We start from the raw sequence: 41,752 nt of genomic DNA on the forward strand, positions 1-41,752 counted from the left end.
CAAAGCCCAATACCGAGCGTGCTGAACCTGCTACATGCCCGTTAGAACGCGTAAGCACCACCGTAGGGCGATAATATTTTTCAGTCAGTCGCGATGCTACGATACCGATGACACCCTTGTGCCAGGTTTCATTGAAGACCACGGTCGATTTACGGTTAATCAGCACCTCATCCTGCTTAATGATACTCAGCGCTTCATCGGTTATCGACAGATCGTGCCCCTTACGTTCGGTGTTCTGAATGTTGATGAGGGCACCTTTCTCGCGTGCAGCTTCCATCGATGTAGCAATTAAAAGCTCTACCGCATGCTTGGCATCATCAATCCTGCCCGCTGCATTGATGCGCGGACCGAGTAGAAATACCACATCAGAAATATTCACGCGCTCTTTTTTACCCGCCACTTCCATTAATACCTTAACGCCGGTACAAGGGTTGGTATTTAACTGCTGCAAACCGTAATGTGCCAGCGTGCGGTTCTCGCCGGTAATATGTACAATATCGCAGGCTATGCTAATGGCTACCAGATCGAGATAGCAGCTTATTTCTTCGAAAGGGATGCCGTTTTTTTCGGCATAGGCCTGTATCAGTTTAAAACCGATCCCACAGCCCGAAAGTTCTTTATAGGGGTAATCGCAATCGCTTCTTTTCGGATCGAGTACTGCCACAGCTTCGGGTAACTGATCGCCGGGTAAGTGGTGATCGCAGATAATAAAATCAACACCTAGACTATTTGCGTGTGCTATTTTATCAACCGATTTAATACCGCAGTCCAAAGCAACAATAAGGTCAAACCCATTGGCCGCTGCATAGTCAATCCCTTGGGTTGATATGCCGTACCCTTCGGTGTAGCGGTTGGGGATATAGTATTCGATGTTATCGGTAAACTTTTTAAAGAAACTGTACACAATTGAGACTGCAGTAGTACCATCTACGTCGTAATCACCGTAGATCATTATTTTTTCACCCTTGTCAATGGCTTTTTCTATCCGGTTGATAGCTTTTTCCATGTCGGCCATCAGGAAAGGATCGTGCAGGTGGCGGATATCCGGGCGGAAAAAGAACCTCGCTTCTTCAAAATCGGCAATACCACGTTGCAGTAGCAGCGCACTCAGTACCGGATCGATGTTTAGTTCGGAAGCCAGCTTTTCTACATTTCCCTGATCTGGCATCTCGCGCACCGACCACCGTTTTTGCATATCTTTGTGTGTTTAAACCGTAAATATAATTATCCGGTTAATTTAACAAACAAAGGTAAGGTCAAAAAAGCACATATAATATAACATGGAAGTTTTTGCGTTAGGAGAAGGTTCGTATTCGGTTGATGCCACTAAAAAGTTTATCCCTTTTGACCCCACAAAGGATGATGCAAAATCGAGACCAGGATCTATTTTTATCCATGTAAACCCCTTTTTAATTAAAACTGATAAGGATTTGATGGTGCTCGACACGGGCCTGGGCATGAAAGCTGACGATGGCGAATTAGTTATCCACAAAAACATCCGCAAGCATGGGTTCGACCCGGAAGATGTAACCAAGGTAATGATGTCGCACCTGCACTACGACCATGCCAGTGGCTTAGTGTTTGAAGAGAACGGCCGCCTGCATCCCAGCTTTCCGCAGGCCCAACATGTGATACAACGCAGCGAGTGGGAAACGGCGTTCTCCGGTAAATCATACTCTTATCGCGCTGAAGTGTTTGAATCACTGCAGCGTTCGGCCGATATAACTTTCCTGGAAGGCTCAGGCGAATTTATGCCGGGCATTAAATATGAGCTTTCTGGTGGCCATTGTCCCTTTCACCAGGTTTTTTGGTTTGATATCGAGGGCAAAAAGATCTTTTTCGGCGGCGACGAATTACCTGAGCCAGAACAACTACTACGCAAGTTTATAGCCAAGTACGATTTTGATGGCCGCAAGGCTATGGAGCTACGCGACATTTACGGACACAAAGCCGCAGCCGAAGGCTGGACCTGCCTGTTTTATCACGCCAAAACAATGCCTATTGGCAATGTGAGGTTGTTGGAGCACGATGCGTTTAGTGTAACACCTGCTGTTTAGTCTTAGCTAAAGAGAAGTTATTCTTCCCTCCCTCGGGAGGGTTGGGAGGGGTTTCTGTTATTGCTTAGCATACGCAAAACCCCTCCCTGCCACCACACTGGCAGCCGCCTCCTCCAATGAGGAACGTTAAAAGGCTGGTCTATAGTTATTTCTACTCAAAGATAATACAAGAAAATATCCACACTATCTAAAATTCCCATCCACAAAATCGCGGGTATAGATCTTGATCATGTCCCTAACTCTACGAAATTGTTCCATTACCTGTTCTTCACTTCCAAAGGATTTGGCTGGGTCGGGGAAGTTGTAGTGTAATTTCGTTGCGTTTGATGGAAAATAGGGGCAATTTTCTTTAGCGTTATCACACACGGTAATTACAAAATCGAAGTTGACATCTGCATACTCATCGATGTTATTAGAGGTATGGCCCGATATATCAATACCGTCCCTCTTCATAATTTCGATAGCTTTGGGGTTTACACCGTGTGTTTCTATTCCAGCGCTGTAAATCTCCGCTCTATCGCCCGCAAATTCTCTCAGATAACCTTCAGCAATCTGGCTTCTGCAGCTGTTGCCGGTACATAGTACCAATACTTTTTTCATTCCTTCTATTTAAACTAATAACCAAATAAGGTTGATGATGCAAAACTTGGCATCCCAGCCAAAAATCAGCTGCAATACCAACACGGATGCCGTAATTACAATGGCCTTTTTATATCTTTTGAGTTTAAGTAACATTAGCAACAGCCTGATCCCGGTGTACAAGACGCCCCACTTTGAGCCAGATTTTTAAGCTGAATCTTGGGTTTACCCGCTGCAGCTGGCGTACAGCATTCTTCACCATTATCATCAGTGCCACAACTGCCACCTCTGGCAATAGCTTTACATTGAGTAAAGTCCGGGTTGAGATCAACGATTAGGTTCTCGCCCTCAACCAATATTGCACCCGGATACATTTGGCGGGTATCAAATTGCGAATTACCAAATTCGATCTTAACCGTTGCCAGTGGGTTTAATGGCAGGGCCTTTTCAACCAATTCGACAATGGAAAGCGCCTTGCTAACCTGCATGGCGCGGTTGCCTTCGCTTTCTTTAGGTTCCCATAATTGCACAATAATTTCGGTCCAGCTATTCATTTTACCGCCACAGTCTACCGACGTAATGGGCGCTTGTTTAATCTCTGTAATGTGATAAGATGCATCAACCCAGGTATTGGCCGTATATTGAAATTGCAGTATAAGGTTGGGATGTTGTAATAACGTATCCTTAAATGATTGCCAGTTCATCAGTTCTGTGTATTTCATAACATTTATATCTATTGTAATATTACGATTGATTTGATCAAATTTTTTTAACAGCAGCCCGTGCTACCTTTATAAGCAGCAAAGAAATTGCCTAGTTGTGCTTGAAGCAAGCTCCATGTTTTCGGCTCTATGCAATAGCACACCTTAACTCCCTCTATAGTACCCTGAATAATACCTGCGTTCTTCAATTCTTTTAAGTGTTGAGATATGGTTGCCTGTGCCAGGCCCAGTTCATCTACCAGGTCGCCGCAGATGCAGGCGTTGGCTGCAATAATGTGTTGCAAAATTGCAATACGGGCTGGGTGTGCAATTGCTTTAAGCAATAAGGCCAGCCTGTTTTGCTCTTCAGAGAATATTTCTGTTTTGGTGATGCCCATATCCATCGCAATATTACGATTAAAAAAATCACAATCAAAAAAAGACCCGATAATTTTATCAGGCCCTTTATATTTTAAACAAAATTGTTGTTGCTTTTATTGCTTAAGCGTGGTTCTCTACGCCAAATAATTCGCGAATCTTATCAATGTTAAGTGGTTTCGATATAAAATCTTTTACCAGTGAGTAAGATTTAGCTTTGTTAATATCGTTACTGAAAACAGACGATGAGATGATGAAGATTTTAGATTTTCCGGTAGGGTCTATGTTCAACCTTTTGTACTCGTCCAAAAACTCCCAACCGTTCATCAGGGGCATATTTATGTCCAAAAGGATATAATCGGGCAGATTTTCCGGGCCGTTAGCCTGCATCTTCAGCAGTTCGTCAATCGCAAACCTGCCATTAAGACAAGCTTTGATCTCACTGCTGACCAGGGCTTTTTTGATGAGCTTAATCGAGATGAAGTTGTTAATTTCATCATCATCAACAAGCAAAATACTAACGGAGCGGGAATTATTAGTCATATAAATGCTTATACGCAGTCACAAATAAAAGGTTTTATTCTCAAATGTGATAAATAAAAAACCCGGAACAAACTTTTATTCCGGGTTTTTTATCAATTGGCTACTTATTAGCGAATTATTTTTGCGCTACAAGCGTAATGTCTAGTATAAAGTTGTCTTCGATCGCTTTATCACCAATGCTTTCGAAGAAGCTTTTCGAACCGTATTTAACATTGTATTTTGCACGGTCAACAGCTACACCTTTAGCAACTGCAGTTAAAGTGTTACCGTTTACAGAATAGTTAACCGGGAAAGTAATTGCGTTGGTTGTGCCTTTAATAGTAAGGTTACCAGTTACGTTTGCAACACCGTTACCAGCAGGGGTAATTTTAGTAGCTACGAATTGTGCAGTTGGATATTTATCTACACCGAAGAAATCATCTGATTTTAAGTGACCAACTAATTTTGCATTATAATCAGCATCAGTTAAGTCGGTATTAGCGATTGATTTCATATCGATAGTAAAAGTACCGCTAACTGGAGCTTTACCATTGGTTACTACGTTACCACCAGATACTTTGATAGTACCTTTGTGCTCGCCACCGATTTTTTTACCAGTCCACTCAATGTTGCTTTTTTGAGCGTCTACTTTATAAGTAGTTTCATTTTTGTTGGTTGTAAAAGCAAACAGACTAACTACTGCTAAGGCTGCTGCGATTGATTTAAGTGCTTTCATTTTATTTCGTTTCAAATTTGTAGAACAAAGGTAACGTAAAAAATACATGTTGCAACACGTATTTAATATTTTTGCTTTATGCTGACAAATCGTTGTATCTTGTTTAATGAGAAGATAATACCAATGATGAAGAAAGTACTGGTACTACTGGCGCTAAACTGCAGCCTGGGTTTGGCCTACGCGCAAATAAAAACACCGGCGCAATTATACGGTAATTTGTTTGAGGAAGTGCAGATGCAGAAAATATATCCCGACGGCAAAACCTTCCCCGACGCTACGCCTCGCCGTGATCCCGAACAGATAGTAAAGGAATACGAAGCATTAAAGAATAAGCCCGATTTTAACCTGGCCGATTTTGTGCATCAAAACTTTAATGCACCCGTTGGCAGCAGCATTATTTTTAAAACGGATATTAAAGAAGGTATACGCAAGCATATTGACACCCTTTGGAATGTTTTGCTGCGTGTGGCCGACACCACCAAGGGTACATCGCTTATACCACTGCCCCACCCTTATATTGTACCTGGTGGCCGTTTCAGGGAAGTTTATTACTGGGACTCGTACTTTACCATGCTTGGGTTGGAGGAAAGCCATAGGTACACGGTTATAGAAAACATCATTAAAAACTTCGCTTACCTCATAGATACTTATGGCCATATTCCTAACGGTAACCGTACCTATTATCTCAGCCGTTCGCAGCCGCCATTTTTCTCACTGATGGTAGAATTACTCGCTAAAACAAAAGGACCGCAAACGCTGGTTACCTATCAGTCCGAGTTGGTTAAAGAATATAGGTACTGGATGAATGGTAGTGATACCCTAAAACCTGGCAATGCTTTTGAGCATGTGGTGCGCCTGGGCGATGGAACCTTGCTTAACCGTTATTACGATGCCAGCGACAAACCACGCGAAGAATCTTACCGGGAGGATGTGCTCGAGGCTAAAAAGAGCCAGCAAAAGCCTGAGGAGTTTTACCGCAACATCAGGGCCGCGGCCGAGTCGGGCTGGGATTTTAGCAGCCGCTGGTTGGCAGATGGCGAACACTTGTACACCATACAAACCACTAATATTGCCCCGATAGATCTGAACTCGCTGCTGTATCACCTCGAAACTGTGATCGCAAAATCGTACCAGATCAAGGGAGATAAAAAGACAGCCTCATTATACTTGGCTAAAGCTTTTAAACGCAAGGCCGCCATTAACAAATACTGCTGGAACGCTACCGAAGGTTGTTTTGCCGACTATAATTGGAAACTGAAAACCCAGTCGCCGCAGATTAGTATTGCCACGGCATATCCACTATTTTTTATGCTTGCCGATATGCCGCAGGCAAAAAAGGTAGCTGCTATAGTGAAAGGCAATTTTTTGCAGCCCGGAGGTGTAGCTACTACCCAATTAAAAACCGGCCAGCAATGGGACAGACCAAATGGCTGGGCACCGCTGCAATATATTGCTATTACAGGGCTCCACAATTACCACCTCGACAGCCTGGCCAAATTAATTGCCTTGCGCTGGGTTAAAATAAACAACGATGCCTTTGAGCAAACCGGCAAGCTAATGGAAAAATATAATACCGAAAACAATGCAGCAAAAGCCGGAGGCGGCGAATATCCTTTACAGGATGGTTTCGGCTGGACTAACGGGGTATTGCTAAAGCTGATGAATACGTATAAGATCAAATCTAACGAGAAGGTGTTGGAATCGACGCTGTAAAAAAAAAGATCAATTCGTCATGCTGAACTTGTTTCAGCACCCCACTTGCTAAGCATATGCGATAAATTGGCTACCTGTACTATGGGTTCCCGAAACAAGTTCGGGATGACGGGTTAAGATAATAAGTGCCCTGTCGCAACTTTAGCGTAAGCGTAACTTGCGACTGATGTTATGTAAGCCTTAAATTAAATTTGAATGAAGTTAAAAACTATTGATGCATCATCGTTAACACCAGCCGAAATGCAGGCCTATTTGCACTATGCCGTAGCACCCCGGCCAATATGCTTTGCATCCACTATTGACAAAAACGGCCTGGTTAATTTAAGTCCCTTTAGCTTCTTTAATGTATTTAGTATCAATCCGCCGATATGCGTTTTTTCGCCTACCAGCAGGGCGCGCGATAACACCACTAAACACACGCTCGAAAACGTTTTGGAAGTACCTGAGTGCGTAATTAATATTGTGAACTACGACATGGTGCAACAGACTTATTTAAGTAGTATGGATTACCCGAAAGGCGTAAATGAATTTTCGAAAGCAGGGTTTACGGAATTGGCTTCGGAAACGGTAAAGCCACCGAGGGTAGCAGAATCAACCATTCAATTGGAATGTGTGGTGGTTGACGTGATATCGTTAGGAAAAACCGGGGGAGCGGGCAATTTAGTTATTGCCGAGGTGAAACGGCTTCATATCAATGAAGCTATTTTGGATAATAACGGCAAAATAGACCCACATAAAATAGACCTGGTGGCGCGTTTAGGCGGCGATTGGTATTGTAGGGTAACCGGCGATAATTTATTTAAAATAGCCAAACCAGCAGGTAGTGCCGGAATAGCTATTGGCTTTGATGCTTTTCCTGAGGAGGTTAAAAACTCCAAAATATTAACCGGGAACAACCTGGGATTATTGGGCCTTATTGATACGCTACCATCTGACGAGGACGTAAAAACTTTTAGTGAAACCGATGAAATGAAAGACCTGGTTAATAATTCTATAGGCGACACCCGCACCCTACAGCTGCATTTAAAAGCCAAACAATTGCTAGAGGACGGTCGGGTAACGGATGCCTGGAAAGTGTTATTGATGTAATCTATTTAAGCCTTAGGCAGATGTTGAAATTAAACTTATTCCTTACGCTTAAGTGGAAACGTAAGCGAGGATGCTTACCCAGGAAGATAATTCAAGCGTGGACGCTTGAATTTACGTTTTTCCATCCCCTTCACCCGCAAGTTTAAGCGTCCACGCTTAAACTCAATTTAGTACGAGCGTCCAAGCTCGAGTAGTACCCTGAGTGCGGGTTCTGAAATCTGTGTGGTGCAGCCAAGAAATAAAAAAAGACTTTAAAGTAAGTAAAAGTGGTGCATCTTAGCCAAGATCGATTTTTAAGTAATAACATAACACACTACATACCAATACAATACACTTTAAATATCAACAAAATGACTTTTAAGTAGGAACACAGTGGTGCATGTGGAACTTTGCACCATGCACCACTCCAATAATGTGAATTTGTCTTGAACCAGAATTTTCAGAATTCGGGAATTGACAGGATTATTTGTCTTACGCTGTGTCATTCCTATAATTCTTAAATCTTATAAATTCCGGTTTAAGACCATAAAAAAAGCCGGAATGCTAAACGCATTCCGGCAATTCTTAAATTCTGGTTCGAGAAATTCTATTCTCAGGTACCGAACTCAGGTGTAGTTACTTCACTTTCTTCAAACTCATAGTCCGTTAACGGAGGGCATGAGCAGATTAAGGTTCTGTCACCATAAGTATCGTTCACACGACCAACTGACGGCCAGAATTTGTATTGCGCCACATAAGGCAGCGGAAAGGCTGCTTTTTGGCGGGTGTATGGATGATCCCACTCGTTTGCTGTAATTACGGCTGCGGTGTGAGGTGCATTTTTTAATGGGTTATCAGTTTTGTCGGCGATACCTTTTTCTACGCTGTCAATTTCGTAACGGATGGCAATCATGGCATCACAGAAACGGTCAAGCTCGTGCTTAGGCTCCGATTCGGTTGGCTCAACCATTACCGTACCCGCAACCGGGAATGATACAGTTGGCGCGTGGAAACCGTAGTCCATTAAACGTTTAGCGATATCTGTAACCTCAATGCCAAAGTTTTTAAATGAACGGCAATCTAAAATCATTTCGTGTGCACAACGGCCGTTTGTACCAACGTACAACACAGGATAGTGTGCCTCCAGGCGCGATTTGATATAGTTAGCGTTCAGGATAGCGTATTTGGTTGCATTAGTTAAACCATCGCCGCCCATCATAGCTATATAAGCATGAGAGATGATCAGGATAGAAGCAGAACCCCAAGGCGCTGCAGAAACAGCAGGGATTGATTTGCCTTTATCGATATCTACCACCGCGTGACCTGGTAAGTAAGGCACTAAGTGAGCCGCTACACCAATTGGGCCCATGCCAGGGCCACCACCACCGTGAGGGATACAGAAGGTTTTGTGCAAGTTAAGGTGACAAACGTCGGCACCTATATTGGCAGGACTAGTTAAACCAACCTGTGCATTCATATTGGCACCATCCATATAAACCTGTCCACCGTTAGCGTGGATAATTTCGCAGATCTCGATGATAGATTCTTCGAACACACCGTGAGTTGATGGGTACGTTACCATCAGGCACGATAGTTCGTTTTTATATTGCTCCGCGCGGGCTTTCAAGTCGGCCACGTCGATGTTACCTAACTCGTCGCACTTTACAACCACTATCTTCATACCAGCCATAGCTGCCGAAGCCGGGTTAGTACCATGTGCCGATGACGGGATCAGCGCGATGTTACGGTGGCTGTCGCCTCTATCATTATGATAAGCCCGGATCACCATTAAACCAGCGTACTCGCCTTGTGCGCCTGCATTTGGCTGTAAGCTCATGGCTGCAAAGCCAGTGATTTCGCTTAACCAATCATTTAGTTCGCTAAAGATCTGCATGTAACCACCCACCTGATCGGTTGGTGCAAACGGGTGCATTTTGCTAAACTCTGCCCAGGTAACCGGCACCATTTCGGTAGTTGCGTTTAGTTTCATGGTACATGAACCTAAGGCAATCATCGAGTGGCAAAGTGAAAGATCTTTTGCCTCAAGAGATTTAATATAACGCAGCATTTCATGTTCTGAATGATGCGAGTTGAAGATGGCGTGAGTTAAGATCTCGCCTGTACGTTGTAATTCTGCCGGGATAACGGTTTCGATGCTGCCTTTAAGCTCGTCGAAAGTTACATCGTTAATGGTTTTGCCTTTAACCTTGGCAAAGAAACGAACGATGGTTTCGATATCCTGTACGTTGGTGGTTTCATCTAACGAGATATTAACTACCGAACCATTATAGTGCAGATTCATTTCGTTGTTTAGCGCTTCGCCATGCAGCGGGCCAACTAAATCGCCAACATCAAATTTAAGGGTATCGAAGTAAGCTTCGTTTAATTGCTCGTAACCTAGTTGTTTAAGCGACTCAGCCAATAAAACACTTAGTCCGTGAATACGCTCTGCAATTAATTTAATGCCTTGTGGGCCATGATATACGGCATACATACCAGCCATAATAGCCAATAAAGCCTGTGCGGTACAAATATTTGAGGTTGCTTTATCGCGGCGGATGTGCTGCTCGCGGGTTTGCAAAGCCATACGCAATGCATAGTCGCCCGCGCTATCTATGGTTACACCGATAATACGGCCGGGGATAGAGCGTTTGTATTCTTCTTTAGTAGCAAAAAACGCAGCGTGTGGGCCACCAAAGCCCATCGGTACGCCAAAGCGTTGCGAAGTACCAACCACAATGTCGGCACCCCACTGGCCCGGAGGGGTTAGCAGCACCAGACTCATTAAGTCGGCTACTACAGTTAGTTTTATGTTTTTCTGGTGAAGCGCGTTAGCGAAATCAGTGTAGTTGTAAACGCTACCATCGCCTGCAGGATATTGCACAATAGCGCCGAACATCTGGTCGGTTAACTCAACCGTACGGTGATCGCCAATTTGTAATTGGATACCATAAGGCTCAGAACGTGTTTTTAAAATATCGATAGTTTGCGGAAACACATCTTCAGAAACGAAGAAGATATTGGCTGCTGAATTTTTACGCAAAGTATATTGCATAAACATGGCTTCGGCTGCTGCAGTACCTTCATCCAGTAAAGATGCATTGGCAATTTCCATCCCGGTTAAATCAATAACCATGGTTTGGAAGTTTAACAAAGCCTGTAAACGGCCTTGTGCAATCTCTGCCTGGTAAGGTGTATATTGAGTATACCATCCCGGATTTTCGAGAATGTTGCGTTGAATAACACCCGGCACAATTACATCATAATAACCCTGACCGATGTAAGATTTGAACACCTTGTTTTTTGAAGCTGTTTGCTTTAAAGTATTCAGGTAATCAAACTCACTTTTGGCTGCTGGCAGGTTAAGTGGTTTCTTTAACCTGATCTTTGCTGGCACAGTTTGCTCAATCAGTTGGTCTAATGAATCGGCCTTTACAGTTTTCAGCATTTTAGCTGTATCTGCTTCGTTAGGCGCAATGTGTCTGGCTTGAAATTTTTCCTGATAATTGATATTGATACTCATGTACGGAACCCCTCACGTTTTAATGGCGCAAAGGTAAGGTTTTAACACCTGAGTAACAATTCGTAAAGCAATACTTACAATAGAATTAACATTGCAAATGCCGGCACAAAAACGACTTATTTTGTAGACTATGGGCGTTTTTATATCGTACCTATCGTACCCACCTCTTGCCCTCCGGCCGGAATATGCGACAAACGCTGCAGATACATCTGTATGGTATTCTCCAAACCGTAATATAGGGCATCACTTATTAATGCATGTCCAATACTAACTTCTAGCAAACCCGGCACATTATCCGCAAAATATCTAAGGTTATTTAAGTCGAGGTCATGCCCTGCGTTTAGGCCCAAACCCACTTCCTGTGCTTTTTTTGCAGCAAGAATATATGGAGCCACTGCTAATTCAAACCCCTGGTTATAATGAATGGCATACCCTTCAGTATAAAGTTCAACCCTGTCGGTTCCCGTTTCGGCGGCTGCGGCTACCATTTCTTCTACCGGGTCAACAAACAACGATACCCGGATACCGGCATCTTTAAAACGCTTTACCATATCGGTTAAATACGCCTTGTTATTAACCGTATCCCAACCATGGTTAGAAGTAAGTTGCCCTAAAGCATCGGGCACCAAAGTAACCTGATGCGGCTTGGTGGCTAAAACCAATTCAACAAATTTCTCTTCGTCACAATTACCTTCAATATTGAATTCGGTAGTTAATATCTCCTTTAAAGCATATACGTCTGCATAACGGATATGACGCTCGTCGGGCCGTGGGTGAACCGTTATACCTTGCGCGCCAAAAGCCTCGCAATCTTTAGCTACCTGTATCAGATCGGGATTATTTCCGCCGCGTGAGTTACGAAGGGTGGCTATTTTGTTGATATTAACTGATAATCGTGTCATGGTTGATGTGTATTGATTGCCGTGGTAAATATCCCACTACACTTTAACAACACAAACATTTTTATGATTATTTTATTTTGAAATTGTACCTAACTTCCCATTATGAGACTTAAGCTGCTAACCGTTTTTTTGCTGATATATACCGCACACTCCTTCGGGCAGGCCAAATACGATCATATTACTAATTACAAGGTTTACTTGGGCTGGGCCCACCACACCCCGCAAGACTGGGTAATTATCCGAAAGTTTGACGACCGGAATAAAAACTACTACCTGTTGGTGAACCCGCAAACGCTGGAAACCAAAATTGACGATAGTAGCTTTTATCAGTCAAAACCGATGACCGGCGATGAGGTAAAAACCTTTTTCAAAAACACACCTTACCAAAAAGCACTTCGCAAAGCAGAAAAAGCATCAATAACAATTCAGGATGCAGGCATAGAACGCGGCTTGCCACAGGAAACCGGTATAAGTTTAACGGCCGATCTTTGCCCCTCTCACCGGCCTTTAGACAGGCGCATTTTCATGGATATTTTTAACGAATTTAATAAAGTTGAAAAGCCCGTTCCAATTGCGCTGTCTGTAACTGGCATTTGGATGAATAAGCATCAGCAAGATCTCGCCTGGCTCAAAGAAATGCAGGCCAAGCACGAGATCTACATTACCTGGATCAATCACTCCTACAATCATCGCGTAAGCAAAAGTGCGCCACTAAAAGATAATTTCTTATTGGAGCCGGGCACTGATATCAGCTACGAAGTTTTAGAGACGGAAAAAGACATGCTTCAAAACGGATTATTACCGTCGGTATTTTTTCGCTTTCCGGGTTTGGTTTCCGATCAGCAGTTAGTTTACAGTATCACAGGTTTCGGGTTGATACCTATTGGTACCGACGCATGGCTGGCCAAAGGGCAGCAGCCACAAGCTGGCAGTATTGTGTTAATACACGGCAATGGAAACGAACCAGTGGGTGTAAATGATTTCATCAAACTGTTGCAGTCGAAAACGCAATCAATAGCTAAAAAGCAATGGCTATTGTATGATTTAAGGGAGAGTGTAGACGAGGAATTTGTGGAGGATAAGTAGCCCCCTTAACCCGCCCCGATGGAGAGGGAAAAGAAACACGCTTCTTCATTCTCGGCCTCTTACTCAGTAACAATTCAAAATATTTTTAATCAAATACTCAAAAAACAAACTAACCATGGATCATTCGTTAATAACAACCAGTACCAGTTTAGAGGGATACAAAATCACCAAACATTTGGGCGTAGTGCGTGGCATTACGGTACGCAGTCGTAGCGCTTTAGGTAACATCGCGGGTGGTTTACAGTCGTTGTTTGGCGGGCGACTTTCTATCTATGTAGATCTTTGCGAAAACACCCGCGAAGAAGCCTATCAATTACTGATTCAACATGCCCAAGCTATTGGCGCCAATGCCATTATTAATATGCGTTACGATGCCAACGAAATTATGCAGGGCATTACCGAAGTGTTAGCTTACGGCACTGCTGTGGTAGTGGAAAAAACAGAACAATAAAAATTTTTGGTCGGTAACAGTAAATTTACCGACCAAAAAAACTTTCTTTCAGTCGGGTCCGTTTACTATATTAGATTTATAAACCTACCTGACTATGAAAACCTTAAAGCACACTTTATTAGGCTGCCTGTTAATGTTAACACTTGCCGCAACCGCTCAAAAAACTGCTAAGCCTCAACTTGTTTTTAAATCTTTGCATGATATGCCTTACCGTTTGGTTTGGCCTGCTACTGTAACCGATGGCAAGTATATTTATGCGTTGAATGGTTACGTACCAACCGGCGGTGGTTTTAGCACCAATGCCTTGAAGTACGACCCACAAACCGATAAATGGACCACTTTTAGCAAAAAGCTTGGTTATAAAATACAAACCGCAGCAGCTTATGCCAGTGACGGTTACACCTATCAATTTGGTGGAAGAAATTACAACGGCAGGCAGATTACCCAAGGTGTGCAACAAGTTAACATGCAAACCGGCGAGCCTACTCACCTAAGTGTGTATAACCCCATGGCCGGAACCTATGGTAGCGCCAGTACCTGGGGCAACAAAATATATGTATATGGCGGCACGCAGGAAAATCATCATACACTATCATCTTTATATGAGTTTGACGTGCAAAGCCAAAAGTTTACCCAGTTGGCTAATATGCCCGAGAGCCTGCAAGCTGCCGGCACTATTGTAAATGGCGTGCTTTATACCTTCGGTGGATATGACGAATTTTTAACACGCGCTTCGCAGAGTATTAATGCTTATGACATTAAAACTAACAAATGGAGTAAAGTTGGTAAACTGCCGCAGGCCGTATCTGCCAATTGTGTGGTAGCCAGTGGCAATCTGATCTTTGTAGTCGGCAATTATGACGAAGAAACTTTTATCGGATACTTTGACGTAAACACCCAAAAGTTCACCCAGCTAAAATCCAATATGGAAGGTCGCAGAGCAGCTGGCGCAGCTATTATAGATAATAAACTTTATGTATTTGGTGGCACTTCTAAATTCCACACTACAAATGGTGGCATAAATACAGTGCAGGTTGCGGATATCAATCAGTTGGTGACAACTTATTCAGCAAACCGATAATTAAAAAGGCTCCTGATTGTTAAACCAGGAGCCTTTTGTTTTCAATTTTAACCTTTCGGGTAAATATTAATATCTGTAATACTCAGCCTTGAACGGACCTTCTACCGGTACACCAATATAGTCGGCCTGATCTTGATCAAGTACTTCCAGTTCTACACCAATTTTAGCAAGGTGTAAACGGGCAACTTTTTCGTCAAGGTGTTTAGGCAAAGTATATACTTTGTTTTCGTATTTATCTGTATTAGTCCAAAGCTCTAATTGCGCCAATGTTTGGTTGGTGAAAGAGTTTGACATTACAAAGCTTGGGTGGCCGGTTGCGCAACCTAAGTTAACCAAACGTCCTTCAGCCAAAACGATAACGTCGCTACCATCGATAGTATATTTATCTACCTGCGGTTTAATTTCAATTTTAGTGCTGCCGTATGCATTGTTTAACCAAGCCATATCAATTTCGTTATCGAAGTGACCGATGTTACAAACGATAGCTTTATCTTTCAACGCGCGGAAATGCTCTTCGCGAACAATGTTGCAGTTACCGGTAGCGGTTACCACGATATCAGCTTCTTTAATAGCTGTACCTAGTTTTTTAACTTCGAAACCTTCCATAGCAGCTTGTAAAGCACAGATAGGGTCAATTTCTGTAACGATAACACGTACACCTGCGTTACGCAATGAATCTGCCGAACCTTTACCAACATCGCCATAACCACAAACAACGGCAACTTTACCAGCCATCATTACGTCGGTGGCACGACGGATCGCATCTACTAATGATTCGCGGCAGCCGTATTTATTATCAAATTTTGATTTGGTAACCGAATCGTTGATGTTGATTGCAGGAATTGGCAAAGTGCCATTTTTCATACGCTCGTATAAACGGTGTACACCAGTGGTGGTTTCTTCTGATAAACCTTTAATGCCGGCAACCAGCTCAGGGTATTTATCAAATACCATGTTGGTTAAATCGCCACCATCATCTAAGATCATGTTTAACGGCTTGCGCTCTTCTCCAAAGAACAAGGTTTGCTCAATGCACCAGTTAAACTCTTCTTCGTTCATACCTTTCCAGGCGTAAACAGAAGTACCGGCAGCAGCAATTGCAGCAGCAGCATGATCCTGGGTTGAGAAGATGTTACATGATGACCAAGTAACTTCGGCACCAAGCTCAATTAAGGTCTCGATCAAAACCGCAGTCTGGATAGTCATGTGCAAACAACCTGCAATACGCGCACCAGCCAACGGCTTAGATGGGCCATACTCTGCACGAAGCGACATTAAGCCCGGCATTTCTGCTTCGGCCAATTCTATTTCTTTACGTCCCCAAGATGCTAATGATGGGTCCTTTACTTTATTCTTTACGTACGAAGTCTCTACTGATGACATAGTATTTATTTTTTAGACTGCAAAAATAGTTATTAAGTATATCAAAATGAAATGGCTGAATAGAATCAGAAATCGAGAGACAAGAATCAAGACTGGAAACCCTCATTCCATATTCACCTCGATGCGTGCGGCACGGAGTAAATAAAATACGATGTCGAAATAGAATAATATTAAACTATCTGACATAAAAAAAGCCCTGCTATTGTTTATGGCAATACAAGGCTTTTTAAGGACCGGCTAAAAATTATATCATTTACTGGTTCAGCGTTAAATACTGCACCGGGTTAACAGGTTTGCCATTACGGCGTACCTCATAATGCAGGTGTGGTCCGGTTGAACGACCGGTTGAACCGACTTTGCCTATAACATCACCAACGGTAACGCTTTGGCCTTCGTGTACATTAATGCGCGAAAGGTGTCCGTACCAGGTTTCTACATTGTTAATATGGCGTATGCGCACGCAGTTACCATAGCCACCGGCTTTGCCGGTAAATATTACTTTACCACTGGCCGTACATTTAACCGGGTCGCCAACCTTACCTTTAAAATCAAGCCCCGGGTGAAACTCATTACGCCCGCCGCCAAAATCAAACGGATTGCCGCGGTAGCCAAAAAAAGATGTAAAACTGCTGATACGCGGATAGCCCATGGGCACCATGGCCACATTGGTAACTAACCTCTCCAGGTAGCTATTGTATTTTGCATACAGTTGCAGATTGCTTATTTTTTTATCGGTACCGGATCCGGCGCTAATACCTTTAAATGATACCGCTTTTAAACCACGTTTGCCGAGGTACTCATTTATTTTCTTCAGCTTGGTTTGGATACCATCAATATAATTCAGGGCTTTGTTATTGCTGCTGTCGCTGGATGCTGTAATGGCATCTAACTTGGTCGAGCTTTCGTCAACCTCGTTTCTGAGTGCCGAAAGTTGCGACATTAATCTCGCATTCTCCAACGACTTTTGCTCCGAACTGTCGTGCAGTTGCTTAACGGTATAAGTTAAAATCGCTGCCAGAAAAACAGCCGAAATTGCTGTAATTCTTAATCTGTTAAAATGTTTTGCCTTTACTTGTAATACTCTTGGTTGAAACTCACTCTCCACTAATACTTCGTCCACACCTAAATCGGTTTGTTTTAAGTTCATACAATAGTTTATTTTTTAATCAGGGTTCCTGCACTTATACGCAAGCAGGCACAAAAAGTAACGTCAACACAATGTTATTATTTTGTTATGCAAAATTATTTTACCGAGTATTCGTTATTTTTGTAATCCAAATATAGAATAAAATGATGTATCCAGAATATTTAGTAGCTCCAATGAGAGCTGATTTAACAAATGCGGGTTTCGAAGAACTGCTTGATGGAGCAGCTGTGAAACAAGCTGTTGAAAGCGAAGGCACCGTATTTGTAATGGTAAACTCTGTTTGCGGTTGTGCTGCGGCCAACGCACGCCCTGCGGCTAAAATGGCTGCCGGTAATGGCAAACGCCCTGATAAATTAGTTACCGTGTTTGCTGGCATGGAAAAAGAAGCTGTTGACGCGGCACGTAACTACATGTTGCCTTACCCTCCATCTTCGCCATCTATGGCTTTATTTAAAGATGGCAAATTGGTACACATCATCGAGCGCCACCAGATAGAAGGCCGCCCGGCACAAATGATTGCCGATAACCTGATGCATGCTTTCGACGAGTATTGCTAAAAAATATTGATCTTAAACAGAAAGGGCCTCAAATTGAGGCCCTTTCTGTTTATAACGAAGTTTGTCGTCCTTTTTTCCGAAAAATACAGGCCGCCATTATATACAATAGTAAGGTTACACCACATACCAGCAGTATGGTATTAATATGCCAGAAAAAAAATATATAGCCTTTGGTGGTATTGGCAACAAGCGCTATTATAAAAGCAATAGTTAACGACAACACTACTCTAAATGAATTCATTTAGCCTCCTTATTTATTCGTTTAACGATGCTATCATAAAGCAATTTTTATACCAACCAGCAGCAATATCCTTGTCGGCCTTTTGCTGATATCTCCGTAATGCATTTAAATGCGCTGCCTTACTCAGCTAGTTGTCAAAAGTTTATATATTGAAACTTATAAACTGACAACAAAAAAACTCATCCTCAAAGCATCATGAAAAAACTTTTACCTCTGTTCTTCTTAGCTGTTGCGCAGCTGGTTGTAGCGCAAAAAACTTACATCCATTGTGGGAAATTAATTGATGGCGTGGCCAATTCGCCCCAAAGCGAAATGACCATTGTAGTTGATGGTAACAAAATTGCATCGATAGAAAAAGGATATACTACAGGCACATCTACAGATCAGGTTATTGAGCTTAAAAATAAAACTGTAATGCCTGGTCTGATAGACTGCCACGTGCACCTCGAAAGTGAGTTTACGAAAACTGCAGCCTTAGATGGTTTCCGTTTTACCGACGCCGATGTTGCCTACCATGCTGCCGTGCACGCCAAAACTACGTTGATGGCTGGCTTTACAACCGTGCGCGACCTCGGCGGAACCGGTGTTAACATCAGTTTACGCAAAGCAGTGGCGCAGGGCCTGGTTGATGGCCCACGTATTATAACTGCCGGCCGTGCTATATCGGCAAGTGGCGGTCACATGGACCCATCAGATGGTTTCCGTGATGATGCCTTTGCCCACCGCCCTGGCCCCGATGAAGGTGTTGCGGATGGCAAAGATGAGTTGATTAAAGCCGTGCGCCTGCAATTTAAACGTGGTTCGGATGTTATCAAGATAGCTTCAACCGGCGGTGTGTTAGATTTAAGCGAAGACGGCTCTGGTGCGCAATTTAGTATTGAAGAGATTAAAGCGGTTGTAGAAACTGCCAAAGATTACGGCATGCGGGTGGCCTGCCACGCACACGGCGCAGAAGGTATCAAACGCGCCATTTTAGGCGGCGTAACTTCTATAGAGCACGGCACGTTTATGGATGCAGAAGGTATGGAGCTGGCCAAGAAAAACGGAACTTACCTGGTACCAACCATTATAGCAGGCCGCTCCGTAATGGATTCGGCGAAAGTAAAAGGGTATTTTCCACAGGTAATTGCGCGTAAGGCTTTAGAGGTTGGTCCGCAGATACAGAGCACATTCGGCAAAGCCTATAAAGCCGGCGTAAAAATTGCATTTGGCACCGATGCGGGCGTTTATCCACACGGCAAAAACTGGATGGAGTTTGGTTACATGGTTGAAGCGGGGATGCCGGCAATGGAAGCAATTAAGGCCGCCACAACTTCTGCCGCTGACTTATTAGGCATAACAGCAAAAACAGGTAGCCTTACTAAAGGTAAATTTGCTGATATTGTGGCCGTTGACGGAGATCCGCTGCGGGACATCAAAGCAATGGGCAATATGGCCTTTGTGATGAAAGAAGGAAAGATTTATAAGAACCAATAGTATAGTATGCAATTAACAAAACCTGCTTTGGCTATAGCAGCAATTTTAAATATAGCCCTCGCCACATCGGCAGTACATGCGCAAAGCAACAACCCGATGAGCATTTACCGCGAGACTACACCCAAGATAAATGACCTGATACATACCAAACTGGATGTTAGGTTCGATTACAAAAAGCGTTACATGTATGGCAAAGAATGGGTAACCATTAAACCTCATATGTACCCTACAGATTCGCTTCGGTTAGATGCCAAAGGGATGGATATTAAAAACATATCGGTTGTTAAAAACGGCAGAAATTTTCCACTAAAGTTTACTTATGATAGCCTTACGCTCAACATCCACCTCGATAAAAAGTATACCAATAAAGAAAGCTACACCGTTTATATTGATTACACATCAAAACCCAACGAGCTAAAGGTTGAAGGTAGCGCGGCTATTAGCGATGCCAAAGGTTTGTATTTTATTAATCCCGACAGCACTGAAAAAGGCAAGCCTATACAGATCTGGACTCAGGGCGAATCGGAAAGTTCATCGGCATGGTTCCCAACTATTGATAAGCCGAACCAGAAGACAACTGACGAGATCAGCATGACGGTGCCTGCCAAATACGTTACCCTTTCTAACGGCAGATTAGCTTCGCAGAAAAAGAATGCCGATGGCACCCGTACCGATACCTGGAAAATGGAATTACCTCACTCGCCATATTTGTTTATGATGGCTGTGGGCAACTTTAAGATCTACCACGATAAATGGCGAAACAAAGAAGTAAGTTATTACCTGGAACCCAAATATGCACCTTACGCTAAGGACATTTTCGGTTTTACGCCGGAGGTGATGGAGTTTTACTCTAAAACCCTTGGTGTTGATTACCCATGGAACAAATATGCCCAAATCGTAGTTCGCGATTACGTGAGCGGTGCGATGGAAAACACCTCGGCAACGCTACATGGCGAACAAGTGCAGCATACCCGCCGCGAACTAATTGACGGCGGCGATGAAAGCCGTATTGATATTGTTCACGAACTTTTCCACCAATGGTTTGGCGATTATGTTACAGCTGAGAGCTGGAGCAACCTAACCGTAAACGAATCATTTGCAGATTTTAGCGAAACCCTTTGGATGGAGCATAAAAATGGATTGGATGCTGGCAACGAGTACAACTATAAAGCGATGGTACAATATTTATCGGTACCGGGTAATTACACCAAGCCGCTGGTTCGTTTCCATTATAACGACAAAGAAGAAGTTTTTGACCTCGTTACTTACCAAAAAGGCGGCCGTATTTTAAATATGCTACGCCACTATTTAGGCGACGAAGCATTTTTCAAAGGCTTAAACATTTACCTTAAAACCAACGCCTTCAAAAACGGCGAAGCACAGCAGGTACGTTTAGCATTAGAAGAAGCCAGCGGAAAAGACCTTAACTGGTTCTTTAACCAATGGTATTATCGCGCAGTTCACCCGGTGCTAAATATCAGCTACCTGTGGGACGAGGACACCAAAACTGAAAAAGTAATTTTGCAACAAACACAGGATGGTGATGCCTTTATCCTTCCGCTTAAAGTCGACATTTATAACAACAGCAACGTCGATCATAAAATTGTTTGGATGCGCAATAAGGTTGATACCATCAGCTTTAAATTGGGTGCTAAACCCAATCTGGTTAACATAGATGCCGATAAAGTGTTGCTGGCTCAAAAAACAGATAGCCATACCCCGGCAGAGTTTGCATACCAGTATTTTCACGGACTGTTATATCTCGACAGACATGAAGCGATAGAAGCTCTTAAACCTCATCAGGATAATGAAGCCGCGCGTAAAGTTATACTAGCCGCACTGCAAGACAAATATGCTCCATTACAGATTGAAGCCATCCACGCGCTTGATCTTGATAACAATGATGTAAAAACTGCTGCCATACCAATTTTGGCTGATGTTGCTAAGTCCTCTAAAAATACATTGGTACAAGCAGCCGCACTTAATGTGTTAGCTAAACAAAAATCGCAGGGATATTATAATCTTTTCAAACAAAGCATTAGCAGCGAATCGTACGCCGTGCAAGGTGCTGCGCTTAACGGCCTTTATCAGTTAAAGCCTGAGGAAGGTTTGGAATACGCAAAGAAATTCAAGTCAGACAGCGAAGGTCCGTTGAAGATTCAGGTAGCTAACGTATTTGCCCAAAGCGTTACTGCAGATCAATGGACATTTGTATATGAGCTATTTAAGAAATCTCGTCTATTGGAAAAGGCCGAAATGATGGACAGCTTTGCTTACATGACAGCTCATGTTGCCAACCCAACATACGCCCAACAAGGCATAGCCGAATTACAAAAGGCCGGTAAACGCTATAAACCTTATGGCTTTGGTCCCAAAGCTATCACATTGCTTAGCGAGATAAAAGAAGGTCGTTTAAAACTAAACGATCAGGCATCTGCCGATGCCGCTGATACAGCTATAAAAGCACTACAATAGTGTACGAATGGCATTTAAACAATAAAGGCTGCTTTTGGGCAGCCTTTATTGTTTAATCGTTTTTAATTAATAAATAACTTGTAACTTGCTGATAAAAACCAACATTACCATTAATATGAAAAGTTTACTTTTAAAAAAATCATTCCTGCTTTCATTGTTCAGCATGATGATGTCATTAACCATTATGGCACAAGATCAACCAGCAAAACCAAGCCCTGCAGAAACTGCCACAGGCACTATCAATGGCGCTAACGTAACCATTGCTTACAGCAGCCCTGCGGTTAAAGGCCGTAAAATTTGGGGTGGCCTTGTACCTTACGATAAAGTATGGCGTGCAGGTGCAAATGAGGCAACCATTTTCACCACAGACAAAGAGTTGACCATACAAGGCAAAAAACTTCCTGCAGGGAAATACAGCCTTTATGCTACTCCGGGCGAAAAAGAATGGAAGATCATCTTCAATTCACAAACCGGCCAGTGGGGTATTAACCGCGATGGTTCAACAACAGACGATGCATCTAAAGATGTATTAGTAGCTACCGTAAAACCAACAAAATCAAGCACCATGAACGAACGTTTGGTGTACAAGATCTCTAACAAAGGTTTTGCCTTAGAATGGGAGAATGTTAGTGTGCCAGTGGCGGCTAAATAATTGTCCGAATAGAAGAAAAAGAAAAAGGGGACTGCCAATCGGCGTCCCCTTTCAACAAAAATATATTTAGCTACAGTTTAAAAGCCAACAAGTGTTCCAGAAATTTCTGAGCCGGCACCAGGTCCTGTACCATCAACCGCTTGCACCGAAAATGATAAAGATTGGCCTACATAACTTCCTGTAATAACATGGATTACATTGGTGCCCTGCCCATAATCAATTATTGCATTATTACCCACACTCCATACATATGAAGTGGCGCCCGGAACCTCATTTACGCTAACCGTATATTCCGTTAGCCTTTGCATTTCAAACCCATTACTGGCCGCATTTCCATCTATATAAATTGTTCCCGGTGAGGGTAAAGAAAACAACTTGCGACCGGTTGCCACGACCTTAGTTGTCGCATGAAGAGAATTTCGAGTATCGACAATTGGCTTAGGTGCAGCCATTGCCGCAGTGATGCCCAATACTAAAACAGGCAACATTTTAAGCGCTACTCGATTAAAAGAATTCTTTTTTGAATTGACTGCATTAATGCGATTTTCGTCCGAAACGGCTTCTTTTGACACTTCAACTCCTGGAGCTAAAGCATCCTTTAATTGGATAGACATTGTGATAAGATTAGTTTGCATTGGCAAGTTAGAATAATTTTTGGTTTTCCTAATAAGCTATGCAAAATCTAATTTTTCCCTTTTAAGCAATATCGGCGGTATATCCTTTAGCGAATTATAAGACAAACTCTTACCTACTCACCGCTTCAATCAGCAAACCAATAATTGGGCTTTTATCATCCATATACTTATTGCACATAAATAGCCCGCCCTTGCCGGTTGTCGTGTTAAAGAATAAGAATGCGCTCACACCAGGGTCATCACCGTCGTGACCTATGGTGCCGTTGGTATATAAATTCCAGAAAATACCTTTGTTCCGTTTAGTCGCGTTAAATCCTTTAGGAAGTTTGCCAGATTCAAATTGCGACTTAAACATGGCTTTAAAAGAAGCTTCAGATAACAACGTTGTATCTCCCCTATAGCCTTTTATTATCGCCTGTAGATATTTGCTTAAATCTGCCGACGTTGTTTTCAAACCGCCATCCGGATAAGTTATCAGGTCATATAAAGGCAAATATTCCTTCGAATTGATGTATAGTAAAGCATGACGCTCTAGGTTTACAGACGACAGGAACCATCCGCTATGTTCCATCTTTAATGGATTGAGAATATATTTGTTGGCAAATTCTGCGTAGGTTATTCCAGATTTTATTTCAATTAAGTAGGCAACAAGCGCCGAGGCTATATTGCTGTAAACAGACGAGCTTCCGGGTTCTGCATTCACAAAATTCTTTTCGCTGTAATATTTACCATCGGTAGAAAGGTAATCGTAGAAAAACTCCTTCATACTCGTGTTCGCAATCTTTTGCTCATAACCATATTGCTGTAGCATCCCCAAGGCTGAAGGGCTGGATGGCCTCAGGTTGGGATAAAAGTGATACGTATTAGGGTAAATAGCCGGATTATCAATTATACCCGATGTATGGTTAGCCAGTTCCCTTATCGTGATCTTACTTGTTTTAGTATGGGGGTTTATTATTTTAAACGGAAGTATATCATTGATATCAGTTTCGAGATTAAAGTAGTTAAGCTCTATCGCCTTCATTAAGGCTACGGCAATAAAGGTTTTGCTTACCGAGCCAACATGTTGTAGAGTTTCGGAAGTATAAGGGATCTTATTTGCAACATCTGAATAGCCAAAATTCTTTTGGTAGATCACATGCTCCGCATCAACCAACACCACCGACATTCCCGGCAGGCTATCGCGAGACATTATTTTCTGAAGGTTTACAGTTAACGAGTCGTATCTACTTTGCGCTTGTAGCACAGCAGGCAGCAGTAAAATTAAACAGCAGTAAAATCTCTTTAGAGAAAATGTGGTTGTTCTTTCAGCTTTCATACCGCAAGATAAAACATCTACGTATCCCGCAATTGTATAAAAACGAACTCAGCGCTTAAATGAGATTGGAAGTATATACTGATCGCTATTAAACCCTGTTGGTCGGCTACCCATTATTTTACTGTAGCTTTTTATAAAGTGCGACTGATCGTAATAGCCGTATTTATAGCACAATTCCGTAAGCGACAATTCATTCTTATCCAGATCGTTAATTACACCTCGCATACGTAAAATAGAATGAAAGCCTTTGGGCGACAAGCCGATATGGTTATCAAATTTCTTTTCGATATATCTTTTTGAATAACCTGCATAGCTGGCCACATCGCCCATGGTAAGTGAGGGGCTAACAACGTCAGCGGCAAACCGGTTACACAAAGCCTGCAGCAAATCGGTATTGTTGGAATACGCATTAAACCGAGGGCCAAAAACTTCATAAAATTTGGCCACAACAGCGTCTTGATCTAATTGCTCAACATCTATCAACTTTGTATAACACCTTTTATCTAATTCTTCGAGGCTCAAAAAATCGTCCGTTAACTCACTTAAGGGTAAAGCGGTAATTAACGATGCAGCCCAGGGGTTTAGCTGGGCCATAATGGCTTTGGTATGTGGCAGCAAACTTACTTTAAGCCGTTTGGTGGTTTGCCCTATCAGATATATGCCCGCGTCAATATGCTTTGTACCATATTCGTTCTCCCATATTAACCCACCGCCGCTTACAAAAGCAAGCGTAAAACAACCATTAGGCAGCGTGTATTTGCCGGCTGAGTATAACGGGCTAGCTACGTTATCGAGTACCCAAAACTTTCTTACGTAGTTGCTGAAATTCTTTTGGGTTTCGATCTCGGCATAAGTAAACATATTTTGCGATTAAGTAAATCCGTTTAGAAATCCTTATTCAATAGTTTTTCCAGTTCGGCAAAACTGATATTCATTTTAACACGGCCTTGTTTGGCGTAAGAAATTTCGCCCGTTTCTTCGGATACAATGATCGCCGTGGCCTCATTTGCTTCCGTTACACCAATGCCGGCACGATGGCGCAAACCGAATTGGGGAGGCAAATCAGTATTGTCCGTAAGCGGTAAAATACAACTGGCAGATTTGATCTTATTTTCCGATATAACCACGGCCCCATCATGCAGCGGGCTGGTTTTCTGGAAAATACTTTCCAATAGGCGCTTTGATATCTTCGCGTCGATAAGCTCGCAGCTATTCTGATAAAACTGCTCGTCGTAAAACTTAGCAAATACGATAAGTGCACCGGTGCGGGTCTGTTTCAGGCTTTTGCAAGCATCGATAATTGGCTTTATACGGATGTAGTTATTTTTCTCCGTTTCTGCTTTGCCAAAGAAATATTTCCACCAGGCTTTATTGCGTTGAAGCGATGCATTCTTTCCCACCAAAAGCAGAAACCGCCTTATCTCTTGTTGAAAAACTACGATTACAGCGATAATACCCACATTCATAAAGTTACCCAATATGCCGGTGAGCAGGCTCATGTGTAGTGCCCGTACCACAAAATACAGCATACAGATAATGGCCAAGCCAATAAAAATATTAGCCGCTATGGTGCCCCTGATAAGGTTATAAAGCTGGTATATGATCAATGCTACCAGAACAATATCCAGCACATCGAAGAAATTGAATTTCAGAAAACTGAAGTCGAAGTTATGCATGCACCGCAAGTTAAAAAGATTTATTTATATGCTCTGCCGGAAATTAACAGACCGATGCAATAGTTAGAAAATCTATGTAATTGCAAGCTATCTTGCTTCGCCTTCGGGGTGCTCGGGAGCTTTGGGAAATATTAATGAAGCGACTATGCTAATTGCTAATATCCCAAGAATAATGAACAGCGACGTTGAAGTAGTAATCCCGATCTTCTCTGCATATTCACCCGCAAGCATTTTGGCGCCGATAAAGGCCAATAAAATAGATAGACCTACCTTAAGGAAATGGAATTTATCGATAATATTAACCAGCAGAAAGAACATAGACCGCAAGCCAAGTATGGCAAATATGTTGGAGAAGAACACCATATAAGGATCTTTGGTGATGGAAAATATCGCAGGAATAGAATCGACCGCAAATACCAGGTCGGTTACCTCAATAATCATCAACACCAAAAACAACGGCGTGATCATCTTCTTTTTATCGACTTTAATAAAGAATTTATTTCCCGAAAACTGTGGGTAAACAGCAAAGTATTTAGACGCAAACTTTACTACCGGGTGGTTCTTGGTATCAACCTCGTCTTCCTTATTGCGGTTGATAAACATCATGATACCGGTATAAACTAAAAACGCTCCAAAAATATACAGCACCCAATGAAAGCGGGTTATTAGCGTAGATCCGATAAAGATGAACAGAAAACGCATAATAACTGCGCCAATAATTCCCCATATCAACACCTTATGGTAATACCGCTGCTCTACCGAAAAGGCAGAGAAAATAAGGATCATCACAAATATGTTGTCTACCGAAAGTGCATATTCTACAATATAACCGGTAATAAACTCGAGCGAGAGGTTTTTGCGATATATAGCCAAGCTTCCTTCAAAGTCGTTAGGGTTTAGCTTTAACCTGTGCAGGTGGCTTACATTAACTTGCTGCAGGGTTGCAAAATCGTGTATGTTATGCAACAGATGACCGAAGTTATAGATGAGCGCATAGAATATAAGCGCCAGGGCAACCCATACCGCGCTCATAATACCAGCTTGCTTCATACTCACCGGCTTGTCAGATTTATTGAATAGCCCAAGGTCTATCGCCAACATCAGGGCAATAAAAACCAGAAAACCTGCAATAAATTCTATCTCGGTCGACATTATTTGTTTCTTTCTGTAGTAAAACGGACTAATTGCTCCAGGCCACGGCTTGCATCACCATCGGGCATGGTACGTAAAATGGCAAATGCCTCGTCCTGGTATTTTTTCATTTGGCTGTCGGCATACTGCAAACCGCCGGTTTCTTTTACAAACTTGATGATCTGTGCAATCTTGTCCAGATCGTTATTGTGGTTTTTCACCAAGTTGATGATGCGCTTTTTTTCGCTGCTAGTTGCAGAGTTTAAAGAATAAATAAGCGGCAACGTCATCTTTTTTTCTTTGATATCGATACCCAAAGGTTTACCTACATCGTCGGTCCCAAAGTCAAACATATCATCCTTGATCTGGAAAGCGATGCCGGTTTTTTCGCCGAATAAACGCATTTTTTCTACTGTTTCGTCATCCGCACCTGCCGAAGCAGCGCCTGCGGCGCAGCAAGATGCAATAAGCGATGCCGTTTTTTGGCGGATCACTTCGTAATAGATTTCCTCACTGATATCCATACGCCGCACTTTTTCTATTTGCAGCAATTCACCCTCGCTCATCTGTCGTACAGCTTCAGAAACAATTTTGAGTAATTGAAAATCGTTATGCTCTAAGGATAACAGTAAGCCCTTGGAAAGCAGGTAATCGCCTACCAACACGGCAATCTTATTTTTCCATAGAGCATTGATAGAGAAAAAGCCGCGACGCTGATAAGAGTTATCAACTACGTCATCATGCACCAGGCTGGCGGTATGTAGCAGCTCTACCAAAGCTGCACCACGATGGGTGGCCTCATTAATGCCTCCACAAATACTGGCCGAAAAAAACACAAACATGGGCCGAATTTGCTTGCCTTTGCGTTTTACAATATAGTGGGTAATACGATCGAGCAGGGGCACCGAGCTATGCATAGAGGACTTAAACTTATCCTCAAAAACATCAATATCCGCAGCTATGGGTTTTTTGATCTCGTTAATGCTTAGCATCGACCTTGTACAAGCTTTTTATGTATAAAATTGCGCCTTATGGCTTTTGTGGCAAACATAGCTAAAATTATTTTCTGAATATAGCCCGGTAACATTTGTGACGGTTTTGTGGAGTGAGTATGGTCTTGCTTGCCGTTACGAGAAACAAATCCCCCCGCAGCTGTATATAATCGGTGATTTGAGTAAAGCTAATGCTAAATATCAAAGTCGTCTACTCTGATTAACGTTAGTCTGCTCATAGCCGCAGCGGCCTAGTTACTTTTTCTTAGACAAAAAGTAACCAAAAGTCAAGTCAGAAAAAAGCTTCCGCGCTCGAGGCTTGCGCATGGCCCGCTTTTCTGACGGGCCACCGCTCTAAAATCTACAATTCAAAACCCATTGTCTTACCGTAGCCGTACTCATGTGGCCTCTTGATTTTCGGGTAGCAGAACACCAGCCTAAGCACTGCCTTTCATAGAAAATAAAGCAGCCACGACTTTTTTATTGGGTACTTTCTTTTTTGACAGAAAAAAGAAAGTACATCCACTAACGATTCGTTAATCACACTACCCTTCCTAATGGAAAACGGATTGTGTATGATGCCGCTATAAATCAAGCTAAAATCCCCCAACCTAGACAAACTATTTATTACGATAACGATCTCGTAATTTCCTTGCTACCATTTCTTGATTCTCTCCCCCTACCCTATACATTTGTAAATCATTACCAATTATGAATTACAAACAGATTTTCCCGCTGGCCACACTGGCTGCAGCGGCCATTTTGATATCTACAACTGCAATCGGCAATCGCGCATTTACCAGGTCTAATCTTCAGGATAGTGCCTATACCTTGTATGACACCACTACCAAAGTGCAAATGATTTCCAATCAATTCAGCTTTACCGAAGGACCAGCGACCGATAAAAAAGGGGATGTGTATTTTACCGATCAGCCGAATAATAAGATCTGGAAATATGGCACCGATGGCAAACTAACCTTGTTTATGGATAGTGCCGGCCGAAGCAACGGCATGTACTTCGATAAAAAAGGCAACCTCATTTCTTGCGCCGATGAAAAGGACGAGCTATGGTCTATCGCACCCGATAAAAAAGTTACCGTATTGGTAAAAACCTTCGGCGGTAAATTACTTAACGGGCCTAATGATGTTTGGGTTGACCGCGGTACAGGAGGCATTTACTTTACCGACCCTTACTATCAACGCGATTATTGGACCCGCCAGCAAAGCGACCTCGACGGCATGAAAGTTTATTACTTACCCAAAGGCGCAAGCGAACCAACAATCGTGAGTGATCAGCTTAAAAAGCCCAACGGTATCACCGGCACGCCCGACGGTAAATATTTGTACGTGGCGGATATTAATGGTAACAAAACCTACCGTTTCGCACGCAAAGCAGATGGAACATTAACAGATATGCAGACATTTGCAAATCAAGGCTCGGATGGCATCACCATCGACGAACATGGCAATCTTTATCTATGTGGCAAAGGCGTTACGGTATACAACCCTGCGGGAATTAAAATTGCCTATATCGATATACCCGAACCCTGGACGGCCAACATATGTTTCGCAGGTAAGAACCGGGATATTTTGTTTATGACGGCTTCCAAAGCGATCTACACGTTAAAAATGAAGGTTAGAGGAGTGGAGTAAAACCCTTAACTTGTATTTAAATAAAAATGCAATGCAGCCAGACTATCTAACCAGCGTCAGAAAGCAATTTGAGTATTACAAAATGCTGGGCGAAAAAACATTTGATCAGCTTAGCGATGAGAAATTGTTTTGGAAGTATAACGAAGAATCTAACAGTATTGCAACTATAGTAAAACACCTTTGGGGTAACATGCTTTCGCGATGGACGGATTTTTTAACAAGTGACGGTGAGAAGACGTGGCGTAACCGCGAAGCGGAATTCGATAATGACATCCTTACCCGGGATGAGCTTTTAACCAAATGGAACGAAGGCTGGGATTGCTTGTTCAAAGCGTTAGACTCGATCACGCCCGAAAATATCGACACCGTAATTTACATCCGCAACATGGGGCATACCGTAACCGAGGCCATTAACAGGCAACTGGCTCATTACCCTTATCATGTTGGCCAAATTGTTTTTATCGGGAAGATGGCACTCGATGCAAAATGGTCTTCATTATCTATCCCTCGTGGCAACTCAGGAGCTTATAATGCTGAGAAATTTTCTAAACCTCAACATAGGGAACATTTTACGGATGAGTTTTTGGGTAACAAGGAAGACTAAATTTGCCAACTATCTAATACCACATTGATTCCCTGACAGCGAAATGTAAACAAATCACGCCAATTCGTTAGCCCTGCCAAGTTTGCTTTACTTTAGTACTTCTATACTAACAATAAAGCTATGCCTACCATTTGGGTTCACCTTACGGGTTATAATGTAACCGAATATCTGCCTGTAAAAACAGGAAAATATGATTACCAAAAATTCTGGATGCAAACCGAGGGCCGGGTATCTGTGCGCGAAGGAGGTGAAAATTACCTTAACCAGATCGCTGGTGCCGAATATGAATTTAGCGGCAAGGTAGTTGCCGAAATGGCTATTAATGAAACCGTGATATTGGTTATCGATGTTGATGGTTTCCAGTTTTATATTTCGAACGGCCGGGCTTCCGACAGCCATCAAACCATTAACAACTTTGGTAAAATGGTTAAGGGTAAAGGCAGGCTTTCTTTAGGCGTATACCCTTACGAAATGGGCGTGCAAGACTTTGATGCGCAGGTAAAGCAAATTGTTAAAGTAACCGTACCCGAAAAGCTTATTATTAAAGACGGCGATGTAACCAACGTTCCGTTATATCTTTCGCCGGATCAATACACCGAAACAGATACCCAATTAGTTAACGAAATAACCGATGGCAACCAGGACGAAGTCTTTTACCTGGTGCAATACGAGATAAGCGAATAGCTTTTAGTGTTTGACAATCCACAGCACCACGTCGGTTGTATTTACCGACGTATCCTGGTGGAGACTCTGCTCTCTGCAAGGCCGATTACATTGGGGCAGAGTTAAAAACAACCACATAAATAACAGCTTGATATACATGATGATGGCTTTAAGGTTACATTAGCTAAGCTACCGCTATCAAGTGTAAAAAAATGTTATATAGTGTTATATAATGTTAAAGGATACTGAATAAAAAGGGGTTCTCGTTTTAGAAAACCCCTCCCTAACCCTCCCAAGGGAGGGGGATTATATTTGCTTTAGTAAAACTTCGGTATCGGATTCAACCCGGTATCCTGGCGTTGATGCCAGTACGGATAAATCGGCTCGCGGTTACTTGCCGCATCCAGTTTCTTAATTTGTTCGGTAGTAAGATTCCATCCTACAGCAGCTAAGTTTTGTTTCAACTGCTCTTCGTTGCGGGCACCGATTATAATGTTAGCAACAGTTGGGCGTTGTAGCACCCAATTTAATGCTACCTGAGCTACAGACTTACCAACTTCTTCGGCAACCTCGTCTAAGGCATCAACAATATTATATAGAAATTCATAATCAGTAGCAGGACCATGGCTTCCACCCTGACTGCGGCGATTATCCTGCGGAATAGGTTGCCCTCTACGGAACTTACCGCCCAATTGGCCAGATGCAAGTGGGCTCCATACAATAGTTCCAACTTTTTGGTCGATACCCAATGGCATCAGCTCCCACTCAAATTCACGATCGAGCAATGAATAATAGGCCTGATGAGCCACATAACGTGCCCAGCCATAGCGTTCCGATACTGAAAGCGATTTCATTAAATGCCAACCCGAAAAATTTGAGCAAGCGATATAGCGCACCTTTCCGCTGCTGATCAGATCGTCTAAGGCACGCAGCGTCTCTTCAACAGGTGTATTACCGTCAAAACCATGCAGGTGATAAATGTCGATATGGTCGGTTTGCAAACGGCGCAAACTGTTCTCCGCAGATTCAATTAAATGGAAACGCGATGAGCCGTAATCGTTCGGCCCCTCACCCATTCTGAAGGTAGCTTTGGTTGAAATTAATACCTTGTTGCGTATACCCTCTAATGCCTGACCTAAAATGGTTTCTGAAATACCGTTAGAGTAAACATCCGCGGTATCAAACAGGTTAACGCCTGCATCGAGGCACAGGTGTACCATTTTTTTAGCGTCTTCCAGCTGGGTGTTCCCCCATGCTTTAAAAAATTCGTTACCGCCGCCAAAGGTGGCTGTTCCGAAACTTAGTACGGGTACGTGTAGGCCTGAAGCACCCAATTGTCTGTATTCCATAGTGTAAGATTAAATAGATGAAAACTTTAGCGTCACCTTATTCTGCAACGCCATTATTTCAAATTTAACAGCCTTTAAACAACCTCAAAGCATTAATAAATGTACTGACAGGTAAATGACACTAAGGGCAAATTGTACCAGCAAATAAGTAATTTAGCCCTCTCCAATTAACAAGGCGCGTATGCTCGATTTCAGATTGAAGGTATTTTATACCGTTGCCCGGCGGCTAAATTTCACCCGGGCTGCTGCCGAATTGTTTATTACCCAGCCTGCTGTTACCAAGCATATTAAAGAATTAGAAAGCCAGTTTAAGGCTTCGCTGTTTGAGAGGAGCGGTAATAAAAAGATAAGCCTCACGCCTGCGGGCGAAATGCTGCTGCAGCACGTAATCCAATTGCTTGATGTTTACCGGGAGCTCGAGTACGATATGAACTTATTGGTTAAGCAGCATACAGGCAGTCTGCATATTGGGGCAAGTACCACCGTGGCGCAGTACATCATTCCACCGGTGCTGGCGCAGTTTCACAAGAAGTTTAAGGATATTAACATAAAACTGGTAACAAGTAATACCGAAGATATTGAACATGCGCTGCTAAATAAAGAGATTGAGATCGGCATTATAGAAGGCATTTCGCGCAACCCGCAAATTAGTTATGAAGAATATTTGCCCGACGAACTGGTGCTGGTAAGCTCAAACAATAACAGTTTACTGAAAAAGGATTCGATAAAACCCGACGAGCTTAAAAACTATCCGCTTCTGCTACGCGAGCAAGGTTCGGGCACTTTGGACGTAATTGTGCATTCATTAAAAAACCACAACATCAAATTATCCGATCTCAATATCGAAATGCAGTTGGGGAGCACCGAGGCTATCAAGTCGTACTTGTTGCATAGTAATTGCCTTGCATTTTTATCGGTGCAGGCCATATTAAAAGAACTTAAACACAACGACTGCCGCATTGTGGATGTAAAAGGGTTAAGTATCGAACGCCCCTTTTATTTTATCACCCAACACGGCCAACCGCACTCGCTGGCCGAATTATTTATGCGTTTCGCACGCAATTATAAAATCGATTAACATGGATTTGATTAAACAACCCTGGCCTTGGTATGTAGCCGGTCCGCTTATCGGATTGGTGGTACCCGCTTTATTATTACTGGGCAACAAAACATTTGGCATATCATCATCCCTAAGGCATATTTGTGCGGCTTGCTTTCCGTCCAATATTTCTTTTTTTAAATACGACTGGAAGAAAGAAAGCTGGAATCTGTTTTTCGCTGTAGGTATAATTATTGGAGGAGCCGTAGCAACCTATCTACTCTCCGTTCCTGGCCCCGTTGACCTTAATCCGGATACTGTTGTTACGTTGAAACATCAAGGTGTTAAAGACTTTAGCGGGTTACTGCCAGCCGATATTTTCAGCTTTAGCCAATTACTCACCCTACGAGGATTTATATTTATTGTGGTTGGTGGCTTCATGGTGGGCTTCGGCACACGGTATGCGGGTGGTTGCACTTCGGGGCATGCAATTATGGGTATCTCCTCCTTGCAATGGCCATCGCTGGTGGCAACCTGTTGCTTTATGATTGGCGGTTTTGTGATGACCTGGTTTATTTTACCTTATCTCCTTCAACTTTAATAGCATGCGCAATCTAAAATATTTAATTGTGGGGATGCTTTTCGGCATAGTGCTCATCAAATCGCAGGTGGTATCATGGTTTCGAATTCAGGAAATGTTCAGGCTGCAGGCTTTCCATATGTATGGCGTTATCGGCAGTGCCATTGTGATAGGCATGATCTCGGTGTTGCTGATCAAACGCTTTCAGGTTAAAACCATTAACAACGAAACAGTAATAATCCCCGACAAGAAATTCCATTGGGGCAACGTTTACGGCGGACTAATTTTCGGCCTAGGTTGGGCTATTACCGGCGCTTGCCCCGGTCCATTGTTCGCCCAGATCGGCAGCGGCTTTCTGGTGATTATAGTTACCCTGCTAAGCGTCATCGCAGGCACATGGGTTTATGGCTTGCTTCGCGATAAGTTACCTCATTAATAACTTTTGGTTATTGATAATAGCAAATTCTAATAAAAATAGTGAATTAGATTGATGGACATTTGGGTATCAAAACATAAAATATTATGGATACTCAACATCAAATTACCAATACCGCAAATGGTGTTCTGCTCAATATCAACGAAAATGGCCGTAAAGTTATTTTCATTTTTGCTACAGTACTTTGTTTAACACCTTTTGTTAGTCCGGCTGTTGCCTTGCTTATGGGTTTGGTGGTGGCGCAGCTTACCGGGCATCCATATTTGCACCTCAACCATAAAGCCACGCACATTTTATTGCAGGTTTCGGTGGTGGGTCTAGGCTTCGGTATGAATTTGCACAGCGCAGTGCAGGCCGGTAGAGAGGGCATTGTTTTCACCATCTTTTCTATCCTGGGCACGCTCACCTTTGGCTACCTTATGGGCCGCTGGTTACGTATCGAACAAAAAACATCTTACCTAATTTCGGCTGGCACTGCCATTTGCGGGGGAAGCGCCATTGCGGCTATATCACCTGTAATTAAGGCTGAAGAGAAACAGATCTCGGTGGCGCTTGGCTGCGTATTTATCCTCAACTCTATCGCCTTATTTATATTCCCGGTTATCGGCCATCACCTAAATTTATCGCAAACCCAATTTGGGTTATGGTGCGCCATTGCCATACACGACACCAGCTCGGTAGTTGGTGCAGCCAGCAAATATGGCCCGCATGCCCTGGAAGTTGCAACCACCGTTAAACTGGCAAGAGCCCTATGGATTATCCCGGTGGCATTTGTATCAACCTTTGTGTTCAAGAACCAATCGAAGAAAATCAGCATCCCCTATTTTATTGCTTTGTTTGTGCTGGCCATGGTAGCCAACACTTACATTCCGGCTATGGCAATAGTCAGCCCGTTTGTAATTATTGTTGCCAATGCGGGGCTTACTTTAACCCTGTTTTTAATTGGCGCAGGGTTGTCACGCAAGGTGCTGGCATCGGTAGGCTTCAAGCCGCTGCTACAAGGTGCGGTATTGTGGGTGGCTATATCTGCAACGGCACTTTATGCGGTAATGCACCTGGCTTAAGAATAGGAAAGAAGCCGACTAACTAATGGTTAATTTTAGCCCCCCCCCCAGTATATGATGCCGACTTGTTTTTGACATTTTTCTTTTTGATTATCAAATCAATAGCCTCTAAAGACACAATTTACAACAAACAATTCTGCTTTAATTTAAGTTACAGTTAACTGAAAGTTGAATTAGTATTTATTAAAATTGGATTGCTATAGAGAAACAGCTACTTATTTATTAACCAGAAACACATATTTTAACATGAAAAAGTCCCTTTTAATAGTAGCCGCATCTTTAGTTGCATGCTTTACGGCAAACCAAACATTTGCCCAAACACAAGATACTACTAAGAAAAACCCAACAACGCCCACTACAACCACCGCTGCTGCAGCACCAACTTTAGATGTAGCAGCCATATTATCAGCCAGCGCCGATTACTCTACCGCAGCATCAGCCGTTAAAGCAGCCGGTGTTGAGAACGACTTAAAGGCAACTGGCCCATTTACCGTATTTGCACCAAACAATGTGGCGTTTAGCAAGCTACCCGCCGGTAAGTTGGATAGTTTAATGAAAGACCCAACCAAACTGGCCACCTTAGTAAAAGGCCACGTGGTAACAGGCCACTATGGCAAAGCCGAAATTATTAAAGCCCTAACTACAGGTAAAGGCAAGGCTACATTAACCACTATAGATGGCCAGACCTTAACCTTATCTGTGAGCCCTAACAAAACCCTGCAATTAACCAACGCAGCCGGCAACTCGGCCGAAGTGGTATTATATGATATGATGGGTACCAATGGCGTAGTAAACGGTATTAACGCCGTACTTGCGCCAACTAAATAATTCGATATTTTTTTAAATCCTGAAAGAGCCTGCATGTTACAAAACATTCAGGCTCTTTTATTTGATACGTAAAAAGCTTACCTTGTATAAGCTTGTGTTACAGGTGCATGATACCGTTGGCAAGCATATTTTTGATTATTTGTTGATCTCAAACCGCCAATAAATATGAAAACGCTTTTAGTGCCAACCGACTTTTCTTCGCCAGCCGAGAATGCGGCGGTTTATGCCATGCATCTCGCCAAAGGCATACGGGCCAATATTAAATTGTGCCATGCCACCAAGGTATTTAACAACATGTTTTACCCGGCACAGGTTACCTGGCCTATAGATGATATGCCAGAGGTTGACGAAGGCGCAACCGAATCACTAAAATTAATGGCCGGGCGGTTAAGCCATCAAAGCCAGTTACAATATCACGGCGAAGGCTTTCAACCCGAAGTGAGCTACTGCAGCGAGTGCGGCGAAACCACCGACGTAATTACCAACACTGTAACCCGCGAGCGTATGCCCCTGGTGGTAATGGGTATGGCGGCAGCAGGCGGTATAAGCCGGATGCTTTTTGGTAGCAGCTCTAACAGTTTAATAGAACATGCGCACTTCCCGGTGTTATTGGTACCGGCTACGTATAAATTTAAGCCGATAAAAAAGATAGCCTTCGCCACCACACTTAAAAAGGAGGATATAGCGGTAGTGCATGCCCTTGCTGGCCTGGCTAAATATATGCAGGCCGATATTTTACTCACCCACGTTACTGACGAAAGCCACGACGGCCCCGGCGTTAAGGAGCGCAGCGACGCCTTTTTAAAAGAGGTTTGCAACAAGGCCAATTACGACCGCATTTACTACAGCCTCATTAAAGGCCACGATGTAGACAAAGGCCTCGACTGGCTCGCAGAACACGGGCAGATAGACATGTTGGTATTGGTTCATCATAACCACGGTTTTATAAAACGGATATTTGGCGAAAGCATCACCCTATCTATGGCAACGCATACAACCATACCATTGTTGGTTTTCTCCGGCAGAGCGGGTGCTGTATTACCGGCTTTTTAACGTTGGTTTTACGCTGCGGGTGGTGCAGTGGTGCAATGTTCCATGTGCACCACTGTGTTCCAACTTAAAAGTCATTTCCATATAAATACATCGATATAAGTAACTAATTTTTAAATACTTAACCAACATACTTAAAAGTTATAAAAACAGGATGATGTTCCACTTTTGATGACTTTTAAGTATTTTTTGATGTCAATACTCCGCCAGCAGAATATTGGAGGAAATTGTGTAGCGAGGGTGCTTTGATAATTCAAAATGAAAAGTCTAAATTCCCAGCCCCGGGCGGGGTGCGGCTGGTTTGGGTTCTGACAAGTCCAGAAGACTCCTGCGGAGGAGGAGTTTCGTTCCCAATTCAATTGCATAAACCCCTCTCTGCTACAGCAAGGCTCTCCTTGTTTAGGTGATCAAGCGGGAATGAATTATAACGTCAACCGAAATCAATGAGATTCCATAATTTATTATTTTATTTGATTATCTGCCTGTTGAGTAGCTATTGTAAGCCAAATGCAGGCAATGATTACAAAATAAGAGTTGATTTTCGGTTTGGAAAGAAGTTTGTTAGTATTAAAATAAATGAGGATGGTAAAGCTTATGCAGTTAAAGGTAGCAGTAATAATTACACTGATGCCTTTAAAGTCATAGATTCGAAAATGAGCCAACAATTTACACTTGATTCAGTTAAACAATTTTATAAAGCGGTTCGTGAATTAGGAGAAAAAGATAATTTAATAAGAGGAAATATAACCGACGGCATGAGAACTGAAATATATTATGAAGGGAAAAAAGTTTATGACGCATATTCGAGTAATAGGTTTTTTTGGGATTTGTTTAGGCCAATAATGGACGAAATACCAAGGGGTTATAGTCCATTTAGACCTGCTGATAATGTGTTTGATTATTAAATTTATAAGCCATAGTGCTCAAGACTAACTATTACCGACGGTTAAGTTGACAGGGAATCCCTCCACTACCGCAAGGCTCCGCCTTGTGGTAAAACACCCGATAAAAATCTCATAAACGCACAAAGCCCGGCAAAACTCGCCGGGCCATGTTCTCAACATATCAACACACAGCGCAAAATTAGGCTATTAAGCATTTCGAAAAAGTGACGAAGATCATTTTCCGCCATGACGCCCGTCATGGTGCAGGTGGCCGTTTCTGCCGACATTTGTTATATCAAAACAAAACGATTATGGCAACTCTAAAAGCAATTGATCAAGTAAGCTGGACCGCTGAACATCATACCGAAAATAACTTTAATCTGTGGACTAAATTTATAGCCTGGACAGATAGCCAAAAACCAAACCACACTTTGTGGTTCTTTATAACCTTAATCGGTCAGGGTGTGTTATTTTTACCTGTACCTGCCGTATTAATGTACTACTATGATGCCCCAATAGGCGTATTGGCCGTAACCATGGTATGTTTTTTCACCACCATTATAGCCAACATGGGTGGCGAAGGTATCCGCACAACACTTACACTGTTAGCGGCAAGTACCATCATCCACGTAGCAATGGTGCTAGCATTTGTGTTCTAATAATTTTCCATATACAATCAGAGTTCAAATACGTAAAGAGCGGCCTTCGGGCCGCTTTTTTTGTGGAATAAACTTCCTGTCCGTCCCATCCCCCTCTCGCACATCCCGTTACACGGCGGACACTTACGATACCAATCTTCGATAGTCTGAAGACTATCAGCATAATCATTCGAAGTCGGAGACTTCGAACAGCAGTGGCTAATCAATAATCTCAATTCCGTCGATCAGGTTGAAATATTTATTATATAGTAAGAATTGCGCGAGTTTTGCTAACTTAAATTCATCAGAATTTTTACCAAGACTGAATTTTTCATATAGCGTCAACGAATTAAAGGACTGCGCTATCCAATCTGTTACAGTAAATTCATAATCTTCTTTGATAGCCTTCGTCGAGCCATCCTTTATCCCGTAAGCCAAGCCAATACCGTCAATTTGGTAATCCCTGATCGTATCCATAAAAAATTCGGCCAATTCAGAATTATCGATGATATAATTGACGATTTTTAAGTTTTTCTTGAAATTGATATTATCTCCAGGCAACAGGTCGATCAAAATAGCTGCTTTTTTCTTCTGTTCATGTGACATCATAGGTCCGATTCTCTTGGCAAACACGGCTAACGCCAGGCTATACCAAGCAAGGCTGACCGCATGGCCGTATGAAATTTGCTCATCAGCCAATGTCACGCTATTTGAAAAGTCGTCTGTAAATGGAACCAAGCCGTATTTGTTTAGAATTACTTTACCACTTTGTAAAACTGATGTGCGTTCGTTCCAACTGCTAACGCCCAATGGTATAACAGTGCCTTTTTCTATACAGTCGATAATATAATCTTGTACTTTCATTCTTCGATCCAAGCCCCTTGCTTTTTTGAATTGTAATATCTTTAATAATTTTTCCCGTTCTACATTTAAAAAATTAACTAATGTAATGCTTAAGTAAGGATGAGAAGTATTGTGGATTAGCTCACTCGGGCAGGCATCTGTATAAGTTATAGTAAACTCCCTTCTTGAGAGTGTTTCAATTGGACTCATGAACTTTAATATTATTTGCCGTTAATTCGACTCGATGGAATTGAAAAAATTAGACATTTGACCAATTCGCGGTAATCCAATCTTCAATTTTCTTATGAGTTCTTATGTTTGATGGCACATCAAGCCTAATCATTTTTTCAATCTTCCTATAGGTAGCCAAGCTAGGGTTAGTCCAACGTTTATTCCCTAGGTGATTAATAAAATAAAGAACTTCATATCCTTCAGTTCTATTTAACTCGGACCAATCTGTCCCACGAATGTAATAAGGATTGTCATGATCTGCCCTTGCCGACCATTTGTAATAATCGCCATCGTCGTAAAGCATTTCTGATCTTAAGTAGCTCATAAAAGTTAGATTTAGGTTTATTGATAGTTTTCTTAATCACTAACTTATCAAAAACATTATCAACTCGCCACCGTTTAAACACCCATATTTATTTCTCTTAAATTCATATCAGCACCACTATCAGTTAATTATATTCCTGTCTGTCCGTCCGCTCCCCTTCCCGCACACCCCATTACACGGCGGACACTTTCATCACGCAACCTTCGATAGTCTGAAGACTATCAGCATAATCATTCGAAGTCGGAGACTTCGAACAGCAAAGACAGCAAAGTTGAGAGAATTGCCACCACCGAACCCTGAATACCCCAACCATTGTGGCCTCTTGATTTTCGGGTAGCACTGTCCCTGCTTAAACACTGACTTCCAAAGAAAATAAAGCAGCCACGAGTTCTGTTATTCACGGTGTGTTTATTTCTGGTGTTCATGAGATCGCTACGCTAAGTCTCTTGGTACTTCTTTCTTGCGGAAAGAAAGAAGTACATCCACTGACGATTCATATTACCCACTACCATTCCTAATGGAAAACGGATGTACGCGCATACTTAGCGTGTGGGGTGCTGAAACAAGTTCAGCATGACGAGTGGTATCGTTGTGGTTATGAAAATGCCCCACAGAACCCTCCATACCCCAACCATTGTGGCCTCTTGATTTTCGGGTAGCACTACCCCTGCCCACGCACTGACTTCCGTAGAAAATAAAGCAGCCACGAGTTTTTTCTTTTGGTACTTTTCTTTTTTTCGGCAAAAAAAGAAAAGTACATCCACTGACGATTCATATTGTTCACTGCCTTCCCTAATGGAAAACGGCCACGCGCATATACTTGGCCCGTGGGGTGCTGAAACAAGTTCAGCATGACGAGTGGTATCGTTGTGGTTATGAAAATGCCCCACAGAACCCTCCATACCCTAACCATTGTGGCCTCTTGATTTTCGGGTACCACTATCCCTGCCCACGCACTGACTTACGTAGAAAATAAAGCAGCCACGAGTTTTTTCTTTTGGTACTTTTCTTTTTTTCGGCAAAAAAAGAAAAGTACATCCACTGACGATTCATATTGTTCACTGCCTTCCCTAATGGAAAACGGA

General features: G+C 42.6%; 41 protein-coding genes (1 of these 41 running past the window's edge). 21 read left to right on the top strand and 20 right to left on the bottom strand.

The genetic code is table 11. The features are described from left to right. A protein-coding gene (recJ, locus tag GSY63_RS02435; RefSeq protein WP_166584230.1) for a single-stranded-DNA-specific exonuclease RecJ crosses the window boundary here: on the bottom strand, positions 1-1,195 show its 5' portion. It extends 515 nt beyond the left edge of the window; the window shows 1,195 of its 1,710 coding nt (coding positions 1-1,195); the start codon lies at positions 1,193-1,195; the stop codon falls past the left edge of the window. Between the two features lie 85 nt (positions 1,196-1,280). On the opposite strand from recJ, the gene GSY63_RS02440 reads away from it, so the two are divergent. After that, the gene (locus GSY63_RS02440) at positions 1,281-2,057 is read left to right on the top strand and encodes an MBL fold metallo-hydrolase (RefSeq protein ID WP_166584231.1); all 777 of its coding nucleotides are present in this window, start codon (positions 1,281-1,283) and stop codon (positions 2,055-2,057) included. A gap of 183 nt (positions 2,058-2,240) precedes the next feature. Here GSY63_RS02440 and GSY63_RS02445 read toward each other — a convergent pair whose 3' ends face one another. From GSY63_RS02445 to GSY63_RS02465, 5 genes are all read right to left on the bottom strand, one after another. Continuing rightward, on the bottom strand, positions 2,241-2,657 hold the full coding sequence (locus GSY63_RS02445) for an arsenate reductase ArsC (RefSeq protein WP_166584232.1): 417 nt from the start codon (positions 2,655-2,657) through the stop codon (positions 2,241-2,243). Between the two features lie 134 nt (positions 2,658-2,791). Next, on the bottom strand, positions 2,792-3,358 hold the full coding sequence (locus GSY63_RS02450; RefSeq protein WP_166584233.1) for a DUF6428 family protein: 567 nt from the start codon (positions 3,356-3,358) through the stop codon (positions 2,792-2,794). Positions 3,359-3,405: 47 nt separating this feature from the next. Further along, entirely contained in the window at positions 3,406-3,735 is a 330-nt protein-coding gene (locus GSY63_RS02455; RefSeq protein ID WP_166584234.1) for an ArsR/SmtB family transcription factor, read from the bottom strand. Positions 3,736-3,838: 103 nt separating this feature from the next. Next, positions 3,839-4,258, bottom strand: a complete 420-nt coding sequence (locus GSY63_RS02460) for a response regulator (protein ID WP_166584235.1) — start codon at positions 4,256-4,258, stop codon at positions 3,839-3,841. A 115-nt stretch (positions 4,259-4,373) separates the two neighbouring features. Next, positions 4,374-4,973, bottom strand: a complete 600-nt coding sequence (locus tag GSY63_RS02465) for a YceI family protein (RefSeq protein ID WP_166584236.1) — start codon at positions 4,971-4,973, stop codon at positions 4,374-4,376. 123 nt (positions 4,974-5,096) lie between these two features. Here GSY63_RS02465 and treF point away from each other — a divergent pair, with 123 nt between their 5' ends. Both treF and GSY63_RS02475 read left to right on the top strand, forming a co-directional pair. Further along, a complete protein-coding gene (treF, locus tag GSY63_RS02470) occupies positions 5,097-6,686 on the top strand; it encodes an alpha,alpha-trehalase TreF (RefSeq protein WP_166584237.1) in 1,590 nt (529 codons plus the stop codon). A gap of 195 nt (positions 6,687-6,881) precedes the next feature. Continuing rightward, positions 6,882-7,775, top strand: a complete 894-nt coding sequence (locus GSY63_RS02475; RefSeq protein ID WP_166584238.1) for a flavin reductase family protein — start codon at positions 6,882-6,884, stop codon at positions 7,773-7,775. A gap of 592 nt (positions 7,776-8,367) precedes the next feature. Here GSY63_RS02475 and gcvP read toward each other — a convergent pair. Beyond that, positions 8,368-11,277 (bottom strand): aminomethyl-transferring glycine dehydrogenase, encoded by a 2,910-nt coding sequence (gene gcvP / locus GSY63_RS02480; protein ID WP_166584239.1) that lies wholly within the window; start codon positions 11,275-11,277, stop codon positions 8,368-8,370. 140 nt (positions 11,278-11,417) lie between these two features. Next, positions 11,418-12,179: a pyridoxine 5'-phosphate synthase gene (locus GSY63_RS02485; protein ID WP_166584240.1), complete on the bottom strand. Its 762-nt coding sequence runs from the start codon at positions 12,177-12,179 to the stop codon at positions 11,418-11,420. A 102-nt stretch (positions 12,180-12,281) separates the two neighbouring features. On the opposite strand from GSY63_RS02485, the gene GSY63_RS02490 reads away from it, so the two are divergent. The 3 genes from GSY63_RS02490 to GSY63_RS02500 all read left to right on the top strand — a co-directional run bounded on the left by GSY63_RS02490 (position 12,282) and on the right by GSY63_RS02500 (position 14,797). Further along, on the top strand, positions 12,282-13,265 hold the full coding sequence (locus GSY63_RS02490) for a polysaccharide deacetylase family protein (RefSeq protein ID WP_166584241.1): 984 nt from the start codon (positions 12,282-12,284) through the stop codon (positions 13,263-13,265). 115 nt (positions 13,266-13,380) lie between these two features. Further along, on the top strand, positions 13,381-13,716 hold the full coding sequence (locus tag GSY63_RS02495) for a YbjQ family protein (protein ID WP_166584242.1): 336 nt from the start codon (positions 13,381-13,383) through the stop codon (positions 13,714-13,716). 94 nt (positions 13,717-13,810) lie between these two features. Continuing rightward, positions 13,811-14,797, top strand: a complete 987-nt coding sequence (locus tag GSY63_RS02500; RefSeq protein WP_166584243.1) for a Kelch repeat-containing protein — start codon at positions 13,811-13,813, stop codon at positions 14,795-14,797. Positions 14,798-14,863: 66 nt separating this feature from the next. On the opposite strand, the gene ahcY is transcribed toward GSY63_RS02500, so the two are convergent. Next, positions 14,864-16,180 carry an adenosylhomocysteinase gene (gene ahcY, locus GSY63_RS02505; RefSeq protein ID WP_166584244.1) on the bottom strand — a complete coding sequence of 439 codons (1,317 nt, stop codon included), beginning with the start codon at positions 16,178-16,180 and terminating at the stop codon, positions 14,864-14,866. 253 nt (positions 16,181-16,433) lie between these two features. Next, on the bottom strand, positions 16,434-17,327 hold the full coding sequence (locus GSY63_RS02510) for a M23 family metallopeptidase (protein WP_166584245.1): 894 nt from the start codon (positions 17,325-17,327) through the stop codon (positions 16,434-16,436). Positions 17,328-17,473: 146 nt separating this feature from the next. On the opposite strand from GSY63_RS02510, the gene GSY63_RS02515 reads away from it, so the two are divergent. Continuing rightward, a complete protein-coding gene (locus GSY63_RS02515; RefSeq protein WP_166584276.1) occupies positions 17,474-17,884 on the top strand; it encodes a BrxA/BrxB family bacilliredoxin in 411 nt (136 codons plus the stop codon). A 49-nt stretch (positions 17,885-17,933) separates the two neighbouring features. Here the strand turns inward: GSY63_RS02515 and GSY63_RS02520 are convergent, their stop codons facing one another. After that, positions 17,934-18,125: a hypothetical protein gene (locus tag GSY63_RS02520; protein ID WP_166584246.1), complete on the bottom strand. Its 192-nt coding sequence runs from the start codon at positions 18,123-18,125 to the stop codon at positions 17,934-17,936. 195 nt (positions 18,126-18,320) lie between these two features. Here GSY63_RS02520 and GSY63_RS02525 point away from each other — a divergent pair, with 195 nt between their 5' ends. The 3 genes from GSY63_RS02525 to GSY63_RS02535 all read left to right on the top strand — a co-directional run bounded on the left by GSY63_RS02525 (position 18,321) and on the right by GSY63_RS02535 (position 22,728). Then, positions 18,321-19,601, top strand: coding sequence for a metal-dependent hydrolase family protein (locus GSY63_RS02525; protein ID WP_166584247.1), 1,281 nt, complete (start codon positions 18,321-18,323; stop codon positions 19,599-19,601). A 6-nt stretch (positions 19,602-19,607) separates the two neighbouring features. After that, entirely contained in the window at positions 19,608-22,076 is a 2,469-nt protein-coding gene (locus GSY63_RS02530) for a M1 family metallopeptidase (protein WP_166584248.1), read from the top strand. A gap of 115 nt (positions 22,077-22,191) precedes the next feature. Beyond that, positions 22,192-22,728 (top strand): DUF2911 domain-containing protein, encoded by a 537-nt coding sequence (locus GSY63_RS02535; RefSeq protein WP_166584249.1) that lies wholly within the window; start codon positions 22,192-22,194, stop codon positions 22,726-22,728. Between the two features lie 77 nt (positions 22,729-22,805). Here GSY63_RS02535 and GSY63_RS02540 read toward each other — a convergent pair whose 3' ends face one another. The 6 genes from GSY63_RS02540 to GSY63_RS02565 form a co-directional block, all read right to left on the bottom strand. Continuing rightward, on the bottom strand, positions 22,806-23,342 hold the full coding sequence (locus GSY63_RS02540; protein WP_166584250.1) for a hypothetical protein: 537 nt from the start codon (positions 23,340-23,342) through the stop codon (positions 22,806-22,808). Positions 23,343-23,472: 130 nt separating this feature from the next. After that, complete coding sequence (locus GSY63_RS02545; protein ID WP_166584251.1) at positions 23,473-24,681, bottom strand: serine hydrolase domain-containing protein; 1,209 nt, start codon at positions 24,679-24,681, stop codon at positions 23,473-23,475. Between the two features lie 48 nt (positions 24,682-24,729). Further along, complete coding sequence (locus tag GSY63_RS02550) at positions 24,730-25,542, bottom strand: helix-turn-helix domain-containing protein (RefSeq protein ID WP_166584252.1); 813 nt, start codon at positions 25,540-25,542, stop codon at positions 24,730-24,732. Between the two features lie 23 nt (positions 25,543-25,565). Beyond that, positions 25,566-26,357, bottom strand: coding sequence for a diadenylate cyclase CdaA (gene cdaA, locus GSY63_RS02555; RefSeq protein WP_166584253.1), 792 nt, complete (start codon positions 26,355-26,357; stop codon positions 25,566-25,568). Between the two features lie 87 nt (positions 26,358-26,444). After that, complete coding sequence (locus GSY63_RS02560; protein WP_166584254.1) at positions 26,445-27,509, bottom strand: TerC family protein; 1,065 nt, start codon at positions 27,507-27,509, stop codon at positions 26,445-26,447. Beyond that, positions 27,509-28,480, bottom strand: coding sequence for a polyprenyl synthetase family protein (locus tag GSY63_RS02565; protein WP_166584255.1), 972 nt, complete (start codon positions 28,478-28,480; stop codon positions 27,509-27,511). Before GSY63_RS02565 ends, GSY63_RS02560 begins: the two co-directional genes overlap by 1 nt. A 711-nt stretch (positions 28,481-29,191) precedes the next feature. Here GSY63_RS02565 and GSY63_RS02570 point away from each other — a divergent pair. The 3 genes from GSY63_RS02570 to GSY63_RS02580 all read left to right on the top strand — a co-directional run bounded on the left by GSY63_RS02570 (position 29,192) and on the right by GSY63_RS02580 (position 31,421). Next, complete coding sequence (locus GSY63_RS02570) at positions 29,192-30,133, top strand: SMP-30/gluconolactonase/LRE family protein (protein WP_166584256.1); 942 nt, start codon at positions 29,192-29,194, stop codon at positions 30,131-30,133. Positions 30,134-30,164: 31 nt separating this feature from the next. Next, positions 30,165-30,737 (top strand): DUF1572 domain-containing protein, encoded by a 573-nt coding sequence (locus tag GSY63_RS02575; RefSeq protein WP_166584257.1) that lies wholly within the window; start codon positions 30,165-30,167, stop codon positions 30,735-30,737. 120 nt (positions 30,738-30,857) lie between these two features. After that, positions 30,858-31,421: a hypothetical protein gene (locus GSY63_RS02580; protein WP_166584258.1), complete on the top strand. Its 564-nt coding sequence runs from the start codon at positions 30,858-30,860 to the stop codon at positions 31,419-31,421. 296 nt (positions 31,422-31,717) lie between these two features. Here GSY63_RS02580 and GSY63_RS02585 read toward each other — a convergent pair whose 3' ends face one another. Then, positions 31,718-32,749 carry an aldo/keto reductase gene (locus GSY63_RS02585; RefSeq protein WP_166584259.1) on the bottom strand — a complete coding sequence of 344 codons (1,032 nt, stop codon included), beginning with the start codon at positions 32,747-32,749 and terminating at the stop codon, positions 31,718-31,720. A gap of 181 nt (positions 32,750-32,930) precedes the next feature. Here GSY63_RS02585 and GSY63_RS02590 point away from each other — a divergent pair, with 181 nt between their 5' ends. The 8 genes from GSY63_RS02590 to GSY63_RS02625 all read left to right on the top strand — a co-directional run bounded on the left by GSY63_RS02590 (position 32,931) and on the right by GSY63_RS02625 (position 39,289). Further along, complete coding sequence (locus GSY63_RS02590; RefSeq protein ID WP_166584260.1) at positions 32,931-33,827, top strand: LysR family transcriptional regulator; 897 nt, start codon at positions 32,931-32,933, stop codon at positions 33,825-33,827. A 1-nt stretch (position 33,828) separates the two neighbouring features. Further along, on the top strand, positions 33,829-34,389 hold the full coding sequence (locus GSY63_RS02595; RefSeq protein WP_166584261.1) for a YeeE/YedE family protein: 561 nt from the start codon (positions 33,829-33,831) through the stop codon (positions 34,387-34,389). A 4-nt stretch (positions 34,390-34,393) separates the two neighbouring features. Then, on the top strand, positions 34,394-34,804 hold the full coding sequence (locus GSY63_RS02600; protein WP_166584262.1) for a DUF6691 family protein: 411 nt from the start codon (positions 34,394-34,396) through the stop codon (positions 34,802-34,804). A gap of 86 nt (positions 34,805-34,890) precedes the next feature. Next, positions 34,891-35,868 (top strand): YeiH family protein, encoded by a 978-nt coding sequence (locus GSY63_RS02605; RefSeq protein WP_166584263.1) that lies wholly within the window; start codon positions 34,891-34,893, stop codon positions 35,866-35,868. A 246-nt stretch (positions 35,869-36,114) separates the two neighbouring features. Then, the gene (locus tag GSY63_RS02610; RefSeq protein WP_166584264.1) at positions 36,115-36,696 is read left to right on the top strand and encodes a fasciclin domain-containing protein; all 582 of its coding nucleotides are present in this window, start codon (positions 36,115-36,117) and stop codon (positions 36,694-36,696) included. A gap of 165 nt (positions 36,697-36,861) precedes the next feature. Beyond that, on the top strand, positions 36,862-37,749 hold the full coding sequence (locus GSY63_RS02615) for a universal stress protein (protein ID WP_166584265.1): 888 nt from the start codon (positions 36,862-36,864) through the stop codon (positions 37,747-37,749). A gap of 440 nt (positions 37,750-38,189) precedes the next feature. Next, positions 38,190-38,651 carry a hypothetical protein gene (locus tag GSY63_RS02620; RefSeq protein ID WP_166584266.1) on the top strand — a complete coding sequence of 154 codons (462 nt, stop codon included), beginning with the start codon at positions 38,190-38,192 and terminating at the stop codon, positions 38,649-38,651. A 203-nt stretch (positions 38,652-38,854) separates the two neighbouring features. Further along, complete coding sequence (locus GSY63_RS02625) at positions 38,855-39,289, top strand: hypothetical protein (RefSeq protein ID WP_166584267.1); 435 nt, start codon at positions 38,855-38,857, stop codon at positions 39,287-39,289. Positions 39,290-39,487: 198 nt separating this feature from the next. Here the strand turns inward: GSY63_RS02625 and GSY63_RS02630 are convergent, their stop codons facing one another. Continuing rightward, entirely contained in the window at positions 39,488-40,321 is an 834-nt protein-coding gene (locus GSY63_RS02630) for a hypothetical protein (RefSeq protein WP_166584268.1), read from the bottom strand. A 49-nt stretch (positions 40,322-40,370) separates the two neighbouring features. Then, positions 40,371-40,667, bottom strand: a complete 297-nt coding sequence (locus GSY63_RS02635) for a hypothetical protein (RefSeq protein WP_166584269.1) — start codon at positions 40,665-40,667, stop codon at positions 40,371-40,373. Positions 40,668-41,752: the final 1,085 nt, after the last annotated feature.

The sequence above is a fragment of the Mucilaginibacter agri genome (genome assembly GCF_009928685.1).
In the GTDB taxonomy this organism is placed as follows: Bacteria; Bacteroidota; Bacteroidia; order Sphingobacteriales; family Sphingobacteriaceae; genus Mucilaginibacter; species Mucilaginibacter agri.

Coding starts and splice junctions, on each gene's coding strand:
- GSY63_RS02545 (WP_166584251.1), bottom strand. CDS start 24,681: ATGAAAGCTGAAAGAACAACCACATTTTCTCTAAAGAGATTTTACTGC.
- GSY63_RS02485 (WP_166584240.1), bottom strand. CDS start 12,179: ATGACACGATTATCAGTTAATATCAACAAAATAGCCACCCTTCGTAAC.
- GSY63_RS02515 (WP_166584276.1), top strand. CDS start 17,474: ATGTATCCAGAATATTTAGTAGCTCCAATGAGAGCTGATTTAACAAAT.
- GSY63_RS02580 (WP_166584258.1), top strand. CDS start 30,858: ATGCCTACCATTTGGGTTCACCTTACGGGTTATAATGTAACCGAATAT.
- GSY63_RS02610 (WP_166584264.1), top strand. CDS start 36,115: ATGAAAAAGTCCCTTTTAATAGTAGCCGCATCTTTAGTTGCATGCTTT.
- GSY63_RS02500 (WP_166584243.1), top strand. CDS start 13,811: ATGAAAACCTTAAAGCACACTTTATTAGGCTGCCTGTTAATGTTAACA.
- GSY63_RS02530 (WP_166584248.1), top strand. CDS start 19,608: ATGCAATTAACAAAACCTGCTTTGGCTATAGCAGCAATTTTAAATATA.
- treF (WP_166584237.1), top strand. CDS start 5,097: ATGATGAAGAAAGTACTGGTACTACTGGCGCTAAACTGCAGCCTGGGT.
- GSY63_RS02595 (WP_166584261.1), top strand. CDS start 33,829: ATGGATTTGATTAAACAACCCTGGCCTTGGTATGTAGCCGGTCCGCTT.
- GSY63_RS02605 (WP_166584263.1), top strand. CDS start 34,891: ATGGATACTCAACATCAAATTACCAATACCGCAAATGGTGTTCTGCTC.
- GSY63_RS02450 (WP_166584233.1), bottom strand. CDS start 3,358: ATGAAATACACAGAACTGATGAACTGGCAATCATTTAAGGATACGTTA.
- GSY63_RS02560 (WP_166584254.1), bottom strand. CDS start 27,509: ATGTCGACCGAGATAGAATTTATTGCAGGTTTTCTGGTTTTTATTGCC.
- GSY63_RS02460 (WP_166584235.1), bottom strand. CDS start 4,258: ATGACTAATAATTCCCGCTCCGTTAGTATTTTGCTTGTTGATGATGAT.
- GSY63_RS02490 (WP_166584241.1), top strand. CDS start 12,282: ATGAGACTTAAGCTGCTAACCGTTTTTTTGCTGATATATACCGCACAC.
- GSY63_RS02535 (WP_166584249.1), top strand. CDS start 22,192: ATGAAAAGTTTACTTTTAAAAAAATCATTCCTGCTTTCATTGTTCAGC.
- GSY63_RS02525 (WP_166584247.1), top strand. CDS start 18,321: ATGAAAAAACTTTTACCTCTGTTCTTCTTAGCTGTTGCGCAGCTGGTT.
- GSY63_RS02620 (WP_166584266.1), top strand. CDS start 38,190: ATGAGATTCCATAATTTATTATTTTATTTGATTATCTGCCTGTTGAGT.
- GSY63_RS02585 (WP_166584259.1), bottom strand. CDS start 32,749: ATGGAATACAGACAATTGGGTGCTTCAGGCCTACACGTACCCGTACTA.
- GSY63_RS02570 (WP_166584256.1), top strand. CDS start 29,192: ATGAATTACAAACAGATTTTCCCGCTGGCCACACTGGCTGCAGCGGCC.
- GSY63_RS02565 (WP_166584255.1), bottom strand. CDS start 28,480: ATGCTAAGCATTAACGAGATCAAAAAACCCATAGCTGCGGATATTGAT.
- GSY63_RS02510 (WP_166584245.1), bottom strand. CDS start 17,327: ATGAACTTAAAACAAACCGATTTAGGTGTGGACGAAGTATTAGTGGAG.
- GSY63_RS02635 (WP_166584269.1), bottom strand. CDS start 40,667: ATGAGCTACTTAAGATCAGAAATGCTTTACGACGATGGCGATTATTAC.
- GSY63_RS02550 (WP_166584252.1), bottom strand. CDS start 25,542: ATGTTTACTTATGCCGAGATCGAAACCCAAAAGAATTTCAGCAACTAC.
- GSY63_RS02520 (WP_166584246.1), bottom strand. CDS start 18,125: ATGAATTCATTTAGAGTAGTGTTGTCGTTAACTATTGCTTTTATAATA.
- GSY63_RS02540 (WP_166584250.1), bottom strand. CDS start 23,342: ATGTCTATCCAATTAAAGGATGCTTTAGCTCCAGGAGTTGAAGTGTCA.
- ahcY (WP_166584244.1), bottom strand. CDS start 16,180: ATGTCATCAGTAGAGACTTCGTACGTAAAGAATAAAGTAAAGGACCCA.
- gcvP (WP_166584239.1), bottom strand. CDS start 11,277: ATGAGTATCAATATCAATTATCAGGAAAAATTTCAAGCCAGACACATT.
- GSY63_RS02440 (WP_166584231.1), top strand. CDS start 1,281: ATGGAAGTTTTTGCGTTAGGAGAAGGTTCGTATTCGGTTGATGCCACT.
- GSY63_RS02475 (WP_166584238.1), top strand. CDS start 6,882: ATGAAGTTAAAAACTATTGATGCATCATCGTTAACACCAGCCGAAATG.
- GSY63_RS02465 (WP_166584236.1), bottom strand. CDS start 4,973: ATGAAAGCACTTAAATCAATCGCAGCAGCCTTAGCAGTAGTTAGTCTG.
- GSY63_RS02615 (WP_166584265.1), top strand. CDS start 36,862: ATGAAAACGCTTTTAGTGCCAACCGACTTTTCTTCGCCAGCCGAGAAT.
- GSY63_RS02575 (WP_166584257.1), top strand. CDS start 30,165: ATGCAGCCAGACTATCTAACCAGCGTCAGAAAGCAATTTGAGTATTAC.
- GSY63_RS02495 (WP_166584242.1), top strand. CDS start 13,381: ATGGATCATTCGTTAATAACAACCAGTACCAGTTTAGAGGGATACAAA.
- GSY63_RS02600 (WP_166584262.1), top strand. CDS start 34,394: ATGCGCAATCTAAAATATTTAATTGTGGGGATGCTTTTCGGCATAGTG.
- cdaA (WP_166584253.1), bottom strand. CDS start 26,357: ATGCATAACTTCGACTTCAGTTTTCTGAAATTCAATTTCTTCGATGTG.
- GSY63_RS02445 (WP_166584232.1), bottom strand. CDS start 2,657: ATGAAAAAAGTATTGGTACTATGTACCGGCAACAGCTGCAGAAGCCAG.
- GSY63_RS02590 (WP_166584260.1), top strand. CDS start 32,931: ATGCTCGATTTCAGATTGAAGGTATTTTATACCGTTGCCCGGCGGCTA.
- GSY63_RS02630 (WP_166584268.1), bottom strand. CDS start 40,321: ATGAGTCCAATTGAAACACTCTCAAGAAGGGAGTTTACTATAACTTAT.
- GSY63_RS02455 (WP_166584234.1), bottom strand. CDS start 3,735: ATGGGCATCACCAAAACAGAAATATTCTCTGAAGAGCAAAACAGGCTG.